Origin of the sequence: Psychrobacter sp. JCM 18903 (genome assembly GCF_000586475.1) — a bacterium.
In the GTDB taxonomy this organism is placed as follows: domain Bacteria; phylum Pseudomonadota; class Gammaproteobacteria; order Pseudomonadales; family Moraxellaceae; genus Psychrobacter.
Map to the genome: position 1 here is coordinate 288,358 of NZ_BAWJ01000001.1, position 57,671 is coordinate 346,028.

Sequence of the window (57,671 nt, forward strand, 5' to 3'; positions counted from 1 at the left end):
GCCCAATGGACTTTGTCAGATTGCGCTATCACCCATTGCCATGACAGTTTATTAGACGTTGCGCGCTTGTCATCTAAGACGCCAGCCTTAGCCAACAATGCGCTACCCGTACAAACGCTAAGTACCCAATCGGCATGGTCAACCAAGATTGTTAACGTCTGCAAAAATGATCTGTGATTGATTTGCTGGCGAGTACCCATGCCGCCAACCATCAATAAGATATCAGTCTGATGCGCTAACTCGCTAACAGTGACTGTCTGCATCGCAACGCCATGCTTACTATGGATAATGCCGCCGTTTAAGGAGGCAAATTGCAGACGATAATGCTCAGATAAGCAGCCAAACATCTCGATAGGTCCAAATAGATCCAAAGTCTCAAAATCATCGAATAATAGCGCGGTCAGTGTCTGCATCTGGCTTCCTAGTTTTTAAATAATGTTTACAAAAGTAAGTGGGCGTCTACTGCTTTTTTAACCACGCTATTCATATAAAGTAGATCAATTAAACCTTTTATAACTAGAGCCGTTATCGTTCTAAAAATTATAGCTCCAAAAACTTGGCTTTGTCTTTAAACATACATTCGTCATAAACAGGACACGCCCCGCATTTGGGTGTACGGGCTTGGCAGGTATAGCGCCCGTGCAAAATAAGATAATGATGCGCATCCACGATGAAGTCCTCTGGGATACGCTCGACCAGCTTATTTTCAACGATCAAGACGTTCTTGCCAGTAGCCAGCCCCGTACGATTACCTACCCGAAAGATATGAGTGTCGACCGCCATGGTTGGCTGACCAAAGGCAGTATTTAACACCACATTGGCGGTTTTGCGCCCGACGCCAGCGAGAGACTCTAAATCTTTACGGTTATCAGGGACGGTGCTATTAAATTTCTCAATTAAATCATGGCAAGTTTTGATGACATTTTTGGCTTTGGCATTATATAAGCCAATATTTTTGATATAAGATTTTAGACCGTCTTCACCCAATGCCAAGATTGCTTCAGGTGTATTGGCAACGGGATATAACTGCTGGGTGGCAATATTGACGCTCACATCCGTCGCCTGCGCAGACAAGATGACCGCGATCAGCAGCTCAAAATTACTCTTATAATTCAATTCCGTAACTGGCTCATCAATCGTCGCTGCCAGCTTTTCAAAAAATGGACGCACGTCACGATTGGGCATTCGTCTCGATGGCGGGGTATCGGCAGTTTTATGTTTGACGGTTTTACTCATAGTATTCTTACTATTTTTTGGCTATTGATAGTTAATAACTGATACAAGATATCGGGATAAATGCATTTTAGCGATGTTGGGTAGACTGTCTAACAAATGATAATTACGCTATTAAAGCTGACTTAACTCTACTTGCAACGCGTCAAGCTCTACTTGTTTGCTCTCATTTGGACGGACACTTAGCTGCTTTTCTAGCTTTTTAATTTTACTACGAAGCTTCGCTGCGGCAATAGTATTTTTGGCCTGCGCTTCGCTGATATTCAACGATTGACTAGCGGCATTGTTCAGTTTTGCTTCAACCATGCTGACCACAGGTCTACTATTGCTACTATCAGCCAGCTGCTCGGTGACGCGTCTTAAATGAGTATGATAGCGCTGTCTTAAATCTTCTTGCTCTGTGGTACGTTCAGAGCTAGACAGCTCCCTTTCAACAGTGACCAAATCGATGCAGTCAACTGGACAAGGAGCGATGCAAAGCTCGCAGCCGGTGCATAAATCCGTAAAGATAGTATGCATGTGCTTACCAGTACCGACAATAGCATCGACTGGGCAGGCAGGTATACATTTGGTGCAGCCGATACAGTCATCTTCACGGATCACCGCACGTACCTCAGTCGGACGTTCAGAGGTCGCATCTATTGGCCACTGAGAAGGCGCAGCGCTAAGTATCGCTTCATGACTATCTATATGAATAATTTGAGCAATGGCCTTGGTAACGGGTTGACCACCGGGTACACATTTATTGTATGGCTCATTGTCTAACACGATAGCGGCGGCATAAGGTAAGCAGCCGTCTGGGTGCTCGCAAAGCCCACATTGTGTTTGCGGTAGACAAGCATCAATATATGAGATTTTCGCTTGTATGTCCGCAGGTAAGCGCTCTATATCCAAAGTGTCGAACAAGATTGGCAAATTGGTGAGACGGATGTGGGTGCTATTTTTACTAGTGGTGCTTTGCATATGCTTTAAAACCTTAATATCAGTGCTAAGTGCTAAGTGCTAAGTGCTAAGTGTGCTCTGAGCGCTGACATTAGAATAATAGGATAATAACGATATTGATAAATGCTGCATTGATATTATAGATTAAAGCAAAATACCTTGCTCATTGGCAATTTGTGCAATCAGCTCGTAAGCAATGCTACCTTTTGAGGGTATTTTTGGCAAATTTGACAGATCAAAAAAATCGGCGTGCGACAGCTCATCTTCTTGGATAACAATTTCGCCAGCTGCGTAAGAAGCACGAAAGCCTAGCATTAAATTAGACGGAAATGGCCATGGCTGACTGCTGACGTAACGAATATCTGATAGGCTGATATTTACCTCTTCTGCCACTTCACGCACCACCGCGTGTTCTAGGCTTTCACCCACTTCTACAAAGCCTGCAATCAAACCGTATAGTAACGGTTGTGGCGACTGTAATAAATGAGGCGCTGTTTTTTGCTGTCCATAACGATGATGATGGGCTAGCAAAATCTGCATTTCACCGGTTTGCGGATTCGGGCGAGTAATAGCTGTGATGACACAGGGTTGTACACGTGGGTATTGGCGCAATCGGCATACTGGACAGACCATCGCACGCTCATCTCGTTTGGCATGAATGGTTGGGGCAGCGCAGCGACTACAAAACTGCGTATCTGTTTGCCAGCGCAATAACTGTATCGCTTGGCTAAGCTGATCGGACAAAGCCACTGGCAACTGAGTAATCAGCTGGCGATAAGGAACAAACGCATTGCCGCTGCCCTCAGCGATGATAGGCAATACCATGTGATGTGCAATTGCATAGTCATAAGTAATGGCGCTAGCCGCTTGCGCAGTAAAAGTGTGGAGAGTATTAATCGAACTGTCGGTACTTTCTAGAATATCTACACTCGCGCTAGTAGGATTGACATCAGGCGACCAGTGACGCGGTGCTAGGCTTTCGAGTAGCGTGACATGACCAACTTGATAAGCAAGCTGGGTCTCCTCGTCTGAATGTGTAGCGGATGGGGGTAATTCAAGCTGCACCGGCCACCATCCATTAGGTCGCTGGCGGCATAAAATGGTGTCATCACTAAATACAAAAGCGCTGGTCATAGGTAAAATTCCAAACCGGTTAAGGTCAGTACGCATCAGTGTTGATACAGACTTTTTTTTAATTGAAGTAAAGTCAATCCTATATCATTCGGATACGGTGTCAGTCAGGCTCGCTTAGCACTACTATTCGTAGTGCTTTCAATCACCTTGCTTGTATCTAGCTTATATGGGATCGACTATATATAAATGAAGGGCTATGGCAGAAAAGCCGCCATTAAAATATCATTTTAGTGCTTAAGTATGATAAAAATTAGGCTGCGAGTAGATGACTCAAGCTCTGCTGTCCCACATCTAATGCTTGTTTGCTGACTGGGCGATTGTGCTCAAAACCATCTAGATGATGATCGACGGCCATAATAACATCAGCGATACAGGCAAGCGTATTGTCTTCAATACGTTGTCCACCTTCGATGCGTTGCTGAAGATAATTGGCCAATTGACTGAGCATGCTGGCAGGTGTTGGCAGCTGTAAGAAGCGCACAGCCCCTGCCACTTGGCGCATCATCTCAGGTATGTTCTGGATATTGAGCATATCGCGCTCTGGCTCAGCCAGATAATCGTTAATGGCTTGTTCTGCACTGGCAATAGCGGAACGACTTTCTTGTATCAAAGTATCATTAGCCGTATTGAGCTGATGTAAAGAGATATGCGGGTTATTCAGTGGCAAATAGATGGCCCCTGGTGTGTGCATTTCTGCCATTGCAATGGTGGCGTTTTCCGCATGCATTAATGCCAACAGCAAGTGATCGAAATCATCAGGCGAGGGCGTTTGCCAATGACTAACAGCTTCTGCTGCTACGCTGAGACTATTGGCTGCATTTGATAAACCAAGCAAGCGTAACGCTGAGCTCAATTCTGTTAGCTCTTCGATAATCTGTGCGGTTTGCATATCGACAGGGTTCAATGAATCACCGCGTGCGTAACTATCCACATTTTCTTTGATGGTATTAATTTGGGTCTGAATGATGGTGTTCAGCGTATCGGTCAGGGCGCGATTAGGACCGAATAAGAAACGTTTCATTTGCTCAAGTTGCGCGCTTTCCAAGTGGTTGCTGGCATATTGCTCACGCAGTCGTTGGGCTGCATCACTGTCACGCTGGCAAGCAAAACTGACCAAATCAGCAAAACGTTTGTCCATCACAGGCAAGTAGCTTTGGAATTGCTGTTCTAAGTAAATCAGTGTATGTTTTTGACTCAGGTTTAACGGTAATATCGTGGCAATGTCCGTGACAGCTGCGGTGGCCGCTTGCCAAAATAGACTGCTGGTGTTCGATGCTATCAAAGCACACGCTGCACTCATGGCGTCAAGCTTCTGCTGATCGTCTGGGCTAACGTTGCCATCTTGATTGAGCAGAGCGACTCCAAGACCACTACGATAAGCATAAGTTAGTAGTTCAGTGTCTAGGTTAAGCTCGTCAAGTGGTTGGAAGTTTTGTTCAGGGTTGGCAATGATGACACTACTGCTACCAAAAGCTGCAAAATAGTCTGCTGTGATAGGGGTTTCTTGCCCGTGAGCATTGAGTTTATTGATAACAGGCAGCAACAATGTTGGCTCTACTGACTCTGTCAAAAGTACAAACTCGATATAGCGATCCAGTGTCATAATGGCTTCTGATAAGTCCATAATCAAGCTGGTATCGTTATTATCACCATTATCATAGAGGCGCTGTAAACCATTGACAATAGCGGTGTTCAAAGCCTCTGCACCAACCAAAGATATCAGCTCAAAGATGCAAGACAGCTGCTTTAGCACAGTGATAGAATCTAATAATAAAGGGGCTTGACTATTATCATCATTAAATTCACTCAGATGAATCTCAGTATCTTTTAAGGTTACGATGATCTCATCATGCAACAAATGTAGCGATGGTAGATTGAAATCAGTAACACTAAGCGTTGGGGCCGTTAACTTCATTTGTGCAGACTGGTTCATAGGTGTTTTTCCATAATGTACTGATGAGAATGGCGATGGTTTAAATGATGATCGAAAAAGCACTTGCTGGTGATGTTTTAACGCTTAATATAACAATAATCAAGCCTATATTATACAAATGTTATTGCTTAAAGATTGATATCATCAGCTTATACGGCGACTACATATTGGCTTTTAGCTCAGGATACGCTTCTGCGAGCGCGGCATACCACTCTTGATTGGTATTTTCATCCATAGAGGACTCTAGCAATAAAGACGCTAAATTGGCAAAACTGGCGTGTGCTGTCTGCCCACCATCTGTTTGCGTGTTTTCTTCGATGGCGAGTGTAACCTGTCCACCTGTCATCGCCAGATAAACTTCTGCTAAAATCTCTGAATCAAGTAAGGCGCCGTGAAAAGTACGATCTTGCTTCCCCACATTTAGGCGACGCACTAAAGCATCTAGGGTGTTTTTTTGCCCAGGATATTGCTGCTTTGCCATGACCAGCGAGTCAGTCACTTGTACGCGCTCGGCAAAGTCGTTCATACCAACTTTGGCAAACTCCATGTTTAAGAAGTTCATATCAAAGGTGGCGTTATGAGCGATGATTTCTGCGCCGTCCATAAAATCATAGAGCGACTGAGCAACTTGATCGAAGGTAGGCTTGTCGGTCAAAAATGCCTCAGAAATACCATGGATACGAATGACTTCATCATCCATGCCGCGCTGTGGATTGATATAAACGTGGAGCTTTTCACCCGTAAATTTACGCCCGATCATCTCCACGATACCGACTTCGATAATACGGTCGCCTTTTAACGGATCAAGACCTGTGGTTTCAGTATCCATAATGAGCTGGCGATCAGACTCATGACGATGGATAGGTTTGGGTAGCAGCGGTATGAAATACGGATTGGCACGGCTGGTGTCGCCGTCAAATTTTGGTGTATTAGCTTCTTCTATGCCAGTAACGGTAGCGGGCACATGATCATTTATCGTCGCATCAGTCATAGACGTTTGGGTTTCCGGCATCTCTATTTTACTCATTGGTTTGCTAGCATTATGCTGATAGCGATCGGCTTCTGTTACAGCATCTTTACTCATCATATCATCGGCAGGGTTTGTATCGTTATCAGTGTCTATGACATCTTCGTCAAGCTCATCATCTGTCATATCCAGACCCAGTGGATCGAAACTTAGCCAGTCATCGTGAGCAGCATTTTGCGCTGTATTAGGCATTATTTGCCCTTTTTTTTTAGCTGTGTCTTGCGGCTCTATGCTCGATAATTCTTCACTGCTGGACGTCACGCCCAAGTTTGCCAGCTCGTCCGCTTTTTCATTGCCTGCATGTCCTGCGTGACCTTTTACCCAATGCCAGTCAACATCGCGCTGCTGGCATAGCTTGTCTAATTGCTGCCAAAGGTCTTGATTGGCAACGGGTTTTTTACTTGCCGTTTTCCAGCCTCTTTTTTTCCAACCCTCTATCCATTCGGTGATGCCTTTTTTGACATAGCTTGAGTCTGTCCAAATCTCGAGGTTGTGCTCATGCGGGCTATGGGTCAATGCTTGTATCGCGCCCATCAACTCCATGCGATTATTGGTCGTCTCTTTATCACCGCCGTACAAATCTTGTGTACGTCCATCACTAAAAATGAGGTGTGCGCCCCAGCCACCAGCGCCTGGATTGCCTTTACAGGCACCATCGTATAGGCCACGGTGGTGTTTGACTTGGCGGCCAACGGATTCATCGCGTTACTGGTGTTGAATGGCTGCGCTGAGGTGCGATTGTCTGACATAAAAAATTATTGACCTAAAAATTGATAAACATAGGGAGGGTTGGAGGGATTTTGCTAGCGTTGTTTTTACACCAGCGCTTCCATTATATTTTGGGAATGAGTATAACAAATCTATCGTTGATGTGGGCAATCGTAATGCACAAAGTCGCTAAAAGCACAGATCATAATAGTAACCTTGCTATTTTCTGTTAAAATGAGCTGTGTTGCGACACAGTATCAAACGGTATTGACTACGCAGCAGAAAAAACAGCAGTTTGCTGGCGTCAATGAGTAGCGCAAATCATTCGACAGTGCCAATAGTTGATGAAAACACGCCCTAAAAAATCACGTTAATAGCAACATTGTCGTCATCACTGTTTAAAGATAGTTTTTTTAAAGACAATTTTCATAAAAGTTTAATGCATGAATGCAGGATAACCCTATTATGTCCTTACGCTCAAACATTTTTTATAAAAGGCTGATGTGCTTGCCAGTCGGCATAGCGGTGAGCAGCGCACTATTTTTAAGTGCTTGCAACGATAGCAACATTCAAGCTGATACTGGAATGGTCGAAGCGGCGACAGACTTATCGGTTTTTGAAGGTTGTTACACGGTTAGTCATGACGAGCCTGCCCAAATAAAAATCAGTCAACAGGATGGCTCTTGGGTGATGCAGATGAAAGAGCCGGCAAGTGCGAAGCGCGTTTGGGATGACGCTGAGCCGCTAGAAGTGATTGAAAATAGCGAAATCCCGCAGTTTTTCTCTATTGACCCTGACAATGTCGATGCGGTCATTGGGCGTCCTGATCGAGTGCTAGTACTGGCTCATGTTAAGCCTGCCTATGCCAATATCGATCCACTCTTAGATAGTGAATACTTATCCTATATTTATCGCGGTGCCAATACCATCTATCGTGTCGAGTGTGATGATGTTAATACCGATATTTTAGCCAATCCACATGCCAATATTGTGATTGATAATGTTAATGAGAGCCTCTAAACAAGCACGGCTCATAAACAGAATTTATGATCAATAAAGTTGTTTTAAACAGTATTTTGCTATAAACCGTACGTCATTAGAGTTAAGCAATATGAATTTTTTTAGTTACGTGGTATTGGGCGGATTTTCTTATGCGGCTGGTTGGGGAATCAGAACCTATGTACTTGATAAGAAGCCTGAACCTGAGCAACCTTACAATCTAAAGCATCCTGCAATTTTGGCGTACTTAGGCGGTTTCTTTATTATTATGCTGATTGTTTCTTGGCTGATTGGTCGCTATGCGCTTGGGCATACTGCTATCGATTTGCCGTTTATTATTATCAATAGCCTCGTTGCAACCTTTGTCTATTCGTTCGGTCTCAATCCAGAAAAAGCGCGTTATGATGTTCCAGATTAACTCATATAAATAATTGCTATTAATGAATAAAAAAGCCACGGCTGATACATTGATTGTCAGTCGTGGCTTTTTATAACGATTATTTTTTATAATGATCATTTCAGGATGATAGCTTGTACAAGGTTACCTGTTTTTCTTTAAGTCGGTAGCGGTTTGTTTTTTCTTCCAAGTTTGATATTTTTGCAAATCTTTTTCGACCAACTTCAAGCAAAAGGTGAGGACTAGCGCATCGTCAATATGACCGATAAAGGGTATGAAATCTGGAATGATATCGATTGGGTTGAGAGTATAGAGCAGTCCAACCACACCTGCTGAAATGGTCTTATAGGGAATATCGCGATAGTTTCCCTGATAGTAGTCTTTAATCAAGCTCATGAATAGCATCAAATCTTTGGCAAAACGCTCAAGATGGCTACTGTCTTTTAGCTTTTCTTGCAGTTTTTCTTCTTCGTTGATGAGGTACTCTAAATCGGTATCCAATATGTCCTCTTTTTTCTGTTTATCAATCGCTTTCTCAGCCATTATTATTATCCTTATTTAACCGAAATCGGTATTCTCATACTACAACAAAGTCGCGGAATGTGCCAATAGGGCTAGGTTTTTGGTGTGTATCATGGCTAGCATGGCGAAAAATTAAATAGTGGCAAGGGTTGGGCAACTATCATAGCCAAAAAAGCGTTTACAATATGCTGCTGTGCGGTTTAAGCAAGTAGACTGCAAAAATAAAGATGATGCAAAAGTATATTAAAATAAAGATGATAAGGTGGCAGAGAGAGATGGTTTTTAAGAGTCAGTTATTAATAGATGATAGAAACAAAAATGAGCATACAGCGATTGAAACGCCATCTGGGCTAAACCGTCGGCAGTTTTTGCGTCGAGTAGGTGTTAGTGCGGGTACTGCGGCATTGGCGACGCAAGGTATTTCTCAGGTATTTGCCGCCAGCCTATAGACCCTAATAATAGTCCGCAGCTCACCAAGATGATTTGCCGACCGCGTTATTGGGTGAGCGTTCATCCTCACAGCCGTCACTCACGCAAACACGCTGTATTACGCCAACGATTGAAACGCGACTTTTTGCCAGCTCTAATGTGGGCGGTAGCGATGACCGCAATCAGTTGGCATTAGATCGTGTGGCTTGTGCGGGTTTTAAAGTCAATAACCCTACGATTACCAATCGGCAGTATCTGCGTTTTGCTGGTACGGATTCGCAGCGCGCGAGTGATCTGCAAAATATCGCGACGGGTGCAATAGCCGCCCCAAAATTGTTACTCGGCGTGCGCGGCGGCTATGGTGCGATGCGTATATTACCCATGGTTGACTGGACAACGCTAGGACGGATTATGAAGGAGCATGGCACGATACTCGCAGGGTTCAGTGATGTGACCGCTATCCAATGTGCGCTACTGGCAAAGGGTGATATGAGCTCACTCGCAGCACCGATGCTCTATAGCGAGTTTGGCAAAACAGCACCCGATCAAGTCAGCTGTCGACAGTTTGTTGAAGCGCTCACCAATCCTAATCTAGCTATCAACATATCAGACGCGGCTTTAACCAGTCCAAATTTACCGAGTATTCTAACAAGTGCTGAGCCCAAAGCAATAACGGGCACGATTTGGGGTGGTAATCTAAGCGTGGTGTCATCGCTGGCTGGTAGTGAGTATTTGCCGCGTATTGATGGCGGCATTGTGTTTTTGGAAGACGTGGGCGAGCAACCTTATCGTATCGAGCGCATGTTATATGACTTGTACCTCGCAGGTATCTTTAAGCATCAACAAGCCATTGTATTTGGCGCGTTATCGGGCACAGGTGAAGACAGCTACGACAAACGCTACGATGTTGCGACAGTCATTCATCAATTGCATGAACTGACCGGATTACCCATTTATAGTGGCATGCGCTTTGGTCATATTGGAAAAAAACACAGCTTTCCACTCGGGGCGACTTGTCAGCTAACACCTAATACTGATGGCGGCTATCAGTTAGCATTTACCGATTACCCGACCATTAAGGCTGAAACTATAAATGTCGAAGGATTGTGGCAAACGATTTAGGCATTAGATAAACTTTATAAAATTAGCCATTAAAGAACCGTGTTAAATCGCTAAGCGCGAAAACTTATCTTGATACTCTTTTGGTGTCAGTTCAGTCGCACGTTTGAACAAACGCGTGAACGAAGATATATCATCATAGCCAACTTGTTCGGCCAGTGATTTTATCGTTACATCTCCCAATTCTAGCAGGCGCTTTGCCTGCTCAATTCTGACGGCTTGAATATACTCAATCGGGCGCATGGCTACAGAGGACTGAAAGCGCCTGTTTAACGTCCTTGGGGTGATATTAACCATGGCAGCCAATCCGCTCACTTGAATAGTCTGGTAGAAGTTTTCCTCAATGAACTCTTGTACTTGCTTTACCAGTTGGTCTGAATGCGGTTTGTGCAACGTCACATTGGTATAGCTGTTTTGATTGCCTCGTTTACTATCGATGATTTGGGTTTTGGCTACTTGAGTAGAAATCTCACGTCCGCAATAGCGCTCTATTAATAACAATCCTAAGTCATAAAATGCACTACCGCCCGCCGCACAAAATATATTGCCCAATTGGTTTGTTGAGTTGCTTTTTGAATGAGTAACAAACTGGTTTTCTTGTAAGTCCACCAGTGGAAAGTCTGCCTTAAACTTACTGGCGTAACCCCAGTGCGTAGTGGCGATTTTATTATCTAGCAGTCCTGCTTTTGCCAAAAAGAAAGCGCCGCTACAGTTGCTGGCTATATCTGACTTGGTGTCTGCCAACCGCTTTAAATGTGGTATTAATTCTGCATTTCGGCTCAGTACTTTATCGATTGAATCACCAATAGTCGGAATCAATAGCAAATCGCATTCCGCCACGTCCTGAATATCGCAATGCGCTTGCATGATTAATCGATTGCTACATCTGATATCCACGCCACCAACGCTTGCTATCTGCACATTAAATCGTGGTTCTACGGGCTCATCTAAAAATCGCTGCCAACTGACACCCGTAAATGAGAATAAATCTAACGCACCTGTCAATGCGCTGCCGAGCACACCATCGAATCCAATAATAATGACTTTAAACGGTTTGAAATAGGGCATAGGTGTCTATCCTTCTTTTAATTCTAAGACTGAAAATATCAGTTTTTTATCTGAATTTTCTAAATATAAGTGTTATTTATGTCGTATTTGACCATAATTATGTCATAAATGACAATACGGTAAGGCGTTAAATTAGCTTAATATCGATTGATAACCAAATTTAATCAGCTAACGAGAATACTATGGCAGCAGATACGCTTATCAATGACTTTGAGTTACCGTTCCAATTATATGATGTATTGGGTACTGAAAATTTAACCGAGCACGCTAAGTTTGCAGAGCATAGCCGCGAAACATTTGATGCCGTATTGGATACGGCCAATAAAATTGCGACCCAGTTATTTTTGCCACATAACCACGTAGCGGATAAAAATGAGCCACAGTTTGATGGCAAAAAAGTCAGCATGATAAGTGATGTAAAAGTCGCGTTCGATGCTTTCCGTGAGTCGGGTTTTATCGCAGGTCGTTATAGTTTTGAAGACGGCGGCATGCAGCTGCCTGAAACAGTGATGACGGCCGTGGCTGGTTATTTTATGGCTGCCAATCCATCAACGACTGCTTATCCATTTTTGACCACTGCTGCAATTAATGTGATTTCACACTTTGCTAGTGACGAGATTAAAGCTGCCTTTATGCCGCGCATGCTGACAGGTGAATTCACTGGAACGATGGCATTGACAGAGCCACATGCAGGTTCATCACTTGCTGACATCAAAACCACTGCAGTAAAACAAGATGATGGCTCTTACCGCGTCAAAGGCAGCAAGATTTATATCTCAGGCGGCGATCACGAACTGTCTGACAATATCGTCCATTTAGTGTTGGCCAAAGTGCCAGGTGGTCCGGGTGGCGTCAAAGGCATTTCTTTATTTGCGGTACCCAAGTATCGCTTAAACGAAGATGCATCGGTCGGCGAACGCAATGATGTGCATTTAACTGGACTGATTCATAAGCTCGGTTACCGAGGAGCAACTTCTACGGCTTTAAGCTTTGGTGACAAAGGCGAATGTCATGGTTATCTCATCGGTGAAGAGCATTTCGGCTTGCGCTATATGTTTAAAATGATGAACGAGGCGCGTATCGCTGTTGGCTTTGGCGCAGCGATGATTGGCTATCGCGGTTATCAGTATTCGCTCGATTATGCCAAAGACAGAACGCAAGGTAGAATCGCACCGAATAATAAACCTGAAGATGCAGCAACCGCCATCATTCAGCATGGTGATGTGAAGCGTATGCTTTTGGCGCAAAAAGCTTACAGCGAGGGCGGTATTTCACTTTGCTTATATGGCTCAAACCTAATCGACCGTATCAATACTTGCGAAGATGCCACACTAAAGGCTGAGCTATCAGAACTGCTAGATTTACTAACGCCAGTACTCAAAGCATGGCCCTCTGAATATGGTCCAAAAGCAAATGATTTAGGCATTCAAGTATTAGGCGGTGCAGGCTATACGCGTGAATATCAAGCCGAGCAGTTTTGGCGTGACAATCGTCTCAATCCCATTCACGAAGGCACAAATGGTGTGCAAGCTTTAGATTTGTCATTTCGTAAGTTATGGCAAAACAAAGGGCTTGGGATTCAAATTCTCAAACGCGAAATTACTCGTGATTTAGAGTCTATTACCACCCCAGAGACCGCAAAGCTTGCTGGTAAATTAATGCCTTATATGGGTCATCTGCATGAAGTGCTAGTTCATTTGAGTAAGGTTTTGCAGACGGAAAAAGCCCTAACGCTGACCGGTAATGCACAAGCATTGATGAATATTTTTGCCTCCATCGTGGTCAGCTGGATTTGGATTCGCCAAGCCAGCAAAGCGGAACAGTTATTAAGTGATACAACCGACGTTGAGAAACAAAACTTCTATCATGGCAAAATCCAAGCAGCAAAATACTTTATCGATTGGGAATTACCACTAATCAATCGTGATATCGAATTGTTGAATAATGACAATGCGGTCTGTACCAATATGCAAGCTGAGTGGTTTTAATAGATTTTGAATCATGTTTGATATTAACAATTTTGGTATTAACAAAAAATACAACTCTAAAGGAATAAATAATGATAGCTGATAACAAGCAGATGAATAAGCAGTGGCGCTTAAAAGCAAGACCTGTGGGCGTACCAAACGCTGAGACGTGGGAGTATACCGAGACGGAACTGCCGACTATTACAGACGGTGAGCTGCTGATAAAAATTGAGTATATCTCGATGGATCCTGCAATGCGTGGTTGGCTAAACGATGCCAAGTCTTATATCGCGCCGGTTCAGATTGGTGACGTCATGCGCGCTGGCACTGTAGGCGAAGTGATTGAAAGCAAGCATGAGAAGTTTGCCGTTGGTGACTATGTCGCAGGTCACGATGGCGTGCAGTCTTATGCCGTCAGTGATGGTGCTAATCTGTATAAAGTTGATCCAAATCTAGCACCGTTGTCTTATTACTTGGGCGTGCTCGGTATGCCCGGTATGACAGGGTATTTTGGTCTGCTAAAAACAGGTCAACCAAAAGCAGGCGAGACTGTAGTCGTCTCTGGCGCTGCTGGTGCCGTTGGTAGCTTGGTTGGTCAGATTGCCAAAATTAAAGGCTGCCGCGTCGTTGGTATCGCAGGCGGTGCTGAAAAATGTAAATTCTTAGTCGATGAGCTTGGGTTTGATGCGACGATTGATTACAAAAACGAAGATGTGAAAAAAGCACTGAAGAAAACCTGCCCAGATGGCATCGATGTGTACTTTGACAACGTAGGCGGTGATATCTTAAATGATGTGCTCACACAAATAAATCTGCACGCGCGTATCGTTATTTGCGGTGCGATTAGTCAGTATAACAACACCACAGAAGTCAAAGGTCCATCGAACTATCTATCATTATTGGTCAATCGTGCCCGCATGGAAGGCATCGTGGTATTCGATAATCTCAAAGAATATCCGACGGCGATGAAAGACATTACTGGCTGGATTCAGTCAGGTGAGATGAAAGTGAAAGATCATATTGTTGAGGGAATCGAGACGTTCCCTGATACTTTGATGATGCTCTTCAAAGGTGAAAACTTGGGCAAACTGGTACTTAAGGTAGAGGGATAGATCATGACACTGAATACAAACGGAATTGCATCAGATGTAACGGGTAAACGAATTTTAATCACGGGCGGTGCCTCGGGTATCGGCGCAGCAAGCGCGTTATTGCTAGCCAGTCGCGGCGCAAAAGTCGTGATTGGGGATATGGCAGAAGAGATGGGGGCTGCGGTTGCCCAGCAAGCTCAAGACGCTGGCAACAGTGTTGTATTTAAAAAAGTAGACGTGACCAGCGGTGATGAAGTACGTGCGTTGTTCGACTTTGCAGTGGAAACGCTTGGCGGTCTAGATGTGGTGGTAAACAATGCTGGTATCGACCATAAGCCTTCGCCAATGCATGAGCTAAGCGATGATGACTTTGATCGCAATATCGCTGTGAATTTAAAAGGTGTTTGGCACTGTATGCGCGCCGCCGTCAAATGTATGCTGCCTAATGGTGGTGGTCATGTGATTAACGTGGCATCTATCGCAGGTCTGCGTTCAGCGCCGATGATCTCAGCCTATAGCGCGGCTAAACATGGTGTTATGGGTCTAACCAAGTCTGCTGCCCATGAGTACGCGCGCGCCAATATTCGTTTTAACGCGGTATGCCCAAGCTTCATCGATACGCCAATGGTACGCAATACCATGGCAACGATGGATGAGCGTACGCAGCAAGCAACGGTTAAGGCCAGTCCAATGCGCCGTTTGGGAGATGTTAACGAAGTGTCTGCCGCGATCGCATGGCTTGCAAGTGATGAAAGCAGTTTTATGAACGGTCATGCCTTTACCCTAGATGGTGGTATGCTAGCGTAAACGTGATCGTTGAGCGCTCGTTATTCATTTGCTAGTGCTCGATAATCGCTGTTAGATATGACAGAGATTATCTGCGTTTAAATATATGCACTCAGTGATCTAATAACAGTACTCAAAAATAACTATTTAAGAATATAGAGTTTATAAAAATATAAGGAATAATGATGAAAGATTTATTTGATTTAACCGGTAAGATTGCCCTAGTAACGGGTGCCAGCCGCGGTATTGGTGAATCTATTGCTCGTTTATTGGCATCAAGAGGCGCACATGTGATTGCCTCTAGCCGCAAAATCGATGCTTGCCAAGCAGTGGCTGATAGCATCAAAGCTGACGGTCATAAAGCCAGTGCTTTTGCCTGTCATGTGGGAGATATGGAGCAGATTTCAGCGATTTTTGAGCATATCAAAAGCGAGTTTGGTCAAATTGATATCTTAGTCAATAACGCCGCAGCCAACCCTTACTATGGCCATATCTTGGATACGGACTTAGCCGCTTTTGACAAAACGGTTGAAGTAAACATTCGCGGCTATTTCTTTATGTCGACAGCCGCTGGCAAAATGATGAAAGAGCAAGGTGGCGGCGTCATCTTAAATACTGCATCGGTCAATGGCTTAGTAGCGGGCGACAAGCAAGGTATCTACTCAATCACTAAAGCGGCGGTCATTAGCATGACCAAAGCCTTTGCTAAAGAATGTGGCCCATTAAATATCCGTGTAAATGCGTTATTGCCGGGTCTAACCGATACTAAATTTGCTTCTGCCTTGACGACCAATGATAAAGTTTTGAAGATGGCATTACACTCAATTCCGCTAGGGCGTGTGGCTGAGCCTGACGAGATGGCTGGCACGGTATTGTATCTAGTGTCGGATGCATCAAGCTATACCACAGGCGCGACTATCGTTGTCGATGGTGGTATGTTGGCTTAGTTGGCCAGTCAGAAGACTTAGAATACCAGTTAAAGAAAGCATGACTATTAAGAACTGCATGAGATTTATTTTCATGCAGTTTTTTTTATTTTATTTTTGATTGAATAGCTAAGTAGCCTTAGTTTTGTGCTATAGAATGAATCGCTAATTTTGAATGGGGATCAGCGATATAGTGGCATAATGAAGGTATTAACAGCTACTTGAACAATATGGGAATCAAGCATGGATTCAGTGACCAATCATACAATAAATATAACTTCTCAAAATAAAACATGGCTATTCGTGCCAGCGACTCGCATCGACAGAGTAGCGAAAGCCTTTGCTAGTGGCGCAGATGCGGTTATTGTCGATTTAGAAGATGCTGTTGCACTAAAAGATAAAGCAGACGCCCGTAAAGCATTACAACAATATCATGACAGCGCAGACTATCAAGCTATTTGGGTGCGTATCAATAAAGCAGGCAGTGAGTCATTTATAAAAGATATCGCGCTTTGCCAGCAGATGCCCAATCTTGTAGGAGTTATTCTAGCAAAATGCGAGACACCATCAGATATCGAGCAAGCCTATCAAGGTAGTGGGCTGCCTATTATTGCACTCATAGAAAGTGCGATTGGGTTGTACCATATTGATGCGATGGCTAAAGTATCAGGCTTGGTCGGATTCAGTTATGGTTTTTTAGATTTGTGCAATGATTTACGAGTACAAGTAGGTACGCCTGCCGCAGATATCACTGCTAACCAGATTCGTTATCAGTTGGTTTTGATATCTAAAGTATATGAGTTAGCAGCGCCAATTGATACGGTCTATCCTGATTTTAACGATGAGATAGGATTAAGCGCCCGAGTGCAATTATGGTCACAGATGGGTATGTCAGGAATGCTGTGTATTCATCCTAAGCAAGTGGCTGTCGTCCAGCAGGCATTAAAACCGACTGACAAAGCGCTATCATTTGCTCAGCGTGTGGTCGAGGAGTATGAGCGCAGTGGACAGGCAGTGTTTGAGATAGATGGTCAAATGGTTGATGCGCCAGTGATTGAGCGCAGCCGTCAGCTGCTGGCAAAGTAGCAGACAAATCCATAATGCTTTATCATACTGACTCATACTCTATAAAAGCAGCTTATGATTTTTATCAATAACACTATTAGCCTCAATGATAATGAGGTAGAGATCAGTGCCATACGCGCACAAGGTGCTGGTGGACAGAATGTCAATAAAGTGTCTTCTGCCATTCACTTGCGTTTTGATATCCATACCTCAAGCTTAAGTGATGAGCACAAACAGCGTTTATTGGACAGTAAAGACAGCCGAATTACCAAAGAAGGCGTGTTTGTGCTTAAAGCGCAACAGTTTCGTACGCAAGAGCGCAATAAGATAGATGCCTTTGAGCGGCTGCAAAGCTTTATTATAGAAGCCACTCATGTCAATCAAACCAGAAAGCCAACTAAACCTAGCAGAAATGCTAAGCGCAAACGGGTGGATCAAAAGACCCAGCGCGGTAAAACAAAAGCCTTGCGCGGTAAGGTGGATTTCTAATGGGTGGCTTATTTCCTATTTTTAAATGAACGAGAAAGCAAAATGCCAGCCCCTTTAAGTGGCTGGCATTTTTTATGCTTATTTACTATCAGATTTTTAGCTAACCAAGTCTTCTACTTAACTCGGGAAAGCGCTTTATCATAAACAGCATCAATAGCAGTGCCATACTAGCGATAGCCGCGCCAACATAGCCCACACTCGATATGGAAATATGCGTTACTGCATAACCACCAAACAGCGCACCTGCGCCAATGCCTAAGTTAATAATCCCTGAGAACATTGACATCAGCATGTCTTGGGCTGTGACATCAACCATGATGACTTTGGCTTGCATAGAGATAATCAGCAGCATCAGCGCGGCGCCCCACAGTAATGCAATGAAACCCAGCGCCCAGATAGAGGTCACGGCAAACAATAGCACCAGCATAGATATCAGCATTAATATGATCGATATCAGCATCAATCTGGTATTAAAACGATCACCCCAGCGACTAAAAATCACACTGCCGGCAATCCCTGCCACCCCAAATAATAGCAAGACAACCGTCGCGGCGTTTTCACTGATGGCACCGACCTGTCGCATAAAAGGTTCGATATAAGAATAAGCCGTATAGTGCGCGGTAAAGACCAGTAAAATCAGTAGATACAAACAGACCAATAAGGGGTTTTTAAGCAATTCTGGAATTTTTCTAAACGAGCCTTCAAACATACTTGGCAGCGTTGGCAATAGCCTTGCTTGCAAAATAAACACGATAAAAGCAATCACCCCAATACCGCCAAAGGTTGCCCGCCAGCCAAACCATTGACCGACTAAGCGCCTAATGGCACGCCGAGCACCATTGCCAATGAAGTACCGGTCGCAAGTACACTAAGCGCCAGTGCTTTTTTACCTTCAGGTGCCACGCGTATCGCAATCGCGGCGGTGATGGACCAAAATATCGCGTGCGAAAGTGCAATGCCCACGCGGCTAATCAGCAATACATCAAAGCTCCAAGCAAATACGGACAATACATGACTGGCAATAAATACCACAAACAAGCCCAAAAGTAAGCTTTTACGCTCAAAACGGCTGGTAAGTAGCATCAATGGCAATGACATCGCCGCGACAATCCAAGCATACAGCGTCAACATCCAGCCAGTTTCTGCCGTGGTGATGGAAAAATCTTGGGCGATGTCGCTTAATAGGGCAACGGGGACAAATTCGGTGGTATTCATAATAAAGGCGCTGACGCCCATTAAAAATACTTGAAAATACTGAGTTCGGCGAGCATTTGCGCTCACCTCAAGGTTATGTTTCATATGATCCAATACAAATAAAGAAGGCGCTAATAGTGAAAATTAGCTGAAAAATAATTCATGAGTTTAAGAATAACGGCGGCATAGGTCGTAATGATGAAAAAGAGGAGGGCAAGATAGCAAATCAGTTGCGGTATGTCAGAGCCTATCATCAGACCCTACTATTTTATCAGGAATCGACGGTGTTTTTTGTAGGAGAGTCTTTAAAATTAGCGACTGAATAATTGGTTGAATGCTTAAGTAAATCCGATAATGACATCAGTGTCAGTTACATAGTGCTTATAGTGAGGTATCGCTATTTAAGCTTGAATATAGGTATGATGACGCCATAGGCTAGGAATGCCTGATAACGTGATTTTAAAGAGTTATTGATATTTTAATAAGATGGGATAAAAGAAAAACAATCTATGAAAACCGACACCAATAAACCATTAGCCTTTAGACGATATCCATCGACGACGGCGCTGCAATGTTTTGAGACCGCTGCCCGTCATTTGAGTTTTACCAATGCCGCGCAAGAGATGCACATGACCCAAAGCGCCATCAGTAAGCAAGTGGCGCAGCTAGAGGAGATGCTAAACCTGTCTTTGTTTTATCGGACGCCGCACCGGATTTCATTGACCCCTGCTGGCAAGTCATATTATCTTGAAGTGTTAGAGATTTTAAAACATATCGAGGTGGCGACCACCAATTTGATGTCGCATAGCAGTAATACTGAACTGCTGAAAATAGTCTCGCATCCGACATTTTGTGCCCGTTGGTTGCTTCCAGCGCTCAGTGGCTTTAGTCAAGAATATCCGCTCATTAATTTAGATATCAAAGAGCTGGCAGGGCCGTTTTTTTCTGAAGACCAAAATGCCGATATTGCTTTTTTATACGGTGATGGCATTTGGGGCAATATGGAGGCCATAAAATTGTTCGATGAATACTGCGTTGCGGTCTGTCAGCCACAGTATTTGCGAGATAAAACACTGAGTACTGATTGTTTGAATGACTATGTATTATTGCAAATAAGTTCGCGCTTAAGTGCGTGGTATGAGTACTTTAAGCAACAAGATATCAGCGTCGACGGCACCTTTGTAGGGCCACGTTTTGAGACTTTTCATGCTTGCATCTCTGCCGCCTTACTGGGCTATGGTATAGCTTGGTGCCGTTGCGTTTGGTTGAGCCTGAGCTACAATCAGGCGCTTTAGTCATGGCGTGGGATTATGCGGCAAAGGGTCGCGGCAGCTATTATGTGACTTATCCTGTTTCTTCGGGACAATCGCATAAGGTCAAAGCAGTTTTAGAATGGATTACAGCTTATTTAACAATCTCAGATCAGCGTGAAAAGGCGTTAGGGCTTGCTTTATAATTTATATCTTATTATTTTATTCTACAAAGTTATCTGCTGTAAGAATTTAACAAGCTAAACCTAAAAAACTGCCTAATACGCAATTTTTTAGGTTTTAAAGGATTCGTTTAGGAAGTTAATTCACTGGTAATGACAAAAAGGAATGCCACCACAACTATTATTCGTTTGCTGCCGGAATGATGTTTTGTTGAAATGAGTCTAACTCAAGGAAGAGATAGAGATTCATCATGGACAAGTTTTATAACGTGACCGATGCCTTTACGATGGTGCATCCGCTCACGCTCGTCAAAGGCAAAAACGCCAGAGTTTGGGACGACAATGACCGCAGCTATATCGATTTTGTTGGCGGAATTGGTGTTTTAAACTTTGGTCATTGCCACCCCCACATCGTGAAAGCCATCATCCAGCAAGCCCAGTCGCTGATTCACTATGCCTACAATGCGGCAGCACATCAGCCGTACCAAACCTTTATGCCGCGATTGTGTGAGCTTGTGCCTATTAGCGGTGAGCTGGCAGGGATGCTCACCAACTGCGGTGCAGAAGCAACTGAAAACGCCATCAAGATAGCACGCATGAAAACGGGTCGCACAGGCGTTATTGCTTTTGATGGCGGTTTTCATGGGCGTACGCTGGCTGCCGTCAATCTCAATGGTAAGGTCGCGCCGTATAAGCGCGGGCTCGGTGCGTTGGCCAGCGGCGTTTATCATATTCCTTTCCCCAGCCCCGATAACAATATCAGCGACGAGCAAGCGATTGACGCGCTCCAGCGTTTATTTATGGTAGAAACTGATATCGACAATATCGGTGCCATCATCGTCGAACCTGTACAAGGGGAAGGCGGTTTTCAATTGTTGTCGCCCACCTTTGCGCAGTATCTACGTAAGTTTTGTGATGAGCATGGCATGTTACTTATCATGGACGAAATCCAATCCGGTTATGGTCGTACGGGTACGCCGTTTGCTTTTACCCATTTAGGATTGAGCCTGACCTTATTTTACTTGGCAAGAGTATTGCGGGCGGCTTGCCCTTAGGCGCAGTTATAGGCAAGGCTAGTGTGTCAATGGTCTAACTAAAGGCAGTTTGGGCGGCACTTATTCGGGCAATCCAGTTGCTTGCGCCGCTGCCAATGCCACGCTTGATATCATGCAAGCCAATGACGTTTGGCAGTCAGCCAAGCATTATTCAGAAACAATTCAGACGACCATCAGCCAATGGCAGCAAGAAGGTATCTCGCCTTGGTTATTTGGTCTTACCGGTATCGGCGCGATGCGCGGTATCGAGCTGCGCCATCCTGAGCATGATGTGCATCCAAGTGTGATGGCGCAAGTATTAACCAAAGCCCGCGAGCGTGGTCTATTGCTGATGCCAAGTGGGCAACATCGCCATATCATTCGCTTATTACCGCCACTCACCATAGAGCCTTACACCCTAAAAGAAGGGTTGGATATTCTAAAAGAGGTACTCATGGCGCTTCCTGATGGATTGCCTGCCGCTTAATGTTTAGGAGTGCTTAGGGGTGCTTAGGGGTGCTTAGGAGTGCTTAGGAGTGCTTAGGATTGATAGCGCATCGTCATAACCAAATGCTCGAAATCAAATACTTATTATTAAGCTAAAAATTTATTAACTCTATTACAAGGATGTTTATTTGTGAAAAATAGTAGCGTCAGTCCAGATAAGGATTTTATCTGCAGCGATGATATCCGCCATGATTTCTCTATGGCCATGTCAGCGATGTACCAAGATGAGGTGCCGCTATACGGCGACTTGGTTGATTTGGTCAGTGATGTCAATGTCGAAGTATTAGCCTCACATCCCGATATTAAATCACAGCTGCTGCATACGGGCGAGATTGAGCGTCTAAGCATGGAGCGTCACGGGGCGATTCGACTGGGTACCGCAGCAGAGCTGAGCATGATGCGCCGTCTCTTTGCCGTGATGGGTATGCACCCTGTCGGCTACTACGATTTAGCGCCTGCTGGCGTGCCCGTGCATTCAACAGCTTTTCGCGCACTTGACTCGCATTCATTGCATAAAAGCCCCTTTCGCGTTTTTACCTCGTTATTGCGTTTAGATTTGATTGCCGATGAAAATTTACAACAAGAAGCCACGGCCACACTGGCGCAGCGTCAGATATTTACTGCTGGGGTCATTGACCTCATTGAGGTTTTTGAGGCGCAAGGTGGTTTAACTGCTGCGCAAGCAGAGCAATTTGTCCAAGAAGCGCTAGAGACATTTCGCTGGCATGATAAAACGCCGGTGGCAAAAGCACTCTATCAGCGTCTATTAAATCAGCATCCGTTAGTCGCTGATGTGGTTGGCTTTAAGGGTCCACATATCAATCATTTAACGCCTAGAACCTTGGATATTGATGCCGTACAACAAGGCATGCAAGCAAGAGGCATACCCTCAAAAGCCATCATCGAAGGGCCACCGCGTAGAGCTTGTCCTATCTTATTAAGGCAAACCAGTTTTAAGGCGCTACAAGAAGCGGTTGGCTTTAAAGTTGCTAATAATTCAGACGCTAGCCATGAAGAGTACGAGCAAGGGCACCATACCGCGCGCTTTGGAGAGATTGAGCAACGCGGTGTGGCGTTAACGCAAAAGGGCCGCGCGCTTTATGATGAATTACTGGCCGAAGCTCGCCGCCAGCTTGGTGCTACCCCAAATGAGGACAATGCGGCTCAATACAATCAAATTTTAGCCGAAGTATTTACCGCTTTCCCTGATGATTATCAAACTCTACACGATGAGGGGCTGGCGTATTTTTATTACCAGTTGACGGACAGCACCCTTGATTCTGAAGATGGTCAAGCATTGTTGGCCACCACCTTAAGCACTGATGATTTGAATAAATTGCCTAATGCTAAGCTGACTGCTCTGATTAATGATGAGGTACTTCGCATTGAACCCATCGTTTACGAGGACTTTTTGCCTGTCAGTGCCGCCGGTATCTTTCAATCGAATCTGCAACAGGCGCAGCCAAGCCAATATGACGGTTACTCAAGCCAACAAGAGTTTGAGCGTGATTTGGGCGTAGCCATTTATGATGAGATGGCATTGTATGAAGCGATGCAAGCTCAAAGTCTTGAGCAGTGCCTGTCTAGTGTTAGTATCTAGTACAAATTATGCTAAAAATAGCCAGCTTATAGCCGACTTATTAGCACGTCATTCCAAAAAGGAATGCCTGCAAGAAATTTATTATTTTGCAACTTAGTAGGTAGCAGGGTAATTTTATAAGTCAGTCAAGGACGTAGTAAACCATTATACCAATATGCAAGGGATTGATTATGATTAAGCAATATATGTCTGCAATGGGCGTAGAAGAAGCACACTATCAAAATGGCGACTTTGAAGTCACCACCCAATTGATGGCTCAGTCATCGGTAAAGTCACGTTAGATACAGTGGCCGACGTCGATACTAAAATCCAAAATGCCAAACAAGCCTTCCAAGAATGGCGTGTCGTTCCTGCCCCTAAACGTGGTGAGCTGATTCGTCTGTTGGGTGAAGTCCTGCGTGAGCACAAAGAAGACCTAGGTATCTTAGTATCGCTAGAAGCCGGAAAAATCAAAGAAGAAGGCCTTGGCGAAGTTCAAGAAATGATTGATATCTGTGACTTCGCTGTGGGCGTATCGCGCCAGCTTTATGGTCTAACCATCGCCTCAGAACGCCCAGGTCACCATATGCGTGAGACATGGCATCCACTTGGCGTCATCGGCGTCATCTCTGCCTTTAACTTCCCTGTCGCCGTTTGGTCTTGGAACACGGCATTGGCAATCGTCTGTGGCAACCCTGTCATCTGGAAACCTTCAGAAAAAACCCCGCTTGTCGCCTTAGCGTGCCAAGCATTATTTGAAAAAGCCTTGGCAAAATTTGGTGAAGCACCAGCACATTTATCGCAAATCATATTGGGCAAAACCGATATCGGTAATGCGCTGGTTGAAAATAAAGACATCGCTTTAGTCAGTGCCACCGGCAGTACGCGCATGGGCCGAGAAGTAGGACCCAAAGTCGCTGAGCGTTTTGGTAAATGTTTGCTTGAGCTTGGCGGTAATAACGCCATGATTTTGGCACCAACGGCGGACTTGGATTTGGCGCTACGTGGCATTCTATTCTCTGCAGTGGGAACGGCAGGTCAGCGCTGCACCACCTTACGCCGTCTGTTCGTTCATGAGTCGGTCAAAGACGATATCTTACCGCGCGTTAAGTCTGCTTACGAGACGGTGAGCATCGGTCATCCGCTTGAAGGCAATCTGGTCGGTCCACTGATTGATGAAGACAGCTTTAATAACATGCAAGCGGCATTAGAGAAAGCCCGCAATACTGGCGGTAAAGTCACAGGTGGCGAACGGGTGCTGATGGATAAATTCCCAGATGCTTATTATGTGACCCCTGCGATTGTTGAGCTTGATGAGCAAAATGACGTGGCACGTAGTGAGACGTTTGCGCCGATTTTATATGTCATGCCTTATAAAGAGTTCGACGATGCGCTAGAGATGCAAAACGATGTCCCACAAGGGCTGTCTTCTTGTATCTTTACCAATGACTTACGTGAAGCTGAAACGTTCCTCAGCGACCGCGGTAGTGATTGCGGTATCGCCAACGTCAACATCGGCACCAGTGGCGCTGAGATTGGCGGTGCATTCGGCGGCGAAAAAGAAACCGGCGGTGGTCGTGAATCAGGTTCGGACGCATGGAAAGCTTATATGCGTCGTCAGACCAATACGGTCAACTACTCAACCGAGCTGCCACTGGCGCAAGGCATCAACTTTGGCTAATAAAAATGTGACGTGATGTGATGCTTGTTAAGTAGGCTCAGCGCTTATTTAGCAAGCCAATTATTCGCTATTTTGGTCGCCAATTATTAAGTATTTATTGTTTTAGTATGAAAGCCTGCGGAAGTGATGAATAACCATTCATGATTTCAAAACAGGCTTTTTACACCCTTCGCAGTAACCTTTTCAGCACTTTTTTCAGCATTATCAGCAGCCATGGATTGGTTGTTTCCACTACTGTTATATCTATGACAGCAGTATCCACTACTAAGGAAGGTAGGTATCTTATGATGGATGATAAACCTTATGACGAAGCTAAAGAGGGCTACGGTCCGTCTTCTAGTTTTTTATTAGATATTGCACCTCTGGTGTTGACTGCCATTATTCTAATGGTGCAGTTTTTTGTATTCAAAGATTTTACCCCTCATATTCCTTTAGCTTGCGGTATTTTAATCACTGGCTTGTTTATGAAGCTGCGTGGCCGTGACTGGGATGGCATGGAACAACGCTTTTTAAAGGTTGTTAAAATTGGTCTACCAGCGATGATTATCCTAATGGGTGTGGGTATGCTCATTGGTGCTTGGATTATCGCTGGTACCGTTCCTACGATTTTATACTACGGTTTTAGCGTTTTTTCTCCTTCATCATTCCTAGTTTCTGTCTGTATCATCTGTGCCATTATTTCTGTCGCAACCGGTACCTCTTGGGGCACGGTTGGGACGGTTGGTCTTGCCATGATGGGTATTGGGCTAGGATTGGGTATTCCGCCGTCACTAACGGGCGGTGCTATTGTTTCTGGCGCTTTTTTCGGTGACAAGATGTCTCCTTTATCGGACACCACTAACTTGACGCCAGCCGCTGCCGGTGTTGACCTTTGGGAACATATCCGCGGTATGTTGCCAACCACGGTACCTGCTATGGTAACTGCATTGATTATCTATGCTTGGATTGGTATGGGCTATGGCGCGGAAAATGTCGATTTAACCTCAATTAAAGAAATTCAAACCTCACTAGCGGCCAACTATAACCTTAGTATTATTACTTTATTACCGGCTGTTGTCGTTGTCATCGCAGCGGTGATGAAAATGCCTGCTATTCCAACAGTCTTATCTGGTGTGGTGGTCGCAGGATTGGTCGCCTTCTTTATGCAAGGCGTGGGTGTGCATGACATTTTTACGGTCTTACAAAATGGCTTTGTCAGTGAAACGGGCTTTGCTGTCGTGGATCAACTGCTGTCTAAAGGCGGCATTATGTCGATGACGTGGGTCGTGACTTTGACCATTTTTGCTTTAGCATTCGTCGGCTCAATTGAGCATTACGGTACGCTAAAAGCCATCATGGCAAAAATTAATAAAATGGTGAAATCGAGATTTGGTTTAGTAATGACCACTTATGCCAGTACTCTTGGTGTCGGTACGCTCATCGGTGACGTCTATACCACACTGGTGTTGCCAGGTCGTTTATTAAAAGACAAATATCAAGAAATGGGCTACAAGCGTACCACGCTCACACGCTCTATTGAAGATACCGGAACCCTGTTATCTCCCCTTATTCCTTGGAACATGGGTGGTAGTTTCGTCGCGGCAACATTAGGTATTGCGACACTCACTTATGCACCATTGCCTTTGCCTGTTGGTTATCACCGCTATTTGGTTTGTTATGGGTATTCTTAGACAAATTTATCCCCCGTGAAGAACCTATCATTAATAACGACACAAGCGCGCTCTCCACTGTAGACAACGTGTAATTTAGAAGGAATATAAGATGTTGCAAGAGCAATGTTTGTGGAATATGACCGCACCTATTATTGATACCTACAGCCAGATGAATAGCGATACTGAAGCGACTATTTGTATCATAGGCGGCGGTTATACAGGGTTATCGGCGGCGATTCATTTGGCAGAAAAAGGCGTCAAAGTTATCTTGCTTGAGAGCCATACGATAGGCAGTGGTGGCTCTGGTAAAAGCGTAGGGCTCGTCAATGCTGGTACTTGGGCGCGCCCTGATGATTTGAATATTGCGCTAGGCGAAGCGGCAGGTGAGCGTTTAACTGAAGCCCTCGGACAAGCGCCAAGCTTAGTATTCGACTTAATCAAACGTTATAATATCGACGCCCAAGCCACTCAAGCCGGTAATATCCACATGGCACATAACGCTAAAGGTGAAGTCGATGTCGATATTAGGTACGAGCAGCTTAGCCGCCGCGGTGCGAATGTTGAAGTATTAACCGGCAGCAAATGCCATGAATATTGCGGGACGACAAGTATCAATAAAGCACTACTCGATCATCGTGCAGGTACTATCAATCCGCTGGCTTATGTCAGAGGGCTTGCAAAAGTCGCTACCAGTCTTGGTGTGACTATCTACGAGCATTCCGCCGTAGAAGCATTAGAAAAGGTGGATGGCTATTGGTATGCAAGGACTTCTAAAGCGCGCGTGAAATCTGAGCGCGTCATTATTGCAACCAACGCTTATACCGAAGGCGAATGGACAGAAATTAAAAAGACATTTTATCTGGTATATTATTATCAGATTGCATCTGAGCCGCTCAGCGGAGAGGTGGCAGATCGGATTTTGCCATACAAAACAGGGGCATGGGATACACGCTTGGCCTTGTCTAGCTTTCGCCGTGATGACGATGATCGCCTATTATTGGGAACGGTGGGTGGTACACAGCTTAAACCAAAATCCTTTTATCAATCATGGGCCAATGCGGTGCAAAAAAGCTATTATCCCGATTTGCCAGCATTTAAGTGGCAGTATGAGTGGACTGGTAGCTTTGGCTTTACGCAAGATCATATTTTTCGAGTCATGGAGCCCGCTGAGGGCTTGCTGACAGCAACGGCCTATAATGGTCGCGGCATTACGACAGGTACGCTAATGGGTAAGTGCTTTGCCGATTATATAATGACAGGTAATAGAGACAGTATTCCCTTATCATTTAAGACTTTAGAAGAGGCGAAAGTCTCTTTTGGCGGGATGAAATCTGGCTTTACTGAGTTGGGACTGACTTTATATCATGCAGGACAATGTCTAAAAATAATTAGGTAGCTTTGTTGAGTCATCGTCTGATTTTTTCTACCCTTTTTAAATATAAAGGTATTCAGACTTTGACGGCAACAGAGAGGCCGTAACAATCGTGTGATTACCAAAGCGTATTAATATCAGTATTTATTTTCTATTATCTGATATGCTATCATCTTTAAGTCATTATCGTGGGTTTAACAGTTTTGTCATTGCCAGCCATTATCGTTATAAATGGCGGCGTACAGACCTTGCAACTTCCAGCACGATATAAAATAATTCTGGTAAAGCGCATGAGCTGTACTCCGACATCCTCATTTGTGCCTGATTTTATTTGCCTATTTGGGCGTATTTCACCCTTTTTTGTCGGAGTTACAGGAGTCTAAGGTGTTCAATATCATGAGCCACATTGCTAACCAATCCAAATATACCCGTCATTACCATCCACGTCATCTTCTCGCCCAGTATGCGATCAATCAGATAGCGACACTTGAGCTGCGTTCGCAAGATATTGTCAAAGCCATGGGTTATCCTATCAAGCATACTATCCCTGCTTGTGAGCGCCTACGTCACGTATTATCGAATAAATACCTTGGGCTTGATGGCAGCTATATGGATAAATATTTTACCGCTGAAGAATTTTTAGCCACGCTATTTGCTGTGCTGGATATCCCTCATACGCCGTTTGCAGAAGACATTGCCAGATCAAAGATGCTGCTGTGCACGCTCAGCATGATAATAAAAGTTCATCCTATGGCAGTGTGAGCAATGGTTATCAACAGATGAGTGAACAAGATTATGAAATGGTTGATAGAGTAGAAGAATATAAGCTAAAAAAATCTAAGGAATGTTAATTTCTAAGCATTATTTTTTAAGCATTAAGTAAAGCCTCACTGCAAAGTGAGGCTTTTTTCGTTGTGATCTTTAATGATGAAATTGAAAATTGGCTGGTATGAATATTTCATAATATTGTATAAATTATTGTATATCGAACTGATTATATATCAGGCTTTGATATGGCTCGCCATAAAATCACGAATAACGCATCAAACTCTGCATTAATGGGTGTATCGGTCTGGCGAATGATATGCATCAAGCAAGACGACTGATAAAACCCATAAACACATCAAAAAGTATATAAAGGGGCACGGTGTCATTTAGTACCCCGCGGTTTTGACCATCTTCTAATACATTTAAAAATGCCCCAATCAGCTCTTTATTTTCATAAATCGCAATATTACGTATACGCGATGCCGACACTGAAGACAGTACCATCACCGCATCGGGATGTGAGTCTACAAAGTCAAAACAGACCCATAATGTCTTGCGTAGCCGATCTTGCACGCTATCAATGCCTTGCAAATGATCCATGATACGCGCCGCCAATCTGCCCAATACGATATCCATAATGGTATAAAACAACGTTTGTTTATCGCCAAAATATTTATACAGCGTCTGTAGTGAGACATTGGCAGACTTTGCAATTTGTGCCATGGTTACCTCATTAGAATCAAAACCTGCAAATACTTTACGAACGGCTTTTTCAATTTTTTCTAAAGTAGCAGGGCGCATATCGGATAAGGGTGCCAAAGCTCGGGCTGTATTCATACTAGATATCTGACTCGTAGATTGCATGCTTGATGATTCCTGTGCGGTGAGAATTTTTATACTGTGCTACAGCGTCTTATTTATCGGCTTGATAAGCTAGAGTTGAAATAGGTAATATAAATTACTATTGTTTGTTAATAGGTTGCGCATAGTCTTTTACTGTCCTAGTATAAGTCTTGCATGATATTAAATATAAAGAATACTAAGATTGTATATAACGGTAATTAAAATTACCATAAGTAATATGTTTACACTCAATAGTATTTTATATTAGGGCGTGTCCTCGTTTGAATTGAGGACACGCCCTAGCCATTATCAACTTCCCATCGTCAAGGACAGACAATATGAGTATTGAAAAATTCACCCCGAACTGGATGACCGAAGAGCACCAGATGGTGCATGACAGCGCGCTTAAAATGTTTCAATCGTGGGAGCCAAAGGACGAGCAGTGGCGTAAAAACGGCATGATTGACCGCGCTGCGTGGGAAGAGGCTGGCGCGATGGGATTCTTATGTGCATCGATACCAGAAGAATATGGCGGCGGCGGCGGTGACTTTGGTCATGAAGCGGCGCTTCTTTATGCGCAAGCTGAGGCTAATCAATCCGGATTCGGCGGCATGGTGCATTCAGGTATTGTCGCGCCTTATATCTTGAGTCATGGTACGGAAGCGCAGAAAAAAGAATGGCTACCTAAGATGGCGACGGGTGAGTATGTGGCTGCGATTGCTATGACCGAACCGGGTACAGGCTCAGACTTGCAGAACATCAAAACCTATGCGGTAAAAGATGGCGATGATTACATTATCAATGGTTCAAAAACCTTTATTACCAATGGTCAGCATGCCAACCTGATTTTGCTCGCCTGCAAAACCGATCGTGAAAAAGGGGCGCAAGGTGTTTCGCTTATCGTGGTAGAAACGGACAAAGTAGAAGGGTTTGAGCGTGGTCGTAATCTCGATAAGATTGGTCTGACCTCACAAGATACTTCGGAGTTATTTTTCAGCAATGTACGTGTGCCGCAAAAGAATTTGCTTGGCACAGTAGAGGGCATGGGTTTTATTCAAATGATGCAAGAGCTGCCACGTGAGCGTCTAATTATTGCTTTAACGGGCGTTGGTGCGATGAAGCTCGCGATTAATTTGACCCTAGAGTATGTCAAAGGTCGGGAAGCCTTTGGTAAACCTATTTGGAAGTTTCAAAATACGCGCTTTAAAATGGCAGAATGCTACGCTGATTATCTCGCTGCTAGCACGATGTGTGATGCCGCTGTCGATGCCATGTTAGAGGGCAAATTAACCGTACCGCAGGCGTCTTTGATTAAATATTGGGTGACGCAAAAGCAATGTGATGTGATAGACGAATGCGTCCAGCTGTTTGGCGGTTATGGTTATATGACGGAATACCCAATCGCTCGCCTATATGCTGATGCACGAGTACAAAAAATCTACGGCGGCACCAATGAAATCATGAAAGAGCTGGCGTCACGCTTTATGTAAATGGCTGATGTAATTGTCTATTTTAACTATTGGTTTTAGTTCTCGATTCTAACATGACGATTATATTGCCATCATCCATCATGGTTATTTATTCAAAAAAGATAAAAAGGGATTTTTATGACTGAGACTGCTTACATTTATGATGCTATCCGCACCCCGCGCGGCAAAGGTAAAAAGGATGGCTCTTTGTATCAGGCGTCACCGATTTGGCTTGCCCATACCTTGTTAAAGGAAATGCAACAGCGCCATCATTTGGACACCAGTTTGGTCGATGATGTGGTGCTCGGTTGCGTGACGCCCGTTGGTGAGCAGGGTTCTGATATTGCCCGTATTGCGGTCATTGATGCTGGCTGGGCGCAAAGTGTGGCGGGTGTCACTTTATCTCGTTTTTGTGCCTCAGGTCTGGAGTCTATCAATCTAGCCGCTGCCAAAATCATGTCAGGTATGGAGGACATGGTGGTTGCAGGTGGCGTAGAGTCGATGAGCCGCGTGCCTATGGCTCTGACGGCGGGGCGTGGTATATGGATCCACGGGTTAATGAAGCGACGCATTTTGTCCCGCAAGGCGTTGGCGCGGATACCATAGCGACGCTAAAAGGTTTTAGTCGCACCGATGTCGATGCGTTTGCTACCGAGTCGCATCGCCGCGCCGCGCATGCTTGGGAGCAGGGCTATTATGATAAATCGGTCGTTCCCGTCACCGATATCAATGGCATGACGCTATTGGATAAAGACGAAACCATCCGTCCCAATACCAATGTTGAAACCTTAGCAGGTCTCAATCCTTCTTTTATTATGCCGGGTAAGATGGGCTTTGATAGCGTTATCTTGGACAGATATACCACCATTGAAAAAGTAAATCACGTGCATCATGCGGGCAATTCTTCAGGCATCGTTGATGGTGCTGCAATTTGCTTAGTGGGTAGTGCAGCTGCTGGTCAAAAAGCAGGCCTTAAACCACGCGCCAAAATCACCATGGCCTCAGTCATTGGCTCAGAACCCGCTATTATGCTGACAGGGCCAACGCCTGCCTGCCAAAAAGCGCTCAAAAAAGCAGGCATACAAGCTTCAGATATAGACCTATGGGAAATCAATGAAGCCTTTGCTGCTGTTCCCCTGGATACTGCCGATGACTTCGGACTCTCGCTTGATATCGTCAACGTCAATGGCGGCGCTATCGCGATGGGTCATCCACTTGGCGCCACGGGCGCGATGCTCATGACAACTGTGCTTGATGAATTAGAACGTCGCGATCTAAAAACCGCGATGATTACGCTCTGTGTCGGTGGTGGTATGGGCATCGCCACTATCATTGAGCGCGTGTAGTGCTGATAGCGCTAATAGATTTTAGTGATTGTCATTAGTTTCTAGTGAATGATATCGACATAGAATAATATAAAAAGGATTTGAAATGAGCACAAACAGCGTAGACGCCATCAATGCATTGAACCACTTTTCTGCCGAATCTGATAAGGGCATTATCACCGTCACGATTGACCAAAGTAGTCGCAAAATGAATGTCATCGGCGACGGTTTCACCGATAATTTTGCAGTGATGACTGACAGCTTTATTAACGACGCGTCCGCCAAAGGTTTGATTTTAACCTCTGGCAAAAAGACCTTTGTCGTCGGTGCTGATATTGATCAGTTGGCTAATATTAAAACCGCTGAACAAGCGTTTGAGCTGGTCGAAGACTGAAAGCCAGTTTACGCAAACTAGAGAAATCAGGTAAACCTGTCGTTGCTGCTATGACTGGAACGGCACTTGGCGGTGGTTTGGAGTTGGCATTGGCCTGTCATTATCGTATCGTGATTGATTCGCCTAAAACTAAATTGGGTCTACCTGAAGTCAAATTGGGCTTGCTGCCGAGCGGCGGAGGTACTCAGCGTTTACCTCGATTGGTTGGTATTCAATCAGCTTTAGAGCTGATGACCCAAGGTAAAGAGCTGCGTCCAACTGCCGCTAAAGACATGGGTCTAATTAATGCCGTTGCCACTGACAAAGCAGATATGCTCAAGCAGGCAAAATACTGGATCAAAGCTAATCCCGATGCCCAGCAGCCATGGGATAGAAAGGGCTTTAAAATTCCCGGCGGTGATAGTAAACATCCTAGTATTGTGCCGATATTTTCTATTGCACCAGCCATGGCCAATCAAAAGTCACACGGCAATTATCCAGCCATTACCCATATCATGTCTTGTGTGTTCGAGGGCTGCTTAGTGGATATCGATACAGGACTTGAGCTTGAGTCTCGTTACTTCGCGGCTTGTATGCTGTCTGTTGAATCTAGAAATATGATCAATACGCTATGGACGCAGCTGAATAGTATTAAAAAAGGTCAATCTCGTCCAAATGGTTTTGAGCGCTATAAACTAAAAAGGTTGGTGTTCTAGGTGCAGGCATGATGGGCGCGGGCATCGCTTATGTCACTGCAAAGGCGGGGATTAACGTTGTACTCCTCAACACTGATATAGCAGGCGCTGAAAAAGGCAAAGCATATTCTGCTACTATTTTGGATAAAGCCATTAGCCGTAAACGCTCTACTGAGGAGAAAAAGCAGGCGTTACTCAATCGTATCAAGCGACAGTGTCTTATGACGATTTGGCAGACTGCGACCTGATTATCGAAGCGGTGTTTGAAAATCGTGAGATTAAAGCCAAGTGTACTCAGCAAAGCGAGGCGGTGATTCCTAACACGGCTGTCTATGCATCTAATACGTCGACACTTCCTATCACTGGCTTGGCAAAAGCCAGCACCCGTCCCAATCAATTTATCGGGCTGCATTTCTTCTCGCCAGTCGATAAGATGCCGTTGGTTGAGATTATCATGGGTGAGCAAACGGATGACGCCACTTTAGCAAAAGCCTTTGATTATGTGCTACAAATCGGTAAAACACCTATCGTCGTCAATGACAGTCGGGGTTTTTTTACCTCACGGGTATTTGGCACTTATGTGTCAGAAGGGGTGGCGATGTTAGGCGAGGGTGTCCATCCGCGCAGCATCGAGGTTGCTGGCATGAAAACCGGTATGCCCATGCCGCCATTGGCATTGCAAGATGAAGTCTCATTAAGTTTGGCGCTACACGTGAGCGAACAGCAGCAGCTAGATATGGAGGCTGAAGGTAAACCCATTGCTATGCGTCCTTCGTACGAGATACTCAAAACGCTGGTCAAAGAACACAATCGCGAGGGCAAAAAGAATGGTAAAGGCTTTTATGAGTATACCGATAACGGCGACAAATACTTGTGGCCTGAGCTGATGAATTTATATCCAGCAAAAGCCGCGCAGCCATCACAGCAAGATTTAATTGACCGTTTGATGTTTATCCAAGCCAACGAATCCGCTAAGTGTTATCAAGAAAACGTCGTCCGCTCTGTCGCTGATACCAACATCGGTTCTATCTTTGGCTGGGGCTTTGCACCACATCAAGGCGGTACGCTACAGTTTATCAATTCGATGGGGTTAGAGACGTTCATCACCCGTAGCCGTGAACTCGCGGCTCAATACGGTGAGCGTTTTGAGCCAGCACAAATTCTGCTAGACATGGCAGATAAAGGAGAGGTGTTTTCTGATGACTGATTCTACGATTAATACGAGCACTGGTTCAATGATAGATTTAATGGCAGATTGCTTACAAGGGCTGCGCGTCGTTGATTTGACTCGTAATTTACCGGGACCCTTTGCCACACGTTTGCTTGCAGATTTGGGCGCAGAAATCATTAAGATTGAACCCAAAAATGGTGATCCTGCCAGAGCCTTTGGTGAATTATTTAAAGCACTAAATCATGGCAAAACTACTGAAAGTCATGATTTCCGTGATCCTCAAGGTATTGCTGCTATCAAAGCGCACCTCAAAGATGCTGATGTGATGTTGGACAGCTTTCGCCCCGGCGTCCTAAAAGGCATGGGACTAGATGCCAAAACGCTGCATGCGATTAATCCAAAGCTAGTCATGGTATCGATTACTGGTTATGGTTTGGCATCTAGCGATTCGAAAATTGAGATTAATCATGACTGGGCTGATAAAGCCGGTCATGATATTAACTTTATGGCGATGAGCGGTGTTTTAGACCAATTAAAGACGGCGAGTGGTGAGCAGGCGATGCCTAACGTGCAATTTGCGGATTTGGCAGGTGGTAGTGATACCGCTGTGATTGCATTGCTGGCTGCGGTGTTCGCCGCCCAGCGGACGGGCAAAGGTCGTCATGTTGCGGTTAGTATGACGCACAGCTTGTATCAACATATGATAATGCCAAAGGCAACGGGAACACTGGTGAAAAGCTTTTCAGGACAACAACCAGCACCACAAAATGATTTTTTGGGTGGATTATTGCCTTGCTACCGCCTATACAAAACCTCAGATGCACGCTATATGGCTATTGGTTCGCTAGAGCTCAAATTTTGGCAAGGATTGTGTGAGGCGTTGGCGTTGCCAGCGCTCAAAAACAGCCATTGGCAACGTGGTGTTATGCCAAACACCTCTGAAAGCCAAGCGGCAGCTAAGACGGTAAGTGATAAGTTTGCCAGTCAAACGCTTGAGCATTGGCAACAAGTTTTTGCACTCGTTGATGTCTGCGTGACTCCTGTGCTTAGCCTGAGTGAAGCAAAAGCACATCCCTTATTTGCCCACCAAGATGAGTATGATGCAACGTCAGGATGGCAGCAAGTTGAGTAGTTATGTTTTTTATGAGAAATGCTTCAAAGCCATTGAGTTTTTCATAAGTTGATTACCAAGGAAGGTAAATTATGGATCAGTTTTGGACGCAGCATTATCCTAAAGGGATAAATGCACAGATAGCGCCGCCACATAATACATTGATTGACATGTTTGATGACAAATTAACAGAATATGCCAGCCATGAATTTATCACCAACATGGGTGTTACTTATTCTTATGGGCAAGTGGATAGCCTGTCATTGGCTATTGCGGCTTGGATTCAAAGTCTGGGTCTAGCAAAGGGTTCGGTCATAGGCATCATGATGCCCAATGTCAACCAGTACCTGCCTATTGTCATAGGGATAATTCGCGCTGGTATGGTCACAACGCTCATCAATCCACTGTATAGTCCTCGTGAATTGAGACATCAATTGGCTGACTCAGATACTGCTGTATTATTTATATTAGAACCATTTTGTAAAACGTTAGAGAAAATTATCAAAGACACGCCTGTCAAAACTGTGGTCATCAGCAAGATTGGCGATATGTTAGGAGTAGTGAAAGGTGCGTTTGTTAATATCGCTGCCAAATATGTCAAAAAAGCCATTCCCTGTTATCAGTTGAAATCCAATTCTCGCTATACCGTGACTCGCTATAAAGCCTTTTTAAAACGTGCCAAAAAATTAAGCTATTCTCGCCCTAGCATTCAAGCGGACGACTTATTAATGCTGCAATATACTGGCGGTACGACAGGTGTTGCCAAAGGTATCTTGATTACCAATCAAAATGTTGTGACCGCCACTTATCAATTTGTCGAATGGTTCAAGCCAGTCTATGACACCATGTCTGATAGTACTCAAATAAATACCATTGTCGCTTTACCGCTGTATCATATTTATGCGTTTATCTGCTCAATAGTTGGGTTGAGTGTGGGTCAGCATCTCACACTGGTGACCAATCCACGTGATATTGAAGGGTTTATCAAGATATTGCGCAAGCGTCCTTTTCATCTATTGCCTGGTGTTAATACTTTGTTCCAAGCCCTGCTGATGAACCCCAAATTTAAGGATCTGGATTTTTCCGCATGCAAGTTAACTGTAGTTGGTGGTATGGCAGCGACCCCTGAAACCGCTAAGCGCTGGCGTGAAGTCACAGGTCTGCCTATCCTCGAAGGCTGGGGTATGTCTGAGACGCTAGGCGTGGGTACCGCTAATCCATTTAATGGTACTGAATATAGTGGCAATGTAGGGTTACCACTGCTAGTGTCGATATCAATATCCGTGATGATGATGAAAATATTCTCGCCATAAATGAAGTTGGTGAGATGTGTATCAAAGGTGATAACGTCATTACTCATTATCATAATATTGACAATACGACGTTTTTTACCGCTGATGGTTACTTAAAGACAGGTGATATCGCGTCTATGAATGAGCAGGGTGCTATCAAAATATATGACCGTAAAAAAGACATGATTATCGTCAGTGGTTTCAACGTTTATCCTAACGAAGTAGAAAACATCATTGAGGAGCACCCTAAGGTTGCCGAATGTTCAGTGGTTGGTATTGATGATAAGTTGCAGGGTCAGTCGGTCAAAGCCTACGTTGTAAAATCTGATGACAGCTTAAATGAGGATGATATTAAAGCGCTGTGCCAAGCAAATCTGGCCGCCTATAAATGCCCGCGTCATATCGAATTTATAGACGAGTTACCCAAATCAACTGTCGGAAAAATACTGCGTCACAAGCTGAGAAAATTGGCTCATGAAGCATAATGATTACTCAAGAGGAACATTGCATGAGCATCTTATGATCATTTTACGACTACAGCATGACCATCATCAGTCACCAATAATCAGGATTCATACCGACATTCAATGAGAGTAAAAGCTCTTGATACAATTTACCGCCTCCAATCAATAACGCTCACGGTTAGTTTGTTCCGTCTGAAAATGTAAATGATCGATTCGCCAGCTATTTCCGTAAGGCTCATTTAATGGTATTAAATGAGGCCTTATGTTTTGGCAAATGCTTATGGGGTTGTTTTCGATACTTTATCTAGGCGTGTCCTCATTTTAAAAATGGTGATAAAAATGAGATAAATTGCCGTCAAACAAGGAAGCTAGCACCGTTAATATCGAGATATTGATAAGCTATGTGACGATGTTTAGCAAAATTTAGCCATTTTTAGCCCATTTAGAGAGTAATTGATTGAATTGAGGACACGCCCTAATGTTGTTTGATGTCATCGTATTGTCATGGCTCTTTAACCAAAATGTCACAACTACTGGCTACACTGCTGACCTAGGCAACACAAATAATAAATGATCAGGTTGGTTGATATGTTAGAGCTTAGAGGTGTGACGAAAAAGTATGAGAATAAAGTCATCTTTGAAGATATTTCCCTCAAAATTAATAAGGCGAAATTGTCTCAATCTTAGGGCCTTCTGGGTGTGGTAAAACGACTTTATTGCATATTATCTTGGGTTTGACGGGTATCAATGGCGGTCGTCTTGCTTATAACGGCGAAGACATTACACGAGTGCCGATGAAAAAAAGAGGCTTTAATATTGTCTTTCAAGACTATGCACTGTTTCCCAATCTAAATGTCAAACAAAACATCGAATACGGTCTACGCAATAATCCCCATATTAGCACGCAAGCAGAAGTCGATGAACTGGTCGACTTACTCGATATCAAAGCCCACCTAAATAAACGTATCAACCAGTTGTCAGGCGGTCAAAAGCAACGCGTGGCACTCGCACGCACTTTGGTGATGAAGCCTAAAATTCTGTTATTAGATGAGCCTTTATCTGCGCTAGATGGTGTCATCAAAGAAACCATCAAAGCACGTATTCGCGAGATTTCCGTTCGCTATCAGTTGACGACTTTAATAGTCACTCATGATCCAGAAGAAGCCATGACGTTATCTGATCGTATTTTACTGCTCTCAGACGGCAAAGTGGCACAGTTCGCGACCCCAACGGAAATCATTCGCAACCCAGCCAATGATTTTGTCAAAAACTTCATTCTCAATCAGCTCAATATTAAGCGTCGCAATATCTTAAGTTTATTCGCGGATGATAGCGCAAATATCGACCCCTTAAGCAAATATACCCAGCGCCAACATTACGGTCAGGATGACAGTGTGGTGACACATCGTTATGACGATATCGATGGTATTAAAACTATCGACAATACCGACGATCTTAACGTTATCAAAGCCAGTCATCAGCAAAAACGAAAAGATGCCACCATCAATTAATATTGATTAAAAATAAAAATGTTGTGAATGAACGTATTTGACTATTTGATCGTCTTGGATATTTATGAAATTGAGCAATTCACCCCTCGTAAAAGCAATTTGGCTATTCGTTGCTGTTTTATTCGTTATGTTTATGTTTGTGCCATTAGTCAAACTGCTGGCACTGTCTTTGAATGTCGGTGATGCATTAGGCTAGAAAACTACACCAGTATTTTGAGCAGTGATGGCTTTTTGCAGACCATGAAAAACAGCTTTTTTGTGGCAACGATGAGTGCGCTTAGCGCGACGTTTTGGGCTTTATTTTGGCTTATACCGTGCATTGGACCAATTTGCCCAAAAGTTTTAAACAATTTATTAAGCTGGCGGCATTATTTCCTATGTTGTTGCCAACCGTAACCTATGGCTTTGCCATTATTTATACCTTTGGTAAACAAGGCTTGCTGATTCAGATTATAGGCTTTCAGCTGTTTGAGGACATATATGGCTTTTATGGCATGTGGCTTGGTTATACCATTTATACCTTGCCCATTGCTTTTTTATTATTGAACAATACGTTCCAATATTTGGACAAAAAGTTTGTCGTTGTATCAGAGTTGATGGGAGACTCTCCTTATCGCCAGTTTGACATGACTGTGGTGCGCCCTCTAATCGGCACCTTTGCAGCAGCGATGATTCAATGTTTCTTTTTAGCCTTTACAGACTTTGGTATTCCAGCGTCGATTGGGGGGCAATATAGCGTCATCGCCACTGAGCTTTATACCCAAATCTTAGGCGCGTCACCTTCATTCGAAAAGGGGGCAGTGGTTGCGCTATTTATGCTGGTGCCATCAATCCTAAGCATCGCCATACTATGGTACGTGGCACGCTTCAATGTGCGCTATGACTCAGTTGAAATGATTGATCTGCCCACCTCAAAAATCAAAGACCGTGTTTTGGCGGTGTTATCGAGTGTGATTTTAGCCTCACTGTTACTGGTATTCGCCGTGATATTCATCATCCCATGGATTAAATCATGGCCTTATCAGATGGTCTTCACCACCGAGATTGTCAGCGAGGCTTTAGAGTCTGCCAATCTGATGCGGGTCTATAAAAATTCATTACTTGTGGCGGTATTAACGGCGGTGTTTGGCACCTTGATTACGTATTTTTCAGCCTGTTATACGAGCGCTCAAGCCTGTTTAAAATGGGTAAATTCAGTATTGAAAGCTCAGCATTGGTAACCAATACGGTGCCTGGAATGGTCGTAGGTATTGCCTATTTGATGGTGTTTTCGGGGTCGGCGGTCGCCAATACTATTTTTATCATCGTGATTAGCAACATCATTCATTACTTTGCCACGCCTTATTTAATGAGTAAAAACGCACTGTCTAAAATGAATTTGGGCTGGGAGACGACGGCTGGTCTGTTGGGTGACTCATGGTTTGTATCGTTACGCCGCATCGTCGTGCCCAATTCATTTTTTACGCTGATTGAAGTCGCTTCGTTCTATTTTATCAGCGCCATGGTGACGATTAGCGCGGTTATCTTTATTTCAGGTGCCAAAACCATGGTACTCACCACCAAGATAGTTGAGCTACAGCACTTTGCGCGCTTCGATGAGATTTTTATCTTGTCGCTGATGATATTGCTGACCAATATTGGCGCACTGATGTTGTTTGCTATGGTCCGTCATATTTATAGCAAACGGCTCTCTGGTAGAGCGGCAATAAAAACCTAAGTCAATGGTGGTGCCAACGTCTTCTTAGTCTTACCCATCGGTCAAGCGCATTGATAAGACTTATTTTCGTTTTATATTTTAAGCAACACCTTTTTCATTATTAAAACATCAACAAATAATAGGACAAATAATGTTTTTATTCAAAACGTTAGTGGCAAGTTTCGCGTGTGGAATCGTCTTAGCAGGTTGTAATTCACCTGAGTCGGAAGGAGGTGCTTCTAGCAACGTCGAAGAAGTGGTCATTTATAGCAATGCCGACGAAGAAGCGGTCGAGGTCATCCAAGAGGTTTTAGACGAAGCAGGCTATGAGGGTCAGTATGTCTTTCAGTCTTTTGGGACAGGGGAGTTGGGTGGGCGTTTGCTGGCAGAAGGCGATAATACAGAGGCTGATATGGTGACGATGAGCTCGTTCTACTTAGAAAGTGCCCAAGCCAAGCATCCTATGTTTAAAGAATTGACCTTTGACGTTGACCCGCAAGTGGCGGTCCCCAATTACTATGCACCAATACTGGGCTTTACGGGCGCTATTATTTTAAACACAAAAGAGATGGCGGCACAAAATCTGCCCAGACCAACCAGTGCCAAGGATTTGGCAAACCCGATCTACAAAAATAAAATTGCGATGGTGGATCCTAATGGCTCATCGACAGGTTGGCTCTTTATTCAAGACGTCACCGCTACTTATGGAATGGGCGCTGAAGGGCAGAAAATTATGAACGATATCCGCATCAATGCGGGTCCAAATTTGGAATTATCAGGCTCAGGTCCGATCAAAAAAGTGATGGCAGGTGAGGTGCCGATTGGTTTTGGCTTGCGTCATCAAGCAATCGCAAACAAAGCACAAGGCTTGCCTATTGATTATGTTGACCCAAGCGAGGGAAATTATACGCTGACGGAATCGGTAGCCGTTATTGATAAAGGCGAGAATACCAATCCAAATGCGATAAAAATAGCTGAAATTATTGTTAAAAATGCGCGTCCAAAATTATTGACGATATACCCAAATGTGATTTATGACGGTGAAACAGTCGCTCCTGACAATCACATAAAAAACAGTAAAACGTACGGCGAGCCACTGACGGCTGAGCTGTTAGATAAGCACAGAGCGTTTTTCCATGGACAAACTGAATCGTAAATGAATCCATAAAAACCGTGATGAGTAGTCATTATCCAAATGCACTATTTCATCGGATAGTGAAATCCTTAAAACATGGATTGCGCCGCTAAAACATAAATTGAGTATCATTTGTAATCAATCATAAAGAAGAAAAAAGCTATGACAGGGACAAGTAAATTATCAGATAAACAGTATGATGTGGTCGTCGTTGGGGGCGGTATCGTTGGTCTTGCCAGCGCTTATGCTGCCGTAAAAAAAGGGCTGAAAGTGGCGCTGGTAGAGCGTGAAGCACAGAATAAAGATGCCTCGATTCGTAACTTTGGCTTTGTGACGGTTAGTGGTCAGCGTAGCGGTGAGCATTGGCAACGTGCCATGCACTCACGCAATATCTGGGCGGATATCGCGCCAAAAGCCGGTATCAAGGTTGAGCATACCGGTTTGCACATCCTGGTTCAGCGCCCTGAAGCGATGAGCGTTGCCGACGCGTTTTTGAAGACTGAAATGGGCGAGTCCTGTCGCTTATTGAGCCAATCAGAAATACAGGAGCAGACGCCTTATCTTAAAACAGGTTTGGGCGTTTTATATAGCCCGTATGAGCTGAGAGTTGAGTCAAATACGGCGATTGGCAAATTGGCGGACTGGTTAGCACAAGTGCATGGCGTGGATTTTTATAACAAAACCACGGTTCAGGCGGTTGATTTGCCCACTGTTCATACCAGTCGAGGGGCGCTACAGACAGCGCATTGTGTGATCTGTCCTGGGGCAGATTTACATGGCTTATATCCTGATACTTTAGCGCAGTCTGATGCCAAACTCTGTACCCTCAATATGATGCGCGTGATGCCAAGGCAAGCGTTCAAACTAAATGCTGCTGTCATGTCAGATCTGAGTTTTGCTCGTTATGATGGGTTTGCCCAGCTACCAGAAGCCCGTGCGCTTATCAGCTTACTTGATGCTACCCAAGCTGCTGAGCGCAAGGCTGGCGTACATTTAATCGTTGTTCAATCAGCGGATGGCTCACTTATCATTGGTGATAGTCATAATTACTGTGATAAAGAGCTGCCCTTTAGAGACACTTATCAAGATAACTTAATCATCAACGAGTTCAAAAAAGTCATGGATATCGGTGAGGTAGACATCACTCAGCACTGGTTAGGGGTCTATCCAAGTGCCGACAATGTCGTGTTTAAAGCATCACCAGAATCAGGAGTTGCCATCGGTACCATCACAAGCGGCACAGGCGCATCAACGGGATTTGCCTTTGGTGAAGAGTTAGTTAATTTAGTATTGGAGTCAAAATAATGAATACAGATATTCATCGTATCAAAGCGCCATTCGACGCGATCAAACTGTGTGTCTTTGATATGGCAGGCACGACCGTCAATGAAAATAATTTGGTTTATAAGACCGTATGTGATGCGATCAATCACACCTTACAACAGGTTGGTCGAATAGACATTCAGGTCAATTTAGAGGTGTGTTTAGAGTTTGGGGCTGGCAAAGAAAAGCGACAAGCCATTAGTGATATACTCAATGAAGTATGCAAACATGACAATACCGCGACCGCTGATAGGGAAAAATGGACGGATACTGCCTTTAATGCGTTTAAATCAGCGTTGGCATCAGCCTATACCAAGGACACGGTAGCAACCCTCGATGGCATGCTAGATTTTTTCACTCAATTAAAGCAGTCGGGTAGAAAAGTCGTGCTAAATACGGGCTACGATATTCAGACAGCCAATAAAATATTAACCTTTTGATGGTCAGTGGGTCGTGATATTGATGCTTTGATTACAGCAGATGATGTGCACAATGGTCGTCCTGCACCAGATATGATTACCCTTGCTATGGACAAGTTTGGGATTGAGCATTCGCAACAGGTATTGAAAGCAGGGGACAGCGGCATTGATATCGAAGAAGGCAAAAATGCCCATTGTGGTCTATGTGTTGGGGTGCTCACTGGTGCTCAAACCCATGTGCAACTGGAGAAATATTCACCAGATGTCGTGCTTGAGAAGCTCACGGATCTAGCGGCATTGATCTAGAGTATGTCCTCAATTTAATTGAGGCATCTATATGGGCTAAAAATGGCTAGATTAAGACATGGGGTACTTTAATGGCGCATTTCAGAAGGAGAGAAATCATTAGATGGTTTCTCTCCTTCTGCTTTTATAGAAGTAACGATAAACATAAGGACAGGCAGGCTTATCGATTTTTGAACAGCATAATGTGTGGAATATTTATCTTAAAATTTTAGCGCGCTCTACTGCTGATCTAATGCTTTTAGACCTGCTTTGGCGATGTGTACATCTTCGCTGCCATGTGCGCCGCCCACCCCGATACCACCGACTACGATACCATCGATATAAATGGGCACGCCGCCATCTAAGATAAGGATGTTTTCATCCAGATAGCGTAGGTCTTCAGGAATCGTGCCGTCTTTGATGCCTTTGGCGATGACCGCCGTTTCTCTTTTTTGTGAGTTTGCGGTATAGGCTTTTTTATAACTGGCACGCACGGTATGCACGCCTGCGCGGTGATCTCTGAGAACTGCTAAGGTTTGTCCGGAGGCATCAACGACGGTGACAGATACCATCAAATTGTTGTTTTTGGCCTCTAATGCGGCGGCATTCACCATGTTTTGTGCCATCTCGCCAGTCAATAATGGAATGGTGGCCATCTCTGCTCCTTGAGTTATTACGTTTGATTTAATCGCTGGCACTTGATACTGTGAGTATGAGGTGTTGGCACACGCGGAGATGGACAACAGTGAGGTTGCAAGCGCGGCATAGATAACGAGTTTTTTCATAATCAATCATTTCATAGTTAATCCTTGAGGTTGTTTTGAATATCGCATGACATGACTCAATACGCCTGAATCAAAGCTTAGACAAGTCAATTGCCTGATGATAACTTGCTGGGGCAAACTTGATGGTGACAAACAGCATGCCGATAAGGCTGATCAATAGCATCCACCAAACCGCTTGAAAACTGCCAGTCGACTCGCGTAGCACACCTGCGACATAAGGCGCGATGGCGGTAATAATAAAGCCAATGCCTTGGACAAATGCTGCCAGTGCCCCAGCGAGTTTGGGTTTTGACAAATGATCTAACGCGACGGTCAATGTCAATGAAAAGCAAGCACCAAGACCACAGCCAATCAAGGCAATCCACAAGATGAGTAAAGCTGTCGGCATGGTAATCAAACCTATAAATCCAGCAATTTGTATCCCTACGGCAAAAAACAACCAAGGTCGGCGGTCGAGACGATGGGCGGATAACATTGGAATAACCAGCGCACCAATGACCTGAAAAATCGTCATGATACCGATCAGCTCGCCACTACTTTGCGCGCTCCAGCCCAAAGTCTGCGCATAGCTTGGCAACCATGCAATCATACAAGCATATCCAGCGTTTGCCAGACCAAAATAACTTGCCAGCAGCCAAGCACGGCGATTGCCAAAAAAGTTGATTCTTACCCCGTCGTCTCGATTTTCCATCTGCTCAGAGGGTCGCCGCCACCACAGTACGAGGGCAAAAACTGGCACTACCAGCCAAATACCCAAACCAGATTGCCAACTGTCGTAATGTTGAGCGACCACCGGACTCAAGATAGCGGCAACCCCGCCACCAGTCATTAGTGCGGCAGAGTAAACGCCCATAGCAAGTGGTACGCGTGCAGGATACCAACGCTTGACCACACCAGGTGCCATGCTTGCACGATGGCGATACCCGTGCCGCCTACTAAGGCACTGGCTATCAGCGTACCTCCAGTATCTAACCACAAGCGCCATAAACACGCTAAGGCAATCGCAAACAGACCGCCTGTGATCCACGCGCTTTCACTAAATCGTCGCCCAATCCAAGGCAACAGTAGCGGAAATATACCCATACACAGCATCGGCAGCACCACCAATAAAGAGGCGGCTTGCAAACCCATACCTGTGCTTAGGCGAATTTCTGTCAGCAATGGACCAGTAGAAGTGATCGTTGGACGCAGCGTCATCGCCAACCCAGCAATCACCAGCATAGGAAACAACAAGGTCAGTATCGACGAACGCGCCGTGGAGGAGATATGATCGGTACTCATGAATAATATAAAATCCGTATTAAGAAAGGCAGTACCAAAAAATCACCGCCTGAGTCGCCAAAAAAGCCGACGTCACTATATGCCGAACGTCGACTTTTTCAATAAGTACTATTTTTACAAACCGCTGATTAAACTGCTATTTAAAGCATCATTTAAAAAGGTTTGAACGGTAGGAACTTACCATCTAGAGTGATCACTGCGCGATCACCACCTTCTGGGTCAGCTACTTTTTTGATATCCATTTTGAAATTAATGGCACTGATGATACCATCACCAAATTGCTCATGAACCAAGGCTTTTAGCGTGGTGCCATATACCTGCATCATCTCATAAAAACGGTAGATTGTCGGGTCAGTAGGAATCTCACTACCAACGCTGCCTCGTGATGGAATACATTGTAGTAACGCGATGGCGTCCTCATCAAGTCCTAAAGTTTCACCAACTTTTTGGGCGGCATCAGTAGGTAGCGGATGCTGACCTAGCAAAGCGGCAGTGACAAAGACATCACTCAAGCCTGTTCCTGAAGCGATTTGCTCAAATGACAGGTTCTTTGCCGCTTTGGCAGCAATGATGGTGTCCGTTAATGTTTGACGTGCGGTGTTGCTCACTTGAGACTGAATCATAATAATACCTTTTGAGGTTGGTGGTGGTTATTGGGTTAATTGATTTTCTGATTATGCATAGTCATTGATAATGACAGTTATGTAACGCTAAACGGCGACTGCCAGTGGCGATATCGGATAAGCGCGAACCTCAGTGTGCGTGGCCAATGAGACAAATTCATTGGTCACGCCATCTAAGGCATCGATGTCACCGGACTCGATATCGTAAACCCAGCCATGTAGTGCTAAACGATTTTCTCTTAGCGCCAAACGTATCGAAGGATGGGTTTTGATATTTTCGATTTGAGCGATGACATTTTCACGAACCATAGAAGCGACCCGCTCGCTATCACTGGCATGTTTACGGACTTCATTGACCACCCGTGCTGAGTCAGCATAGCGTAGCCAGCTGCCTACCGCTGGCATATGATCCATGCAGGTGCAGTTGGCAATCGCAGTCATCGCGCCGCAGTCTGAGTGCCCGCAAATCACCACATCCGTGACTTTTAAAGCGGTAACAGCATACTCAACTGACGCCGATACACCGCCAGGCTCAGGACCATAAGATGGGACGATATTACCCGCATTGCGAATCACAAACAGACCACCGGGTTCGTGTTGGGTAACGAGCTCAGGCACTAAGCGGCTGTCTGAACAAGAAATAAACAGCGTGCGCGGGTTTTGTTTGGTCGCCAAATTTTTGAATAAATCGGCGCGCTTAGGATAGGCGTCACTGTGAAATTTTAGAAAACCTTCAATAATATCTTTCATCGCGTTGGCCTCTGTGAAGTCGATAAAAGGAATGATACGTCACTATCGTTATAAGGTAAAATACTAGTATGTTATGATGTCGATAATAATTACTTATGACCAAACTTTTATCAATCCCTAATCCACACGAGATGACCCATGATTCTTCGGCACATTAAGTATTTTTTGGCAGTGGCAAAGTACCAAAGCTTTACCCAAGCAGCAGCGTCTTTGTACGTGTCACAGCCAGCGTTATCGCAGCAGATTAAACAGTTGGAGGAGGGTCTAGGCGCGACTTTATTTGATCGCTCTGGTCGCCGTGTCACATTGACCGATGCCGGTGACGTCTATGCGCGCTATGCCCATAGAGCCTTGCAGGATTTGGAGGAAGGACGCGCGCCATCCACGACGTGCAGGATCTCAGTCGCGGTGCGTTGCGGATTGCGATTACGCCTACCTTTACCACGTATTTGCTTGGACCTTTAATCAAAGCGTTTCATACTCGTTATCCGAGCCTCACGCTAAGCGTGCAGGAGATGTCACAGGAGCAGATGGAAAAGCAAATATTCGATGATGAGTTTGATGTGGGTATTGCTTTTGAAGATGTGCAGTCTGCCGATATCGATACACAAACCTTGCTGATAGAGACGCTCGCACTGGTTGTTAGTAAACATCACCCTCTTGCTAAGCAAGCGGCGATTGATTTGCCAACGCTAAACGCGCAGTCACTGGTATTGCTGAGCCGCGAATTTGCCACGCGCGAACAGATTGAGCATTATTGTCGTCAGCATGACATTGCGCCAAACGTACTGATGGAGGCAAACTCGCTAAGCGCAGTGATCGAAATGGTTCGCCATACTCAACTGACCACCTTATTACCTTCCAACATCGCTCATAATTATGATGAGCTGGTGGCGATTACCTTAGCGCCGTCTTTGCTCCAGCGTACAGCGGTATTACTACAACGAAAAGGTGCGTATCAGAGCGCTGCTACTAAGGCATTTGTTGCGTTGGCACATGAGGTCTGTTCGAACACGGTTGAATCCAAGGCACTGTTTTTCAAATAGAATAAACTTAGAAAACGAACGGTCACGATGAGATAGGCAAAAGGTCAATGACGCAAACCTTAATTCACTACTTTTTTCACTTCGGCATGCCTTTAATCGTGGCTTATGTGTTTTTCCGCAATGATTACAAAAGGGTTTATCTGATACTGCTCGGCACTATGCTGGTTGATTTGGATCATCTGCTAGCAACGCCTATTTTCTCGCCCAATCGCTGTAGTATTAACTTTCACCCGCTGCACAGTTATTATGCAATGGCAGTATATGCGGCTATGTTAGTGCTGCCTAAGCCATACAGAGTCATAGGTTTGGGCTTACTGTTGCATATGCTGACGGATCTGAATGACTGTGTTATGACGTATGCCCAAATCCCTCAAGCGTTGGATAATGCGCCAGCTCGTGAGCTGGTCATATGGCTAGCAAATAGGTTTAAGTAGTATTTTTAACTTTTCATCGCATGCTCATTAATCCCGTATTTATTATGGGCACACTATATTTTCTAAAGAATCGGGTTATTTACTGAGAATTTAGTTCTGCGCTAAGCCTAAATTCAGTATTCAGACAATAAATATAGACAAAAAAAGCCTCACTTATTAATAGTGAGGCTTTTTTATTGAGTGGCTGGTTTAGCACTCTATATGGCAATGATTATTTGGCAACCGCTTTAAAATTCGCTACTTGGTTTGCATTGCTAATGGTCAATACAGGCACGTTATTGGCATTTTTGCTCATGCTATATTTACCATTTACGGTTGCTAGTGCGGCACTATCAAAGCTGGCTTGTGGGGCAGGGCAAGCCATTCTTGTGCTTCTTACTGGACCCAAGGTTACCTCGCCATTTGCTACCTTATATTCAGCACTCATATTGTTACAAGTATTCATCAAAGTAACGATATTGCTTCCATTCGCCGTCACAAAATCGAGGGTTAATGGTTCGGTTGGATTAAAGAATAATGGAGTAATGGTCTCGCCCTTGGTGTTTTTGGCATCCACGAGTTGCCAATGATAGGCTTGCAAGGCATCCGAGGTAATAGGCTGGGTAACGGGTGCACTTGGCGTAGATGTGGTTTGACAACCTGCTGCCAATGTTCCCACTGCTAAAACGCTTGCCATCATTACCTTGGTCATATTTTTCATATAAAGTCCTTTATTGCTTCAATTATTATATAGAGACATTTATCTCAAAATTATTGTGCTTGCTGCCCCAATAACTGACATGAGACGCTAGTAGATGCAGGCATTATTACAAAGCAATGATAGCGATACAAGCGCCAGTAACCATTCAAATACCAAGTTGTTTTTATGTTGATAAATCTTTAGCACGGCTCATTGCTATTAGACGACCACATCATTACGTTGAGATAGCAGATGGTTTGCTGGAATAGGAAACACATTGTCATAAATCCAGTTATAAACAAAAGCATGTACCAAGTAGAAAGTAGCCATTGTAATATCCATGAGAAAGGCTTGCCAGAGGCTGATGCCTAAGTGCCACGCAATTATTGGTAGGAATAATAACAGCAGACCACCTTCAAATAAAAACGCGTGCAACATCCGTAGTGGAACCGTCTTATGTACATTGCCACGTAGCTTCAGCATACTGTGGTCAAATAACAGGTTATAAAAATAGTTCCACAACGTCGCGATAATCGAAGCAGCCACGGCGATAAGACCTATCGACTGAATATCAAAGCCAAATAACCAGCTTGCCAACGGTACAAATATAATTAAACCTATTATCTCAAAACCCAAAGTATGACGGATACGATCTTTCACGGTGCGCATGAAGCTTCCTAGTTGAATCAGTTATTTTCGCGCCTATTGTATCTGTTAAACTATTATAACCAAGTTAGAACCTATAGGATTTTTAGATAGATGAGCCTTTCATTAGAGCAACTGCAAGCCTTTGTCGCCACGGTAGAGACCGGTTCTTTCTCAGCCGCCGCCCGTTATCTAGCAAGGCGCAATCTGCTATTAGCACGGCGGTGTCAAATTTAGAAATTGATTTGGACAACAGCTTATTTGTCCGCAGTGGACGCTATCCAGTCCTGACGCCAGCTGGAGAGCGCTTACTGGTAGAGGCGCGAGTGATACTAGAGCGTTGTGAGCATTTTCGCGGGGTGGCCAAAAGTCTGGGCGAAGGAGTAGAGAGTCGATTGGTACTGGCGGTTGATGAGTTGTATCCGGAAGCAACATTGGGCGGCTTGATGGAAGAGTTTTCACGCCGATTTCCTAGTGTGGAGCTGGAACTATTGTTTCCGCTGATGGAAGATGTCAGCCGCTTGGTGCTAGAAGATCGCGCCGACTTAGGCATTATGTGGCGTCAAGAAATACTGCCTTCAGCGCTGAATTTTCATGGGCTTGGTTGGGTGTCGATGAAAATGGTGTGCGCGCCGAACCATGAGCTAGCTCGTCAGCCAGTGGGATGGGAGGAGTTGAAACGCTATCGGCAATTGATGGTGGCAACACGTAACCATAGCGAAGAAAAAGCACGGTTGCGAATAGCATCTGATGTCTGGTGGGTCGAGAGCCAGTGGGTCATTGTTGAGCTGGTACAGCGTAATTTAGGCTGGGCATTCGTGCCTGAACATGTGGTAGCCAGTGCTCTGGATAATGGTTTTTTAGTCGAGCCAATATTGGACTTTAACGATCATGATTGGCCAGTGGCTTTAGAAATCGTATGGCACAAGCAGCGTCCTCTAGGTAAAGCAGCTGCTTGGTTGAAGTCGGCTGCGATTGCGCTAAATAAGTGATATTAAGCGGTCAATAATAGCGAGTTTTAATTAGTGGTCAAGATATACTACGCTTCAATCCAAATTATGTTTTTAACTTAAATATACGATAACGCTGAGCGACAGCAGTTGTCGTCCGCTTTAATTGGACGCTTTATTTTTCTCAATTTCTATATTATAGTTACTGAGTTAGGACGTTATTCAGTCAGGAAAACAGCAACATAGAGTTAACCCTCGAGGCGCAACGCTTCATCCTATAACTTCGCTATTGCTGTTAACTATCAACACTCTGACTGGCATTAATCATTATTTTTCTAATCAACTAAACCCAAGCTACTCATAAATTATAGCTGTCATATCGATGATGGCACAGATTTCATATTGTTAAAAATAAGTTTAAATAACTTCTAAAATCATCAGTGAAACACTCATTTTGCTTTTTAACGTTGCTCTAAAAGCGGCGGACAAGCTCGGCTGACTTAAATTTGCTCTGAGAATCACACAAAATTAAAAATACTACAAGCTACTGATATTCAAAATAAATTAAAAAATAAGGACAATATTATGACAAACACAACTAACACTTTTGAGCAAAAACGTATCGATAATTTAAATTGGTCAAGTGGATCAAAACTGCCTAAATCCATTCAAGATAAGGTACAAACTAAACCAAAGATACCGTTGTTTTATCTGCATAACGAGTCTATCGATAACTATGAAGATGATATCTACTTTGTAAATAATAGCGATGAGACATTGAGCTTTGTTGCTCCCTATGAGCTGATGAAGAGAGATCCAGATTGCTCTGAGGTAGTGATTGCTGCCGAACCAAGTGAACGTGACATATCCCTCACTTATACCGATGTCTTGCCCAAGCAAGGCGTGAGAATTGATCGTCAACATATCATCTATGATAGTGATTATCTCAATCAAATTATTGTCTATATCATGAGTCGTGCCAGCAAGGAGATGTGGGGAATATGGCGTTTGAATGTGTGCGAAAAAGGCATGTTTTCGTCTTGTCCATTGCTATGGGAAGGTGGCGCCAAACCCTTATCTGTTGTGAGTGCAGACAAACGAAATGATCCTAAAGATCGTCCTATTTTACCTTGCGTATTGCCCATACGTCAGCAGTTATACCAGCAATGGGCGGAACATTATGACCACGCGAGTGCAAGCTTAATGAGGTCTATCACCGATATCATCTATCGTTATGACTTTGGTATTGTGGGATGTTATTACAATGATACTTGGGATGAGTACAGCAGTGAGGCGGAGCAGATTGCTAACATGCTGATTAAGGAGGGTGCTGATAGCGCCGATGAGGTTCTCGCGATGATGACTAGGGTCTATGACGTGTCATTTGGTGCTGGATATACGAGGATTCCTATGGATGTCGCTGAGCGCATTTATGGTCTATGGTTGAATTATAAAAGTAATGCTAATAAATAAAAGACACAATGATAAAAGGAAAAGGAAAAGGAAAAAGCCATGATGTTTCCCATTGAAAATAATGACACATTTTTACTATTCTTTCACGGTCTTGATTCGAGTAATGAGACCAGTAAATATACTTGTATTAGCCGTGAGCCCAAAACCTGCCAAACCGTCAATTATCGAGATAATTTCAACGAGATTTTCGATATTTATGAGGCGTTAATTTTAGAAAAAATGCGCGAGTATCCTCGAGTCGTCTTGGCAGGGCACTCACTTGGTGGCTGGTTCGCCAATCATTTCGCCCACAAATACAATTTGCGTGCGCTATTAATTGCGCCTTGCATTTATCCCAGTGAGGTTTTAGCAGACCGTATACCAGACGTGGCTAATATGAAACTGTCATTTCCGACCTCGAATACTGAGATGGTAAGAGTCATGGTTGAGGTTGATGATGAATGCTTAGATGTGGCCGTTGCCAGACGCACGTTGGTCAACTTACCTGATAGCTGGGAAGTGGAGTATTTTGAGCGTGGTCATCACCGTATCGCCCGTAGCGAAGATATTTGGTATCACTTGGTTCATCTGTGCGAAGACCCCATTGTCTGGATGGATGACGCGACATACCATGAGGAAGATTAAATACCATCAGCCTTGCAGTAAGGCCTTATTAATTACTATTATAAAGAACTAAAAAACTATCGTGGGTTTAACGGTTTGCCAAGTTTTTCAATAATCACTTAGCAAACATTGCAACTTCCAGCACGATATAAAACCACTCTGGTAAAGCGCATGAGCCTGTACTCCGACAAGGCTATCCATGCCTGATTTGACTTGCCTATTTGGGCTTATTTTATTTATTGTTGTCGGAGTTCAGGAGTCACTGATGTCTCATATCAATAGCCAAAATCTCACGCCTTCCAAATATACTCATCGTTATACGCCGCGGCATCCTTTGGCAAAAGAGGCGGTTAGCCAAATAGAGAAATGTGAACGACGTTCGCAAGATATTGTCCAAGCCATGGGTTATCCGCCAAAACACATCATATCCGCCTGTGATCGTCTGCGCCATGTATTGTCTAGCGACATACTAGGACTTAATGCGACAGATATTGATAGCTACTTTACTGCTCATGAATTCTTAAAAGCATTATTATCCGTGCTCGATATAAAGTACGATACCTTTGCAGAGGATATTGCGCAAATCCAATATGACTTGGCGCATTATCCTTATCCGCTACCGCAATATCACTTGCGAGCGGTCATCGACTTTACATGGAGTGAGGGCGCTAACTGGATGTCGCGCGGCGTGGCTAGCAGTAAAGCTGTTGCGTATTTACCGCAAAATATTGCCAAAATGAATGCGGCAAAGCGTGAGTTGGTGATTCAACAATGTCTGGCTGCGCATTATGCAGAATATAACGGTCACTTGCCGTATAATGGCGTGATTAACGGTTATCAACTTATCATTGAACAGCGTCATGAGATGGTTGATAGCATCGAGTATGATCTGCCGCAGTGTGAGTAGGATGTGATACATCACTCATCAATTGGTAGCATTAACATTTAACACAGCATACCCAAATAAAAAGGCCGTCCCCAATGACCGATACTAATCCTTATAACCCGTATAATTTTGCACCTTTACAGCCGACTGGTAGAAATGAGACCGATACTGCCAACACTTATGCGCCTGAAGACATGATTAAAATATATGAGCAGCAGTTTTTGATACCAGTACCTGAAGAAAAGCTGATCGAGTTTTTACCCGCGCTAAAGAGTTTTTATGATATTGACGATCATACGTTAGACGTCAGCGCCATTATTTTTGACGCAATCGCAGACGCCTCTATCATTTACAATCATAAGGTCAAAGTGGGCGACTATCAAATACTAGGTGGGTTGGTAGAGGAAGCGATTGAATACGATGAAGACAGTGATGAAAGTAATAAAGATGACCAAGCCACTGAAGACCTATCCGTTGAAGACAAAGACATTCAAGCCTATACACTAGAATGTAAGCGTACTTTTTTCATTAATGAGGTAGAGATACCTTATCATTTCAACTTGTTTATTTATGGTGACGGCTATTCTACTTTAACCAAAAAAGAAACCGTGCTAGAAAAAATGTATTGGTTCGTTAGAGGAAGATTTGAAGAAAATCTATTAGACGACACTGAAGATAATGACAGTTTAGACTCGATCAATGAACAGCTAGCCAGTTTGGGTATTCGGGAAATGGATTTGACCACCATAGACGAAGTAATAAGCTATGTGGAAGACAGTATTATAGATGATGCCATGGTAGAGGCGCTTAACAAGTTATTAGATGCGGCTGAGTAGGTAGCTATCCGTAAAATTGATGTCAGGACAACACGTTTTAACGTCAATTTTTATAAGAGCCGTTGTAAAAGAATATTTATATAAGACTAGCTATAAAAGACTATTGATATAAGGCACATTGCTATGCAACAAACACAGAATTCTGTGGATCAAAGACAAGATATTGTAGAACACAGACCCGTATTTATGCCGAGAACCAACAGTGACAATCTGGTAAAAACAGACATGGTTAGGTTTGAGCGGCATGTGGGGTTTGCCAGTCGCCAAAAGAAAAAATCCATCAATGATATGCATCAAGTCATTCGCAAAAAGTATGGCTTTAGTCATGTCCTTGAGCTATCGAGCAAGTCTGGCAATAAATTGAGTTTTCCGCTGAGTCCATTGAGCTTGAAGCTAACAAATGAACAAGATAGGCAGCAGTACAGTGTCGAAAATGCCTTTCAAAGCAGTATGATTTTTGAGGATGGTGGCCCCTATACTGACTTGTTAAGTGCGCCGCCAAGACAAGCCAGAAAGGACGAGCGCTTAATGACCTCGGGTGAACTGATTGGTTATAATTATTTTGGCATGGAGTGGAGCGTAGAGCCATTGACCACATTTTATGATTGGCTCTATGTGAATGCCCTAAAGCAAAATCCGCATTTGCATGAAGAAGTTATGCAATATCAAGCCTTTACGGATCGTGAGTTTAATCCTAAAAAGTCTATCCATTGTGCGGCTTATGCACTGGCGATGTTTGTGGCGCTCAATAAACGCGAGTTGCTCGATAACATTGAAGACCCCGCAGTATTTTTTAATCTATATCATGAGTTCAAAATAAGTAATACTGAGCAGCTTTTGGAAGCGGGTTGGGTTTGATCGTTAGAGCGGTAATTTATGTAGTAAAAATTATCAAGATAAACTTATGATATGCTAATCAAGTGACTTTATGATATATGAGAATAGCCAAGCTTGTCTTGGCTTTTTCATGCCTAAAAAATCAAGCACCTTAGTCTGGTTGATTTTAGCGTTATATATTTCAACAGAACGCTTATTACTCTTAATTATGTAGATGTGATATAAACTTACAAATACTAGGGCATGTCCTCATTTTAAAAATGGCGATAAAAATGAGATAAATTGCAGTCAAACAAGGATAATATCGAGATATTAGTCAGCTATTTGACGCCGTTTGGCCATTTTTAACCCATTTAGATAACTATCGATTGAATTGAGGACACGCCCTAAGTATGACTATAATTCTAGAAAATTAAACAAAAAAAATCCCCACTTCTTATTTAAGGAGTGGGGATTTTAGTGCTTTTATAAGCCATATTTGGAGCGGGAAACCCCAACCTTGGCAAGGACGCCGACCAAATTAACGTTAACACCTATAAGCCTGAAGCCTTTTACTTTAAAGGGCTTTAGGTTTTTTATGCATAAAAATATTTATGAATAAAAGGTATAATAAAAGAATAGATATATTTATAGACACCAGTATATTATGGTAATATGACACCAACCAAAATATATTTTAGCATGCCTACCCCATCGAATGTAATTGATTTTTATGGTATATGCCTCTGACATACAGGTCATTGATTATGGCGAAGCGCACTAAGAAGGCAATAAGACGAAACGTCAAAAGTATTAACGTAAAGGATAATTTGATAGTGCATGAATGTGCTATGAAACCGTATCAGATATTTTGCGAATGGATCGATGATGAGGTTAATGAGCTCTCTTCGGGTAGAGCACTATTATTTGAAGTTGTTGAAATAGATGATCAATATTGTTTTTTTGAGGGTTTTAAAGAAGTGGGATTACTGATGGACGGTGATGAAATCGCTATTAGAAGAGTCGATATTTCTAAATCTGAGATTGAGAGGCGCGCTTGGTCTTACCTTATGAATGAGTTTACAAATTTAGATACTATTAACCCAAAATTTTTTGCCGCTATAAAAAGTAGTATGCCTGCTCGAGTGCAACAATCGCTATTTAATAAACCTCTGACCATACAGAAGATTTTAGATATTAAAGACCTCAAGCGTCATCACTATGACTACCAGTTAAGTCTATATCCCAATCAGTATCCCACAGAGATGCCATCCTTCTCTGAACTAATTGATAAGGTTCTCTATGTCAATAACAAATAACGTGCAAACGCTGATACCAGATACTGAGGACGTCTATACTGCTGATATTCGTCATTTCTTTATAACCGTAGCCAGTTTAGTCTCAAATGACTTTATGGACATTACCGTAGAAGCGAAACAGTCAAAACCTTTAACTTCAGAACATCTCAAAAAAATATACGATTCCTATAGCGGTAAACTGACTAAGCCCGAAAATCTAACTCGAGCATTTATCGCCAGTACCCATCTTCTACCAAATTTTGATACCAGCAATCCAAGTAAAGAATGGCTGTGGGTCGCAAAGTTATGCCATCTACTCCTCTATTTTGTACAAAATAATCTACCTAGACGTATTAGTGAGACTAATATTGAAGCTAGAAAATGGATGAATCCAGTAAGT

Annotated in this window: 58 protein-coding genes and 4 pseudogenes (2 of these 62 only partly in view); 45 read left to right on the forward strand and 17 right to left on the reverse strand. The window is 43.9% G+C overall.

The features are described 5' to 3' along the window. From TT12_RS01265 to dnaQ, 6 genes and pseudogenes are all read right to left on the reverse strand, one after another. A protein-coding gene (locus TT12_RS01265; RefSeq protein WP_045451447.1) for a DJ-1/PfpI family protein crosses the window boundary here: on the reverse strand, window positions 1-413 show its 5' portion. 184 nt of this gene lie to the left of the window's left edge; the window shows 413 of its 597 coding nt (coding positions 1-413); the start codon lies at window positions 411-413; its stop codon lies beyond the left edge, outside the window. Window positions 414-540: 127 nt separating this feature from the next. Next, window positions 541-1,185, reverse strand: a complete 645-nt coding sequence (gene nth, locus TT12_RS01270; RefSeq protein WP_502685158.1) for an endonuclease III — start codon at window positions 1,183-1,185, stop codon at window positions 541-543. A 162-nt stretch (window positions 1,186-1,347) separates the two neighbouring features. Beyond that, entirely contained in the window at window positions 1,348-2,196 is an 849-nt protein-coding gene (locus tag TT12_RS01275; RefSeq protein ID WP_045451451.1) for an RnfABCDGE type electron transport complex subunit B, read from the reverse strand. Between the two features lie 123 nt (window positions 2,197-2,319). Beyond that, the gene (nudC, locus tag TT12_RS01280; RefSeq protein WP_201604954.1) at window positions 2,320-3,309 is read right to left on the reverse strand and encodes an NAD(+) diphosphatase; all 990 of its coding nucleotides are present in this window, start codon (window positions 3,307-3,309) and stop codon (window positions 2,320-2,322) included. Between the two features lie 250 nt (window positions 3,310-3,559). Then, a complete protein-coding gene (locus tag TT12_RS01285; protein WP_045451453.1) occupies window positions 3,560-5,242 on the reverse strand; it encodes a hypothetical protein in 1,683 nt (560 codons plus the stop codon). 160 nt (window positions 5,243-5,402) lie between these two features. Next, a pseudogene (gene dnaQ / locus TT12_RS01290) lies at window positions 5,403-7,018 on the reverse strand (DNA polymerase III subunit epsilon). 460 nt (window positions 7,019-7,478) lie between these two features. Between dnaQ and TT12_RS01295 the strand changes: the two are divergent. Continuing rightward, window positions 7,479-7,997, forward strand: coding sequence for a hypothetical protein (locus TT12_RS01295; RefSeq protein ID WP_243443222.1), 519 nt, complete (start codon window positions 7,479-7,481; stop codon window positions 7,995-7,997). Between the two features lie 91 nt (window positions 7,998-8,088). Beyond that, complete coding sequence (locus tag TT12_RS01300) at window positions 8,089-8,394, forward strand: hypothetical protein (RefSeq protein WP_045451455.1); 306 nt, start codon at window positions 8,089-8,091, stop codon at window positions 8,392-8,394. A gap of 123 nt (window positions 8,395-8,517) precedes the next feature. On the opposite strand, the gene TT12_RS01305 is transcribed toward TT12_RS01300, so the two are convergent. Then, window positions 8,518-8,916 (reverse strand): YkvA family protein, encoded by a 399-nt coding sequence (locus TT12_RS01305; RefSeq protein WP_045451457.1) that lies wholly within the window; start codon window positions 8,914-8,916, stop codon window positions 8,518-8,520. Between the two features lie 254 nt (window positions 8,917-9,170). On the opposite strand from TT12_RS01305, the gene TT12_RS16020 reads away from it, so the two are divergent. Both TT12_RS16020 and TT12_RS01310 read left to right on the forward strand, forming a co-directional pair. Then, window positions 9,171-9,344, forward strand: coding sequence for a twin-arginine translocation signal domain-containing protein (locus tag TT12_RS16020; protein WP_243443206.1), 174 nt, complete (start codon window positions 9,171-9,173; stop codon window positions 9,342-9,344). A gap of 34 nt (window positions 9,345-9,378) precedes the next feature. Beyond that, complete coding sequence (locus tag TT12_RS01310) at window positions 9,379-10,446, forward strand: LD-carboxypeptidase (protein WP_243443207.1); 1,068 nt, start codon at window positions 9,379-9,381, stop codon at window positions 10,444-10,446. 42 nt (window positions 10,447-10,488) lie between these two features. On the opposite strand, the gene TT12_RS01315 is transcribed toward TT12_RS01310, so the two are convergent. Continuing rightward, a complete protein-coding gene (locus tag TT12_RS01315; RefSeq protein ID WP_045451459.1) occupies window positions 10,489-11,511 on the reverse strand; it encodes a GlxA family transcriptional regulator in 1,023 nt (340 codons plus the stop codon). 182 nt (window positions 11,512-11,693) lie between these two features. On the opposite strand from TT12_RS01315, the gene TT12_RS01320 reads away from it, so the two are divergent. From TT12_RS01320 to arfB, 6 genes are all read left to right on the forward strand, one after another. Further along, complete coding sequence (locus TT12_RS01320) at window positions 11,694-13,499, forward strand: acyl-CoA dehydrogenase family protein (protein ID WP_045451460.1); 1,806 nt, start codon at window positions 11,694-11,696, stop codon at window positions 13,497-13,499. A gap of 71 nt (window positions 13,500-13,570) precedes the next feature. Then, on the forward strand, window positions 13,571-14,590 hold the full coding sequence (locus TT12_RS01325; protein WP_201604950.1) for an NADP-dependent oxidoreductase: 1,020 nt from the start codon (window positions 13,571-13,573) through the stop codon (window positions 14,588-14,590). 3 nt (window positions 14,591-14,593) lie between these two features. Then, complete coding sequence (locus TT12_RS01330) at window positions 14,594-15,376, forward strand: SDR family NAD(P)-dependent oxidoreductase (RefSeq protein ID WP_045451463.1); 783 nt, start codon at window positions 14,594-14,596, stop codon at window positions 15,374-15,376. A 161-nt stretch (window positions 15,377-15,537) separates the two neighbouring features. Then, entirely contained in the window at window positions 15,538-16,302 is a 765-nt protein-coding gene (locus TT12_RS01335) for an SDR family oxidoreductase (RefSeq protein WP_201604949.1), read from the forward strand. Window positions 16,303-16,524: 222 nt separating this feature from the next. Further along, window positions 16,525-17,367: an HpcH/HpaI aldolase/citrate lyase family protein gene (locus TT12_RS01340; RefSeq protein WP_045451469.1), complete on the forward strand. Its 843-nt coding sequence runs from the start codon at window positions 16,525-16,527 to the stop codon at window positions 17,365-17,367. 54 nt (window positions 17,368-17,421) lie between these two features. After that, on the forward strand, window positions 17,422-17,835 hold the full coding sequence (arfB, locus tag TT12_RS01345) for an alternative ribosome rescue aminoacyl-tRNA hydrolase ArfB (protein ID WP_045451472.1): 414 nt from the start codon (window positions 17,422-17,424) through the stop codon (window positions 17,833-17,835). 100 nt (window positions 17,836-17,935) lie between these two features. On the opposite strand, the pseudogene TT12_RS18790 reads toward arfB, so the two are convergent. After that, window positions 17,936-19,134: pseudogene (locus tag TT12_RS18790) on the reverse strand (sugar transporter). A 404-nt stretch (window positions 19,135-19,538) separates the two neighbouring features. Here TT12_RS18790 and TT12_RS01355 point away from each other — a divergent pair. From TT12_RS01355 to TT12_RS01385, 9 genes are all read left to right on the forward strand, one after another. Then, window positions 19,539-20,324 (forward strand): LysR family transcriptional regulator, encoded by a 786-nt coding sequence (locus TT12_RS01355; protein WP_243443208.1) that lies wholly within the window; start codon window positions 19,539-19,541, stop codon window positions 20,322-20,324. Window positions 20,325-20,326: 2 nt separating this feature from the next. Then, window positions 20,327-20,485 (forward strand): hypothetical protein, encoded by a 159-nt coding sequence (locus tag TT12_RS16025; RefSeq protein WP_243443209.1) that lies wholly within the window; start codon window positions 20,327-20,329, stop codon window positions 20,483-20,485. A gap of 227 nt (window positions 20,486-20,712) precedes the next feature. After that, window positions 20,713-21,516, forward strand: a complete 804-nt coding sequence (locus tag TT12_RS18095; protein WP_279378764.1) for an aspartate aminotransferase family protein — start codon at window positions 20,713-20,715, stop codon at window positions 21,514-21,516. A 49-nt stretch (window positions 21,517-21,565) separates the two neighbouring features. Then, entirely contained in the window at window positions 21,566-21,982 is a 417-nt protein-coding gene (locus TT12_RS18100; protein ID WP_279378765.1) for an aminotransferase class III-fold pyridoxal phosphate-dependent enzyme, read from the forward strand. Between the two features lie 219 nt (window positions 21,983-22,201). Further along, entirely contained in the window at window positions 22,202-23,602 is a 1,401-nt protein-coding gene (hglS, locus tag TT12_RS01365; RefSeq protein ID WP_045451589.1) for a 2-oxoadipate dioxygenase/decarboxylase HglS, read from the forward strand. A 286-nt stretch (window positions 23,603-23,888) separates the two neighbouring features. Beyond that, window positions 23,889-25,262, forward strand: a complete 1,374-nt coding sequence (gene amaB / locus TT12_RS01370) for an L-piperidine-6-carboxylate dehydrogenase (protein WP_243443210.1) — start codon at window positions 23,889-23,891, stop codon at window positions 25,260-25,262. A 284-nt stretch (window positions 25,263-25,546) separates the two neighbouring features. After that, the gene (gene nhaC / locus TT12_RS01375) at window positions 25,547-26,932 is read left to right on the forward strand and encodes a Na+/H+ antiporter NhaC (protein ID WP_243443211.1); all 1,386 of its coding nucleotides are present in this window, start codon (window positions 25,547-25,549) and stop codon (window positions 26,930-26,932) included. A gap of 91 nt (window positions 26,933-27,023) precedes the next feature. After that, window positions 27,024-28,310: an L-pipecolate oxidase gene (gene amaA / locus TT12_RS01380; protein WP_045451475.1), complete on the forward strand. Its 1,287-nt coding sequence runs from the start codon at window positions 27,024-27,026 to the stop codon at window positions 28,308-28,310. Between the two features lie 372 nt (window positions 28,311-28,682). After that, window positions 28,683-29,048 carry a hypothetical protein gene (locus TT12_RS01385; protein ID WP_207803948.1) on the forward strand — a complete coding sequence of 122 codons (366 nt, stop codon included), beginning with the start codon at window positions 28,683-28,685 and terminating at the stop codon, window positions 29,046-29,048. A 327-nt stretch (window positions 29,049-29,375) separates the two neighbouring features. Here TT12_RS01385 and TT12_RS01390 read toward each other — a convergent pair whose 3' ends face one another. Beyond that, complete coding sequence (locus tag TT12_RS01390; protein ID WP_243443212.1) at window positions 29,376-29,918, reverse strand: TetR/AcrR family transcriptional regulator; 543 nt, start codon at window positions 29,916-29,918, stop codon at window positions 29,376-29,378. A gap of 317 nt (window positions 29,919-30,235) precedes the next feature. Here TT12_RS01390 and TT12_RS01395 point away from each other — a divergent pair, with 317 nt between their 5' ends. From TT12_RS01395 to TT12_RS15100, 14 genes and pseudogenes are all read left to right on the forward strand, one after another. Continuing rightward, window positions 30,236-31,387: an acyl-CoA dehydrogenase family protein gene (locus TT12_RS01395; RefSeq protein ID WP_045445571.1), complete on the forward strand. Its 1,152-nt coding sequence runs from the start codon at window positions 30,236-30,238 to the stop codon at window positions 31,385-31,387. A 117-nt stretch (window positions 31,388-31,504) separates the two neighbouring features. Next, window positions 31,505-32,712: pseudogene (locus TT12_RS01400) on the forward strand (acetyl-CoA C-acetyltransferase). Between the two features lie 85 nt (window positions 32,713-32,797). Then, window positions 32,798-34,966 (forward strand): annotated as a pseudogene (locus TT12_RS19230) (3-hydroxyacyl-CoA dehydrogenase NAD-binding domain-containing protein). Next, window positions 34,959-36,062: a CaiB/BaiF CoA transferase family protein gene (locus TT12_RS01410; protein WP_227678850.1), complete on the forward strand. Its 1,104-nt coding sequence runs from the start codon at window positions 34,959-34,961 to the stop codon at window positions 36,060-36,062. The pseudogene TT12_RS19230 and the gene TT12_RS01410 overlap by 8 nt, the downstream one beginning before the upstream one ends. A 71-nt stretch (window positions 36,063-36,133) precedes the next feature. Then, window positions 36,134-37,354 (forward strand): AMP-binding protein, encoded by a 1,221-nt coding sequence (locus TT12_RS01415; protein ID WP_353511607.1) that lies wholly within the window; start codon window positions 36,134-36,136, stop codon window positions 37,352-37,354. A gap of 14 nt (window positions 37,355-37,368) precedes the next feature. Further along, on the forward strand, window positions 37,369-37,818 hold the full coding sequence (locus TT12_RS16045) for an AMP-binding enzyme (protein WP_353511608.1): 450 nt from the start codon (window positions 37,369-37,371) through the stop codon (window positions 37,816-37,818). Window positions 37,819-38,513: 695 nt separating this feature from the next. Continuing rightward, complete coding sequence (locus TT12_RS01420; RefSeq protein WP_243443213.1) at window positions 38,514-39,308, forward strand: ABC transporter ATP-binding protein; 795 nt, start codon at window positions 38,514-38,516, stop codon at window positions 39,306-39,308. 64 nt (window positions 39,309-39,372) lie between these two features. Beyond that, entirely contained in the window at window positions 39,373-39,504 is a 132-nt protein-coding gene (locus TT12_RS18110) for a hypothetical protein (protein ID WP_279378768.1), read from the forward strand. Between the two features lie 118 nt (window positions 39,505-39,622). Then, window positions 39,623-40,528 (forward strand): ABC transporter permease family protein, encoded by a 906-nt coding sequence (locus tag TT12_RS15085; RefSeq protein WP_207803949.1) that lies wholly within the window; start codon window positions 39,623-39,625, stop codon window positions 40,526-40,528. Then, window positions 40,492-41,025 carry an ABC transporter permease family protein gene (locus TT12_RS15090; RefSeq protein ID WP_207803950.1) on the forward strand — a complete coding sequence of 178 codons (534 nt, stop codon included), beginning with the start codon at window positions 40,492-40,494 and terminating at the stop codon, window positions 41,023-41,025. Before TT12_RS15085 ends, TT12_RS15090 begins: the two co-directional genes overlap by 37 nt. A 130-nt stretch (window positions 41,026-41,155) precedes the next feature. Further along, window positions 41,156-42,160, forward strand: coding sequence for an ABC transporter substrate-binding protein (locus tag TT12_RS01430; protein ID WP_045451478.1), 1,005 nt, complete (start codon window positions 41,156-41,158; stop codon window positions 42,158-42,160). 141 nt (window positions 42,161-42,301) lie between these two features. Next, window positions 42,302-43,444 carry a TIGR03364 family FAD-dependent oxidoreductase gene (locus TT12_RS01435; protein WP_045451481.1) on the forward strand — a complete coding sequence of 381 codons (1,143 nt, stop codon included), beginning with the start codon at window positions 42,302-42,304 and terminating at the stop codon, window positions 43,442-43,444. Then, window positions 43,444-43,902 (forward strand): HAD family hydrolase, encoded by a 459-nt coding sequence (locus tag TT12_RS15095; RefSeq protein ID WP_207803951.1) that lies wholly within the window; start codon window positions 43,444-43,446, stop codon window positions 43,900-43,902. Before TT12_RS01435 ends, TT12_RS15095 begins: the two co-directional genes overlap by 1 nt. A 6-nt stretch (window positions 43,903-43,908) precedes the next feature. Next, window positions 43,909-44,187 carry an HAD hydrolase-like protein gene (locus tag TT12_RS15100; protein WP_207803952.1) on the forward strand — a complete coding sequence of 93 codons (279 nt, stop codon included), beginning with the start codon at window positions 43,909-43,911 and terminating at the stop codon, window positions 44,185-44,187. A gap of 218 nt (window positions 44,188-44,405) precedes the next feature. Here the strand turns inward: TT12_RS15100 and TT12_RS01445 are convergent, their stop codons facing one another. The 5 genes from TT12_RS01445 to TT12_RS01460 all read right to left on the reverse strand — a co-directional run bounded on the left by TT12_RS01445 (window position 44,406) and on the right by TT12_RS01460 (window position 47,605). Next, window positions 44,406-44,951, reverse strand: a complete 546-nt coding sequence (locus TT12_RS01445) for a GlcG/HbpS family heme-binding protein (RefSeq protein ID WP_045451484.1) — start codon at window positions 44,949-44,951, stop codon at window positions 44,406-44,408. A 70-nt stretch (window positions 44,952-45,021) separates the two neighbouring features. Then, window positions 45,022-45,855, reverse strand: coding sequence for a CynX/NimT family MFS transporter (locus TT12_RS01450; protein ID WP_243443214.1), 834 nt, complete (start codon window positions 45,853-45,855; stop codon window positions 45,022-45,024). Continuing rightward, the gene (locus TT12_RS16050; protein WP_243443215.1) at window positions 45,780-46,232 is read right to left on the reverse strand and encodes an MFS transporter; all 453 of its coding nucleotides are present in this window, start codon (window positions 46,230-46,232) and stop codon (window positions 45,780-45,782) included. The genes TT12_RS01450 and TT12_RS16050 overlap by 76 nt, the downstream gene beginning before the upstream one ends. 152 nt (window positions 46,233-46,384) lie before the next feature. Then, window positions 46,385-46,855 carry a cyanase gene (cynS, locus tag TT12_RS01455; RefSeq protein ID WP_045451487.1) on the reverse strand — a complete coding sequence of 157 codons (471 nt, stop codon included), beginning with the start codon at window positions 46,853-46,855 and terminating at the stop codon, window positions 46,385-46,387. 87 nt (window positions 46,856-46,942) lie between these two features. Further along, window positions 46,943-47,605 (reverse strand): carbonic anhydrase, encoded by a 663-nt coding sequence (locus TT12_RS01460; protein WP_045451490.1) that lies wholly within the window; start codon window positions 47,603-47,605, stop codon window positions 46,943-46,945. 138 nt (window positions 47,606-47,743) lie between these two features. Here TT12_RS01460 and TT12_RS16055 point away from each other — a divergent pair, with 138 nt between their 5' ends. From TT12_RS16055 to TT12_RS01470, 3 genes are read left to right on the forward strand one after another with little or no spacing between them, the layout of a single operon-like run. Next, window positions 47,744-48,070 (forward strand): LysR family transcriptional regulator, encoded by a 327-nt coding sequence (locus TT12_RS16055; RefSeq protein ID WP_243443216.1) that lies wholly within the window; start codon window positions 47,744-47,746, stop codon window positions 48,068-48,070. Further along, complete coding sequence (cynR, locus tag TT12_RS01465) at window positions 47,995-48,651, forward strand: transcriptional regulator CynR (protein WP_243443217.1); 657 nt, start codon at window positions 47,995-47,997, stop codon at window positions 48,649-48,651. The genes TT12_RS16055 and cynR overlap by 76 nt, the downstream gene beginning before the upstream one ends. Before the next feature lie 47 nt (window positions 48,652-48,698). After that, window positions 48,699-49,085 carry a DUF6122 family protein gene (locus TT12_RS01470; RefSeq protein ID WP_045451493.1) on the forward strand — a complete coding sequence of 129 codons (387 nt, stop codon included), beginning with the start codon at window positions 48,699-48,701 and terminating at the stop codon, window positions 49,083-49,085. 211 nt (window positions 49,086-49,296) lie between these two features. Here TT12_RS01470 and TT12_RS01475 read toward each other — a convergent pair whose 3' ends face one another. Then, window positions 49,297-49,785, reverse strand: coding sequence for an META domain-containing protein (locus TT12_RS01475; protein WP_045451496.1), 489 nt, complete (start codon window positions 49,783-49,785; stop codon window positions 49,297-49,299). A 198-nt stretch (window positions 49,786-49,983) separates the two neighbouring features. Then, on the reverse strand, window positions 49,984-50,433 hold the full coding sequence (locus TT12_RS01480) for a PACE efflux transporter (protein WP_045451499.1): 450 nt from the start codon (window positions 50,431-50,433) through the stop codon (window positions 49,984-49,986). Window positions 50,434-50,523: 90 nt separating this feature from the next. Here TT12_RS01480 and TT12_RS15105 point away from each other — a divergent pair, with 90 nt between their 5' ends. The 9 genes from TT12_RS15105 to TT12_RS01520 all read left to right on the forward strand — a co-directional run. Further along, complete coding sequence (locus TT12_RS15105; protein WP_207803953.1) at window positions 50,524-50,646, forward strand: LysR family transcriptional regulator; 123 nt, start codon at window positions 50,524-50,526, stop codon at window positions 50,644-50,646. Continuing rightward, window positions 50,634-51,401 (forward strand): LysR family transcriptional regulator, encoded by a 768-nt coding sequence (locus TT12_RS01485; RefSeq protein WP_207803954.1) that lies wholly within the window; start codon window positions 50,634-50,636, stop codon window positions 51,399-51,401. The genes TT12_RS15105 and TT12_RS01485 overlap by 13 nt, the downstream gene beginning before the upstream one ends. A gap of 543 nt (window positions 51,402-51,944) precedes the next feature. After that, window positions 51,945-52,832, forward strand: a complete 888-nt coding sequence (locus TT12_RS01490; protein ID WP_045451502.1) for a hypothetical protein — start codon at window positions 51,945-51,947, stop codon at window positions 52,830-52,832. Window positions 52,833-52,871: 39 nt separating this feature from the next. Continuing rightward, window positions 52,872-53,456, forward strand: coding sequence for an alpha/beta hydrolase (locus TT12_RS01495; protein WP_045451504.1), 585 nt, complete (start codon window positions 52,872-52,874; stop codon window positions 53,454-53,456). A 244-nt stretch (window positions 53,457-53,700) separates the two neighbouring features. Continuing rightward, window positions 53,701-54,342 (forward strand): hypothetical protein, encoded by a 642-nt coding sequence (locus TT12_RS01500; protein ID WP_045451597.1) that lies wholly within the window; start codon window positions 53,701-53,703, stop codon window positions 54,340-54,342. Between the two features lie 74 nt (window positions 54,343-54,416). Then, complete coding sequence (locus TT12_RS01505; RefSeq protein WP_045451506.1) at window positions 54,417-55,157, forward strand: hypothetical protein; 741 nt, start codon at window positions 54,417-54,419, stop codon at window positions 55,155-55,157. Between the two features lie 123 nt (window positions 55,158-55,280). Continuing rightward, window positions 55,281-56,015 (forward strand): DarT1-associated NADAR antitoxin family protein, encoded by a 735-nt coding sequence (locus TT12_RS01510; protein WP_413786954.1) that lies wholly within the window; start codon window positions 55,281-55,283, stop codon window positions 56,013-56,015. A 725-nt stretch (window positions 56,016-56,740) separates the two neighbouring features. Further along, complete coding sequence (locus TT12_RS01515; RefSeq protein ID WP_045451507.1) at window positions 56,741-57,292, forward strand: hypothetical protein; 552 nt, start codon at window positions 56,741-56,743, stop codon at window positions 57,290-57,292. After that, window positions 57,276-57,671, forward strand: partial view of a site-specific integrase gene (locus TT12_RS01520; protein WP_045451510.1) — the start only. The gene runs 1,845 nt beyond the window's last position; 396 of the gene's 2,241 nt are visible here — the first part of the coding sequence; it begins with the start codon at window positions 57,276-57,278; its stop codon lies beyond the right edge, outside the window. Before TT12_RS01515 ends, TT12_RS01520 begins: the two co-directional genes overlap by 17 nt.

What these genes read in the sequence shown, in the direction of transcription:
- nth (WP_502685158.1), bottom strand. Translation starts at nt 1,185, where the DNA reads ATGCCCAATCGTGACGTGCGTCCATTTTTTGAAAAGCTGGCAGCGACG.
- TT12_RS01275 (WP_045451451.1), bottom strand. Translation starts at nt 2,196, where the DNA reads ATGCAAAGCACCACTAGTAAAAATAGCACCCACATCCGTCTCACCAAT.
- nudC (WP_201604954.1), bottom strand. Translation starts at nt 3,309, where the DNA reads ATGACCAGCGCTTTTGTATTTAGTGATGACACCATTTTATGCCGCCAG.
- TT12_RS01285 (WP_045451453.1), bottom strand. Translation starts at nt 5,242, where the DNA reads ATGAACCAGTCTGCACAAATGAAGTTAACGGCCCCAACGCTTAGTGTT.
- TT12_RS01295 (WP_243443222.1), top strand. Translation starts at nt 7,479, where the DNA reads ATGTGCTTGCCAGTCGGCATAGCGGTGAGCAGCGCACTATTTTTAAGT.
- TT12_RS01300 (WP_045451455.1), top strand. Translation starts at nt 8,089, where the DNA reads ATGAATTTTTTTAGTTACGTGGTATTGGGCGGATTTTCTTATGCGGCT.
- TT12_RS01305 (WP_045451457.1), bottom strand. Translation starts at nt 8,916, where the DNA reads ATGGCTGAGAAAGCGATTGATAAACAGAAAAAAGAGGACATATTGGAT.
- TT12_RS16020 (WP_243443206.1), top strand. Translation starts at nt 9,171, where the DNA reads ATGGTTTTTAAGAGTCAGTTATTAATAGATGATAGAAACAAAAATGAG.
- TT12_RS01315 (WP_045451459.1), bottom strand. Translation starts at nt 11,511, where the DNA reads ATGCCCTATTTCAAACCGTTTAAAGTCATTATTATTGGATTCGATGGT.
- TT12_RS01320 (WP_045451460.1), top strand. Translation starts at nt 11,694, where the DNA reads ATGGCAGCAGATACGCTTATCAATGACTTTGAGTTACCGTTCCAATTA.
- TT12_RS01325 (WP_201604950.1), top strand. Translation starts at nt 13,571, where the DNA reads ATGATAGCTGATAACAAGCAGATGAATAAGCAGTGGCGCTTAAAAGCA.
- TT12_RS01330 (WP_045451463.1), top strand. Translation starts at nt 14,594, where the DNA reads ATGACACTGAATACAAACGGAATTGCATCAGATGTAACGGGTAAACGA.
- TT12_RS01335 (WP_201604949.1), top strand. Translation starts at nt 15,538, where the DNA reads ATGATGAAAGATTTATTTGATTTAACCGGTAAGATTGCCCTAGTAACG.
- TT12_RS01340 (WP_045451469.1), top strand. Translation starts at nt 16,525, where the DNA reads ATGGATTCAGTGACCAATCATACAATAAATATAACTTCTCAAAATAAA.
- arfB (WP_045451472.1), top strand. Translation starts at nt 17,422, where the DNA reads ATGATTTTTATCAATAACACTATTAGCCTCAATGATAATGAGGTAGAG.
- TT12_RS01355 (WP_243443208.1), top strand. Translation starts at nt 19,539, where the DNA reads ATGAAAACCGACACCAATAAACCATTAGCCTTTAGACGATATCCATCG.
- TT12_RS16025 (WP_243443209.1), top strand. Translation starts at nt 20,327, where the DNA reads ATGGCGTGGGATTATGCGGCAAAGGGTCGCGGCAGCTATTATGTGACT.
- TT12_RS18095 (WP_279378764.1), top strand. Translation starts at nt 20,713, where the DNA reads ATGGACAAGTTTTATAACGTGACCGATGCCTTTACGATGGTGCATCCG.
- hglS (WP_045451589.1), top strand. Translation starts at nt 22,202, where the DNA reads ATGGCCATGTCAGCGATGTACCAAGATGAGGTGCCGCTATACGGCGAC.
- nhaC (WP_243443211.1), top strand. Translation starts at nt 25,547, where the DNA reads ATGATGGATGATAAACCTTATGACGAAGCTAAAGAGGGCTACGGTCCG.
- amaA (WP_045451475.1), top strand. Translation starts at nt 27,024, where the DNA reads ATGTTGCAAGAGCAATGTTTGTGGAATATGACCGCACCTATTATTGAT.
- TT12_RS01385 (WP_207803948.1), top strand. Translation starts at nt 28,683, where the DNA reads ATGAGCCACATTGCTAACCAATCCAAATATACCCGTCATTACCATCCA.
- TT12_RS01390 (WP_243443212.1), bottom strand. Translation starts at nt 29,918, where the DNA reads ATGCAATCTACGAGTCAGATATCTAGTATGAATACAGCCCGAGCTTTG.
- TT12_RS01395 (WP_045445571.1), top strand. Translation starts at nt 30,236, where the DNA reads ATGAGTATTGAAAAATTCACCCCGAACTGGATGACCGAAGAGCACCAG.
- TT12_RS01410 (WP_227678850.1), top strand. Translation starts at nt 34,959, where the DNA reads ATGACTGATTCTACGATTAATACGAGCACTGGTTCAATGATAGATTTA.
- TT12_RS01415 (WP_353511607.1), top strand. Translation starts at nt 36,134, where the DNA reads ATGGATCAGTTTTGGACGCAGCATTATCCTAAAGGGATAAATGCACAG.
- TT12_RS16045 (WP_353511608.1), top strand. Translation starts at nt 37,369, where the DNA reads ATGTGTATCAAAGGTGATAACGTCATTACTCATTATCATAATATTGAC.
- TT12_RS18110 (WP_279378768.1), top strand. Translation starts at nt 39,373, where the DNA reads ATGAAATTGAGCAATTCACCCCTCGTAAAAGCAATTTGGCTATTCGTT.
- TT12_RS15090 (WP_207803950.1), top strand. Translation starts at nt 40,492, where the DNA reads ATGGGTAAATTCAGTATTGAAAGCTCAGCATTGGTAACCAATACGGTG.
- TT12_RS01430 (WP_045451478.1), top strand. Translation starts at nt 41,156, where the DNA reads ATGTTTTTATTCAAAACGTTAGTGGCAAGTTTCGCGTGTGGAATCGTC.
- TT12_RS01435 (WP_045451481.1), top strand. Translation starts at nt 42,302, where the DNA reads ATGACAGGGACAAGTAAATTATCAGATAAACAGTATGATGTGGTCGTC.
- TT12_RS15095 (WP_207803951.1), top strand. Translation starts at nt 43,444, where the DNA reads ATGAATACAGATATTCATCGTATCAAAGCGCCATTCGACGCGATCAAA.
- TT12_RS01445 (WP_045451484.1), bottom strand. Translation starts at nt 44,951, where the DNA reads ATGAAAAAACTCGTTATCTATGCCGCGCTTGCAACCTCACTGTTGTCC.
- TT12_RS01450 (WP_243443214.1), bottom strand. Translation starts at nt 45,855, where the DNA reads ATGGCACCTGGTGTGGTCAAGCGTTGGTATCCTGCACGCGTACCACTT.
- TT12_RS16050 (WP_243443215.1), bottom strand. Translation starts at nt 46,232, where the DNA reads ATGAGTACCGATCATATCTCCTCCACGGCGCGTTCGTCGATACTGACC.
- cynS (WP_045451487.1), bottom strand. Translation starts at nt 46,855, where the DNA reads ATGATTCAGTCTCAAGTGAGCAACACCGCACGTCAAACATTAACGGAC.
- TT12_RS01460 (WP_045451490.1), bottom strand. Translation starts at nt 47,605, where the DNA reads ATGAAAGATATTATTGAAGGTTTTCTAAAATTTCACAGTGACGCCTAT.
- TT12_RS16055 (WP_243443216.1), top strand. Translation starts at nt 47,744, where the DNA reads ATGATTCTTCGGCACATTAAGTATTTTTTGGCAGTGGCAAAGTACCAA.
- TT12_RS01470 (WP_045451493.1), top strand. Translation starts at nt 48,699, where the DNA reads ATGACGCAAACCTTAATTCACTACTTTTTTCACTTCGGCATGCCTTTA.
- TT12_RS01475 (WP_045451496.1), bottom strand. Translation starts at nt 49,785, where the DNA reads ATGAAAAATATGACCAAGGTAATGATGGCAAGCGTTTTAGCAGTGGGA.
- TT12_RS01480 (WP_045451499.1), bottom strand. Translation starts at nt 50,433, where the DNA reads ATGCGCACCGTGAAAGATCGTATCCGTCATACTTTGGGTTTTGAGATA.
- TT12_RS15105 (WP_207803953.1), top strand. Translation starts at nt 50,524, where the DNA reads ATGAGCCTTTCATTAGAGCAACTGCAAGCCTTTGTCGCCACGGTAGAG.
- TT12_RS01490 (WP_045451502.1), top strand. Translation starts at nt 51,945, where the DNA reads ATGACAAACACAACTAACACTTTTGAGCAAAAACGTATCGATAATTTA.
- TT12_RS01495 (WP_045451504.1), top strand. Translation starts at nt 52,872, where the DNA reads ATGATGTTTCCCATTGAAAATAATGACACATTTTTACTATTCTTTCAC.
- TT12_RS01500 (WP_045451597.1), top strand. Translation starts at nt 53,701, where the DNA reads ATGTCTCATATCAATAGCCAAAATCTCACGCCTTCCAAATATACTCAT.
- TT12_RS01505 (WP_045451506.1), top strand. Translation starts at nt 54,417, where the DNA reads ATGACCGATACTAATCCTTATAACCCGTATAATTTTGCACCTTTACAG.
- TT12_RS01510 (WP_413786954.1), top strand. Translation starts at nt 55,281, where the DNA reads ATGCAACAAACACAGAATTCTGTGGATCAAAGACAAGATATTGTAGAA.
- TT12_RS01515 (WP_045451507.1), top strand. Translation starts at nt 56,741, where the DNA reads ATGGCGAAGCGCACTAAGAAGGCAATAAGACGAAACGTCAAAAGTATT.